At 58.3% G+C, this 56,966-nt stretch carries 52 protein-coding genes and 4 pseudogenes (2 of these 56 running past the window's edge); 23 read left to right on the top strand and 33 right to left on the bottom strand.

Annotated elements, in window-relative coordinates; all coding sequences use genetic code 11:
* On the top strand, positions 1-418 hold the 3' portion of the coding sequence (locus A3AY_RS0114300; RefSeq protein WP_018326347.1) for a dihydrodipicolinate synthase family protein. The gene continues 512 nt to the left of window position 1, outside the view; 418 of the gene's 930 nt are visible here — the last part of the coding sequence; its start codon lies off the left edge, out of view; its stop codon occupies positions 416-418.
* A gap of 171 nt (positions 419-589) precedes the next feature.
* Here the strand turns inward: A3AY_RS0114300 and A3AY_RS35310 are convergent.
* From A3AY_RS35310 to alr, 3 genes and pseudogenes are all read right to left on the bottom strand, one after another.
* Positions 590-856 (bottom strand): annotated as a pseudogene (locus A3AY_RS35310) (Rid family hydrolase); the annotation flags it as partial.
* Positions 857-880: 24 nt separating this feature from the next.
* Positions 881-2,131, bottom strand: a complete 1,251-nt coding sequence (locus A3AY_RS0114290) for a D-amino acid dehydrogenase (protein ID WP_018326345.1) — start codon at positions 2,129-2,131, stop codon at positions 881-883.
* Between the two features lie 30 nt (positions 2,132-2,161).
* On the bottom strand, positions 2,162-3,295 hold the full coding sequence (alr, locus tag A3AY_RS0114285) for an alanine racemase (protein ID WP_018326344.1): 1,134 nt from the start codon (positions 3,293-3,295) through the stop codon (positions 2,162-2,164).
* 127 nt (positions 3,296-3,422) lie between these two features.
* On the opposite strand from alr, the gene A3AY_RS0114280 reads away from it, so the two are divergent.
* A complete protein-coding gene (locus A3AY_RS0114280; protein ID WP_018326343.1) occupies positions 3,423-3,896 on the top strand; it encodes an Lrp/AsnC family transcriptional regulator in 474 nt (157 codons plus the stop codon).
* Between the two features lie 257 nt (positions 3,897-4,153).
* Here the strand turns inward: A3AY_RS0114280 and A3AY_RS37870 are convergent, their stop codons facing one another.
* Positions 4,154-4,426: a helix-turn-helix domain-containing protein gene (locus A3AY_RS37870; protein WP_018326342.1), complete on the bottom strand. Its 273-nt coding sequence runs from the start codon at positions 4,424-4,426 to the stop codon at positions 4,154-4,156.
* 91 nt (positions 4,427-4,517) lie between these two features.
* Between A3AY_RS37870 and A3AY_RS40130 the strand changes: the two genes are divergently transcribed.
* Complete coding sequence (locus tag A3AY_RS40130; protein ID WP_210163016.1) at positions 4,518-4,691, top strand: hypothetical protein; 174 nt, start codon at positions 4,518-4,520, stop codon at positions 4,689-4,691.
* A 448-nt stretch (positions 4,692-5,139) separates the two neighbouring features.
* Here A3AY_RS40130 and A3AY_RS40575 read toward each other — a convergent pair whose 3' ends face one another.
* The 5 genes from A3AY_RS40575 to A3AY_RS0114245 form a co-directional block, all read right to left on the bottom strand.
* Positions 5,140-5,361: a hypothetical protein gene (locus tag A3AY_RS40575; protein ID WP_234913206.1), complete on the bottom strand. Its 222-nt coding sequence runs from the start codon at positions 5,359-5,361 to the stop codon at positions 5,140-5,142.
* Positions 5,351-5,569 carry a recombinase family protein gene (locus tag A3AY_RS40570; protein ID WP_245275921.1) on the bottom strand — a complete coding sequence of 73 codons (219 nt, stop codon included), beginning with the start codon at positions 5,567-5,569 and terminating at the stop codon, positions 5,351-5,353. Before A3AY_RS40570 ends, A3AY_RS40575 begins: the two co-directional genes overlap by 11 nt.
* A gap of 201 nt (positions 5,570-5,770) precedes the next feature.
* Complete coding sequence (locus A3AY_RS0114255) at positions 5,771-7,219, bottom strand: aldehyde dehydrogenase (RefSeq protein ID WP_018326341.1); 1,449 nt, start codon at positions 7,217-7,219, stop codon at positions 5,771-5,773.
* Positions 7,220-7,274: 55 nt separating this feature from the next.
* Positions 7,275-8,621, bottom strand: coding sequence for an aspartate aminotransferase family protein (locus A3AY_RS0114250; protein WP_018326340.1), 1,347 nt, complete (start codon positions 8,619-8,621; stop codon positions 7,275-7,277).
* A 109-nt stretch (positions 8,622-8,730) separates the two neighbouring features.
* Complete coding sequence (locus A3AY_RS0114245; protein WP_018326339.1) at positions 8,731-10,188, bottom strand: APC family permease; 1,458 nt, start codon at positions 10,186-10,188, stop codon at positions 8,731-8,733.
* Between the two features lie 125 nt (positions 10,189-10,313).
* On the opposite strand from A3AY_RS0114245, the gene A3AY_RS0114240 reads away from it, so the two are divergent.
* Positions 10,314-11,348, top strand: coding sequence for an AraC family transcriptional regulator (locus A3AY_RS0114240; RefSeq protein WP_018326338.1), 1,035 nt, complete (start codon positions 10,314-10,316; stop codon positions 11,346-11,348).
* 390 nt (positions 11,349-11,738) lie between these two features.
* On the opposite strand, the gene A3AY_RS0114235 is transcribed toward A3AY_RS0114240, so the two are convergent.
* The 5 genes from A3AY_RS0114235 to A3AY_RS0114215 all read right to left on the bottom strand — a co-directional run bounded on the left by A3AY_RS0114235 (position 11,739) and on the right by A3AY_RS0114215 (position 17,464).
* Complete coding sequence (locus A3AY_RS0114235; RefSeq protein WP_018326337.1) at positions 11,739-13,169, bottom strand: NAD(P)(+) transhydrogenase (Re/Si-specific) subunit beta; 1,431 nt, start codon at positions 13,167-13,169, stop codon at positions 11,739-11,741.
* 19 nt (positions 13,170-13,188) lie between these two features.
* Positions 13,189-14,763 (bottom strand): Re/Si-specific NAD(P)(+) transhydrogenase subunit alpha, encoded by a 1,575-nt coding sequence (locus A3AY_RS0114230; protein ID WP_026203432.1) that lies wholly within the window; start codon positions 14,761-14,763, stop codon positions 13,189-13,191.
* A gap of 90 nt (positions 14,764-14,853) precedes the next feature.
* Complete coding sequence (gene pcaF, locus A3AY_RS0114225) at positions 14,854-16,062, bottom strand: 3-oxoadipyl-CoA thiolase (RefSeq protein WP_018326335.1); 1,209 nt, start codon at positions 16,060-16,062, stop codon at positions 14,854-14,856.
* An 8-nt stretch (positions 16,063-16,070) separates the two neighbouring features.
* Positions 16,071-16,760, bottom strand: a complete 690-nt coding sequence (locus A3AY_RS0114220; protein ID WP_018326334.1) for a CoA transferase subunit B — start codon at positions 16,758-16,760, stop codon at positions 16,071-16,073.
* On the bottom strand, positions 16,757-17,464 hold the full coding sequence (locus tag A3AY_RS0114215; protein ID WP_018326333.1) for a 3-oxoacid CoA-transferase subunit A: 708 nt from the start codon (positions 17,462-17,464) through the stop codon (positions 16,757-16,759). Before A3AY_RS0114215 ends, A3AY_RS0114220 begins: the two co-directional genes overlap by 4 nt.
* A 264-nt stretch (positions 17,465-17,728) precedes the next feature.
* On the opposite strand from A3AY_RS0114215, the gene A3AY_RS0114210 reads away from it, so the two are divergent.
* Positions 17,729-18,484 (top strand): IclR family transcriptional regulator, encoded by a 756-nt coding sequence (locus A3AY_RS0114210; RefSeq protein WP_018326332.1) that lies wholly within the window; start codon positions 17,729-17,731, stop codon positions 18,482-18,484.
* 15 nt (positions 18,485-18,499) lie between these two features.
* Positions 18,500-19,190 (top strand): annotated as a pseudogene (locus A3AY_RS35295) (molybdopterin-dependent oxidoreductase).
* Here A3AY_RS35295 and A3AY_RS0114190 read toward each other — a convergent pair.
* Positions 19,175-20,059 (bottom strand): helix-turn-helix domain-containing protein, encoded by an 885-nt coding sequence (locus tag A3AY_RS0114190; RefSeq protein ID WP_018326328.1) that lies wholly within the window; start codon positions 20,057-20,059, stop codon positions 19,175-19,177. The pseudogene A3AY_RS35295 and the gene A3AY_RS0114190 sit on opposite strands and share 16 nt — an antisense overlap.
* 117 nt (positions 20,060-20,176) lie before the next feature.
* Between A3AY_RS0114190 and pobA the strand changes: the two genes are divergently transcribed.
* Positions 20,177-21,349, top strand: coding sequence for a 4-hydroxybenzoate 3-monooxygenase (gene pobA, locus A3AY_RS0114185; protein WP_018326327.1), 1,173 nt, complete (start codon positions 20,177-20,179; stop codon positions 21,347-21,349).
* A 261-nt stretch (positions 21,350-21,610) separates the two neighbouring features.
* Here the strand turns inward: pobA and A3AY_RS0114180 are convergent, their stop codons facing one another.
* From A3AY_RS0114180 to A3AY_RS0114165, 4 genes are all read right to left on the bottom strand, one after another.
* Positions 21,611-22,354: an amino acid ABC transporter ATP-binding protein gene (locus A3AY_RS0114180; protein WP_018326326.1), complete on the bottom strand. Its 744-nt coding sequence runs from the start codon at positions 22,352-22,354 to the stop codon at positions 21,611-21,613.
* A 1-nt stretch (position 22,355) separates the two neighbouring features.
* Positions 22,356-23,291 carry an amino acid ABC transporter permease gene (locus A3AY_RS0114175; protein ID WP_234913207.1) on the bottom strand — a complete coding sequence of 312 codons (936 nt, stop codon included), beginning with the start codon at positions 23,289-23,291 and terminating at the stop codon, positions 22,356-22,358.
* A gap of 146 nt (positions 23,292-23,437) precedes the next feature.
* Positions 23,438-24,289, bottom strand: coding sequence for an ABC transporter substrate-binding protein (locus tag A3AY_RS0114170; RefSeq protein WP_018326324.1), 852 nt, complete (start codon positions 24,287-24,289; stop codon positions 23,438-23,440).
* A 26-nt stretch (positions 24,290-24,315) separates the two neighbouring features.
* Positions 24,316-25,095 (bottom strand): gamma-glutamyl-gamma-aminobutyrate hydrolase family protein, encoded by a 780-nt coding sequence (locus A3AY_RS0114165; RefSeq protein WP_040668720.1) that lies wholly within the window; start codon positions 25,093-25,095, stop codon positions 24,316-24,318.
* Between the two features lie 61 nt (positions 25,096-25,156).
* Between A3AY_RS0114165 and A3AY_RS0114160 the strand changes: the two genes are divergently transcribed.
* Positions 25,157-25,858 (top strand): FadR/GntR family transcriptional regulator, encoded by a 702-nt coding sequence (locus A3AY_RS0114160; protein WP_018326322.1) that lies wholly within the window; start codon positions 25,157-25,159, stop codon positions 25,856-25,858.
* 107 nt (positions 25,859-25,965) lie between these two features.
* On the opposite strand, the gene A3AY_RS0114155 is transcribed toward A3AY_RS0114160, so the two are convergent.
* The 3 genes from A3AY_RS0114155 to A3AY_RS35290 all read right to left on the bottom strand — a co-directional run bounded on the left by A3AY_RS0114155 (position 25,966) and on the right by A3AY_RS35290 (position 30,426).
* A complete protein-coding gene (locus A3AY_RS0114155; RefSeq protein ID WP_018326321.1) occupies positions 25,966-27,459 on the bottom strand; it encodes an aldehyde dehydrogenase family protein in 1,494 nt (497 codons plus the stop codon).
* Between the two features lie 95 nt (positions 27,460-27,554).
* Complete coding sequence (locus A3AY_RS0114150) at positions 27,555-28,904, bottom strand: aminotransferase family protein (protein WP_018326320.1); 1,350 nt, start codon at positions 28,902-28,904, stop codon at positions 27,555-27,557.
* A 73-nt stretch (positions 28,905-28,977) separates the two neighbouring features.
* On the bottom strand, positions 28,978-30,426 hold the full coding sequence (locus A3AY_RS35290; RefSeq protein WP_018326319.1) for an APC family permease: 1,449 nt from the start codon (positions 30,424-30,426) through the stop codon (positions 28,978-28,980).
* A 214-nt stretch (positions 30,427-30,640) separates the two neighbouring features.
* Between A3AY_RS35290 and A3AY_RS0114140 the strand changes: the two genes are divergently transcribed.
* Positions 30,641-31,633: an AraC family transcriptional regulator gene (locus tag A3AY_RS0114140; RefSeq protein WP_245275919.1), complete on the top strand. Its 993-nt coding sequence runs from the start codon at positions 30,641-30,643 to the stop codon at positions 31,631-31,633.
* A 4-nt stretch (positions 31,634-31,637) separates the two neighbouring features.
* On the opposite strand, the gene A3AY_RS37865 is transcribed toward A3AY_RS0114140, so the two are convergent.
* Positions 31,638-31,973, bottom strand: a complete 336-nt coding sequence (locus A3AY_RS37865; RefSeq protein ID WP_210163014.1) for a MarR family winged helix-turn-helix transcriptional regulator — start codon at positions 31,971-31,973, stop codon at positions 31,638-31,640.
* A gap of 120 nt (positions 31,974-32,093) precedes the next feature.
* On the opposite strand from A3AY_RS37865, the gene A3AY_RS0114130 reads away from it, so the two are divergent.
* Positions 32,094-32,414: an ABC transporter ATP-binding protein gene (locus A3AY_RS0114130; protein WP_154663293.1), complete on the top strand. Its 321-nt coding sequence runs from the start codon at positions 32,094-32,096 to the stop codon at positions 32,412-32,414.
* Between the two features lie 144 nt (positions 32,415-32,558).
* Here the strand turns inward: A3AY_RS0114130 and A3AY_RS0114125 are convergent, their stop codons facing one another.
* Entirely contained in the window at positions 32,559-33,515 is a 957-nt protein-coding gene (locus A3AY_RS0114125; protein ID WP_018326315.1) for a LysR family transcriptional regulator, read from the bottom strand.
* 251 nt (positions 33,516-33,766) lie between these two features.
* Between A3AY_RS0114125 and A3AY_RS0114120 the strand changes: the two genes are divergently transcribed.
* The 6 genes from A3AY_RS0114120 (at position 33,767) to gfa (ending at position 39,677) form a co-directional block, all read left to right on the top strand.
* On the top strand, positions 33,767-34,939 hold the full coding sequence (locus tag A3AY_RS0114120) for an ABC transporter substrate-binding protein (RefSeq protein WP_026203430.1): 1,173 nt from the start codon (positions 33,767-33,769) through the stop codon (positions 34,937-34,939).
* A 63-nt stretch (positions 34,940-35,002) separates the two neighbouring features.
* Positions 35,003-36,229 carry a cytochrome P450 gene (locus tag A3AY_RS0114115; protein WP_018326313.1) on the top strand — a complete coding sequence of 409 codons (1,227 nt, stop codon included), beginning with the start codon at positions 35,003-35,005 and terminating at the stop codon, positions 36,227-36,229.
* 11 nt (positions 36,230-36,240) lie between these two features.
* Positions 36,241-36,552: a 2Fe-2S iron-sulfur cluster-binding protein gene (locus A3AY_RS0114110; RefSeq protein ID WP_018326312.1), complete on the top strand. Its 312-nt coding sequence runs from the start codon at positions 36,241-36,243 to the stop codon at positions 36,550-36,552.
* Positions 36,549-37,796 carry an NAD(P)/FAD-dependent oxidoreductase gene (locus A3AY_RS0114105; RefSeq protein ID WP_018326311.1) on the top strand — a complete coding sequence of 416 codons (1,248 nt, stop codon included), beginning with the start codon at positions 36,549-36,551 and terminating at the stop codon, positions 37,794-37,796. The genes A3AY_RS0114110 and A3AY_RS0114105 overlap by 4 nt, the downstream gene beginning before the upstream one ends.
* A 129-nt stretch (positions 37,797-37,925) precedes the next feature.
* Positions 37,926-39,053 (top strand): S-(hydroxymethyl)glutathione dehydrogenase/class III alcohol dehydrogenase, encoded by a 1,128-nt coding sequence (locus A3AY_RS0114100; protein WP_018326310.1) that lies wholly within the window; start codon positions 37,926-37,928, stop codon positions 39,051-39,053.
* A 48-nt stretch (positions 39,054-39,101) separates the two neighbouring features.
* A complete protein-coding gene (gene gfa / locus A3AY_RS0114095) occupies positions 39,102-39,677 on the top strand; it encodes an S-(hydroxymethyl)glutathione synthase (protein ID WP_018326309.1) in 576 nt (191 codons plus the stop codon).
* 303 nt (positions 39,678-39,980) lie between these two features.
* On the opposite strand, the gene A3AY_RS0114085 is transcribed toward gfa, so the two are convergent.
* The 6 genes and pseudogenes from A3AY_RS0114085 to A3AY_RS35280 all read right to left on the bottom strand — a co-directional run bounded on the left by A3AY_RS0114085 (position 39,981) and on the right by A3AY_RS35280 (position 45,849).
* Positions 39,981-40,325: an FAD-binding oxidoreductase gene (locus tag A3AY_RS0114085; RefSeq protein WP_083925977.1), complete on the bottom strand. Its 345-nt coding sequence runs from the start codon at positions 40,323-40,325 to the stop codon at positions 39,981-39,983.
* Positions 40,306-40,626, bottom strand: a pseudogene (locus A3AY_RS0114080) (FAD-dependent oxidoreductase); the annotation flags it as partial. The pseudogene A3AY_RS0114080 and the gene A3AY_RS0114085, both read right to left, overlap by 20 nt.
* Positions 40,627-40,652: 26 nt before the next feature.
* Positions 40,653-40,808, bottom strand: a pseudogene (locus tag A3AY_RS0114075) (alanine racemase C-terminal domain-containing protein); the annotation flags it as partial.
* Positions 40,809-40,857: 49 nt separating this feature from the next.
* Positions 40,858-43,299 (bottom strand): methyl-accepting chemotaxis protein, encoded by a 2,442-nt coding sequence (locus tag A3AY_RS0114070; RefSeq protein WP_245275918.1) that lies wholly within the window; start codon positions 43,297-43,299, stop codon positions 40,858-40,860.
* 229 nt (positions 43,300-43,528) lie between these two features.
* Positions 43,529-44,497: a PDR/VanB family oxidoreductase gene (locus tag A3AY_RS0114060; protein WP_018326302.1), complete on the bottom strand. Its 969-nt coding sequence runs from the start codon at positions 44,495-44,497 to the stop codon at positions 43,529-43,531.
* Positions 44,498-44,607: 110 nt separating this feature from the next.
* Positions 44,608-45,849, bottom strand: a complete 1,242-nt coding sequence (locus A3AY_RS35280) for an aromatic ring-hydroxylating oxygenase subunit alpha (RefSeq protein ID WP_162709269.1) — start codon at positions 45,847-45,849, stop codon at positions 44,608-44,610.
* A gap of 172 nt (positions 45,850-46,021) precedes the next feature.
* Here A3AY_RS35280 and A3AY_RS0114050 point away from each other — a divergent pair, with 172 nt between their 5' ends.
* On the top strand, positions 46,022-46,570 hold the full coding sequence (locus A3AY_RS0114050) for a TetR/AcrR family transcriptional regulator (protein WP_162709268.1): 549 nt from the start codon (positions 46,022-46,024) through the stop codon (positions 46,568-46,570).
* Between the two features lie 46 nt (positions 46,571-46,616).
* Here A3AY_RS0114050 and A3AY_RS0114045 read toward each other — a convergent pair whose 3' ends face one another.
* Both A3AY_RS0114045 and maiA read right to left on the bottom strand, forming a co-directional pair.
* Entirely contained in the window at positions 46,617-47,060 is a 444-nt protein-coding gene (locus tag A3AY_RS0114045; RefSeq protein WP_018326299.1) for a MarR family winged helix-turn-helix transcriptional regulator, read from the bottom strand.
* Between the two features lie 51 nt (positions 47,061-47,111).
* Entirely contained in the window at positions 47,112-47,768 is a 657-nt protein-coding gene (gene maiA, locus A3AY_RS0114040; protein ID WP_234913208.1) for a maleylacetoacetate isomerase, read from the bottom strand.
* Positions 47,769-47,873: 105 nt separating this feature from the next.
* Here maiA and hmgA point away from each other — a divergent pair, with 105 nt between their 5' ends.
* The 6 genes from hmgA to A3AY_RS0114010 all read left to right on the top strand — a co-directional run bounded on the left by hmgA (position 47,874) and on the right by A3AY_RS0114010 (position 55,522).
* Positions 47,874-49,211, top strand: coding sequence for a homogentisate 1,2-dioxygenase (gene hmgA, locus A3AY_RS0114035; RefSeq protein ID WP_210163017.1), 1,338 nt, complete (start codon positions 47,874-47,876; stop codon positions 49,209-49,211).
* Between the two features lie 46 nt (positions 49,212-49,257).
* Positions 49,258-50,526 (top strand): fumarylacetoacetase, encoded by a 1,269-nt coding sequence (gene fahA / locus A3AY_RS0114030; RefSeq protein ID WP_018326296.1) that lies wholly within the window; start codon positions 49,258-49,260, stop codon positions 50,524-50,526.
* Positions 50,527-50,530: 4 nt separating this feature from the next.
* Positions 50,531-51,481, top strand: a complete 951-nt coding sequence (locus tag A3AY_RS0114025) for an MBL fold metallo-hydrolase (protein WP_018326295.1) — start codon at positions 50,531-50,533, stop codon at positions 51,479-51,481.
* A 21-nt stretch (positions 51,482-51,502) separates the two neighbouring features.
* Entirely contained in the window at positions 51,503-53,137 is a 1,635-nt protein-coding gene (locus tag A3AY_RS0114020) for an FAD-dependent oxidoreductase (protein ID WP_018326294.1), read from the top strand.
* A complete protein-coding gene (locus tag A3AY_RS0114015; protein WP_018326293.1) occupies positions 53,130-53,327 on the top strand; it encodes a DUF2783 domain-containing protein in 198 nt (65 codons plus the stop codon). The genes A3AY_RS0114020 and A3AY_RS0114015 overlap by 8 nt, the downstream gene beginning before the upstream one ends.
* 251 nt (positions 53,328-53,578) lie before the next feature.
* Positions 53,579-55,522, top strand: coding sequence for an acetoacetate--CoA ligase (locus A3AY_RS0114010; protein WP_018326292.1), 1,944 nt, complete (start codon positions 53,579-53,581; stop codon positions 55,520-55,522).
* 168 nt (positions 55,523-55,690) lie between these two features.
* Here the strand turns inward: A3AY_RS0114010 and A3AY_RS0114005 are convergent, their stop codons facing one another.
* On the bottom strand, positions 55,691-56,966 hold the 3' portion of the coding sequence (locus tag A3AY_RS0114005) for an aspartate aminotransferase family protein (protein ID WP_018326291.1). It continues 80 nt past the right edge of the window; the window shows 1,276 of its 1,356 coding nt (coding positions 81-1,356); the start codon falls outside the window, past its right edge; the stop codon is at positions 55,691-55,693.

Genomic DNA, 56,966 nt, shown 5'->3' with positions numbered 1-56,966 from the left:
GGGGCTGGAGAAGATCTCGACACTTCGTGCACTCCAGAAGAAGGGTGAGATGCGCGATATTTCGATCCTTTGCGGAAACGGTGGTCTTTTTCTCGATTTCGAAGGAGAACGTGGAGCGGATGGTGCGATGACGGGGTACGCCTTCCCAGATATGCTTACTGATCTCGTCCGCCTTCAACAGAGCGGCGAGCGTGATTTGGCTCATGACCTCTTTGGTGCTCATCTGCCGCTCCTTCGCTATGAGCAACAGCAAAACATCGGCTTGGCTGTGAGAAAATACGTCCTCCAAAAGCGCGGCGCTATTGCTCACGACACCCAGCGCAAACCGGGCGGGGCCCTTAGCGGGGCTGGCAAGGCGGAGGTAGATTACCTACTGGCTCGATTAGCCAAATACGATCCCCGGGCCAGGCGGGCATAGGTGCGCTACGGCACGGTCGATTTTTACATATCCGCCAAACCTCGTTCAAAGATCGCAACTTCACGCGATCGAGCTGCAACATAACGTTGTCTTTCACTCAACTTTATGTCTTGGCGAAGATTTTCCTACCACGTGGTGTGCCGTTGGACACTCTGTCTACAAGGTCGCCGCGTTAATCTCTCCGAATTTACCAAGGTCCGTAAGGAGCACAGTCGTCTTTACAGTGTTTGCAAGGCTTGTTCCTGCTGCAAATGCAACCGCTGCGATGTTCTTGAGACACTGATCGGCCTGGGCAGCCGCGTCGTCCGAGTTGAACTCGCCAGTCGCAGGGTCGATAGGCAATTTGCCTGAGACGAACAGCAGGTTGCCGACCTTGATCGCCTGCGAGAAGGGCCCTACCGCCCCGGGCGCCTCGTTGGTGTTGATTTCTTTAAGCATGGGCGTGTCTCCTGTTGAATACGATTAGGCGTAACGTGCGACGGCAAGGTCTGTGGCGTCGATCTCCGGCTTGCGACCGGAAACAAGATCCGTAATGACGCGAGCAGAACCGCAGCTCATTGTCCAGCCCAACGTACCGTGCCCGGTGTTGAGATAGAGGCCCTTGACCTTTGTCGGACCGATGACTGGCGTGCCGTCCGGCGTCATCGGGCGAAGGCCAGACCAGAAGCTCGCCTTCGACACGTCGCCGCCCGGGAAGAGGTCGGTAACGGAATGTTGGAGGGTCAGGCGGCGCCGTTCGCCGAGGTCGTTGGTGTAGCCGGAAATCTCCGCCATGCCACCAACGCGGATACGGTCGCCAAGCCTCGTGATGGCGATCTTGTATGTCTCGTCCATCACGGTCGATTCCGGCGCCCGCGTGGCGTCGGTGATCGGGATCGTCAGCGAATAGCCCTTGACCGGATAGACCGGCAGGCGGATGTCCTGCGGCCGGACGAGGAGCGGCGAGAAGCTGCCGAGCGCCACGACAACGGCGTCGGCTTGAAGCGTGCCATGCGCAGTGACAACGCCGCGCACTCGGCCGCCCTCCACATCGAGCCCGCGGATGATGCTGCCGTAGTTGAAGCGCACACCGAGCGTCTCGGCCTTCTTGGCCAGCACATTGGAGAACTTGAAGCAGTCGCCGGTCTCGTCCTTCGGCGTCAGCAGGCCGCCGACGATCTTGTCGCGCACGTGCTTCAGCGCCGGTTCGACGCGGATGCAGCCTTCGGGATCGAGCACTTCATAGGGAATGCCATCGGCGGCGAGCGCGTTGACGTCCTTGGCGGAGGCGTCGAGCTGGGCTTCGGTGCGGAAGAGCTGCAGCGTGCCCTGCATGCGCTCGTCATAGGAAATGCCGGTCTCCTCCCGCAGAGCGGCGAGCGAGATGCGGCTGTAATCGGCAAGGCGCAGCATGCGGCTCTTGTTGAGCGCATAGCGCGCGGCGGTGCAGTTGCGCAGCATCTGCGCCATCCAGGACAGCATGGCCATGTCGACCTTGGGGCGCAGGATCAGCGGCGCATGCTGCATGAACAACCATTTCATCGCCTTCATCGGGATGCCGGGGGCAGCCCAGGGTGAACAGTAGCCGAAGGAGACCTCGCCGGCATTGGCGAAGCTCGTCTCCAGCGCCGGGCCAGGCTGGCGGTCGATGACCGTGACCTCATGTCCCGCCTTGGCAAGCTGGTAGGCCGACGTGACGCCGACGATGCCGGCGCCGAGAACGATGACTTTCATGATATCCTCACAGGAAAAGAAGGAGAAGGTTTAGCGGTAGTGCCGCTCGTAGCGATGGCCGAGACCGGTGAGGATCTCGTAGGAAATCGTACCGGCGTCGCGCGCGACGTCTTCCAGCGTCTGGTGCGGACCCAGCATCTCTACGCGGCCGCCGAGTGTGAGACGGCCCTCCGGCAGGGCAGAGGCGTCGACGGTGATGCTGTCCATCGAGACTCGGCCGACTATCGGCAGACGAATGCCGTCGCAATAAACGGCGCCCCGGCCCGAAAGGCTGCGCGGCAGGCCGTCCGCATAGCCGGCCGCGATGGTGGCAAGGCGGGTAATGCCTGTCGTGACATGCGCGCCGCTATAGCCCACTCGCGTGCCGGAGGCCACGGTGCGCGTCTGCACAACGGCGATATCGAGGCTGACAACCGGCTCCATGGGGTTTTGCCTGCCGGCGGTCGGGGCGCCGCCATAGAGTGCGATGCCGGGGCGGGCGAGGACGCCGTGATAGTCAGCGCCCAGGAAGATGCCGCCCGAATTGGCGAAGCAGACAGGAAACTGCGGGAATTCCGCCGCGATGCTGTTCATCGCGGTGCGCTGGTCGTCGTTCTGCGTGCTGTCCGTATCGTCGGCGGAGGCAAGGTGGCTCATGAGGAACAGCACGTCGATTCCACCTTCCTCCTTGACGAGATAGGCGAGGGCCGCGCGGTCTTCCGGTGGCACGCCGAGGCGCGACATTCCAGTATCGAACTGCAAGACAGTCGGAAGCTTGCGGCCGAGAGTTTGTGCCATGCCGGCCCATTGGTGCCATTGCTCCAACGCGTTGATGACCGGTACGATGCCGTCGTGCGCGCAGGCAAATTCGTTGCCGGGCTGGAGGCCGTTCAGCACGAAGACGGTGGCGTCAGCGGTAAGATGGGGGCGCAGGGCAAGAGCTTCGACGAAGTGGGCTACGAAGAAGTGGCGGCAACCATGGGCGTAGAGTCGTTCGGCGACACGGACAGCACCGAGGCCATAGGCGTCTGCCTTCACAACGGCCGCTGCGCGCGCCGGGGCAACCTCTTCGGCTAGACGCTCGTAGTTTTTGGCGAGTTTTGTCAGATCGATAGTCAGGTATCCGGAAGCACCTCCCCAATCGATGTTCGCGATGTCCGTTCCAATCCGCGATGTGCCGTGCATGTAAGAAACCTCCAGAACTCGTCAAAGCCTATTGAAACAATCGCGGGATTTCTGATGAATGTGTTTCCGATTATTGCGTAAGATGGTAATTGTTGAAATAAACCGCTAATATTTTAAAGAAGGTGCCATGACAGCGCTCGATGCCATCGATCGAAATATTCTACGGCTGCTTCGAGTGGATGCACGCAGGAGCAACGCTAGCCTTGCTGCAGAAGTTGGGCTATCTCCGTCTGCAACCCTGAGGCGCATCAAGCTGATGGAGGCGGGCGGCGTTATCCGAGGCTACACAGCACTCGTGGAAACCGGAAGCACCTCTGCAACGATTGCGGTCATAATAAACATCACGCTGGAACGGCAGACAGAAGATCATCTCGATCGCTTCGAGGCAGCGGTGCGAAGGTATCCTGAAATCCAGGAGTGCTTTCTGATGACGGGTGGGTCGGATTATTTACTGCGCGTTGAAGTCGCAAGTGCCGGGGAGTTTGAGCGCATTCACAAGGACATACTTTCCAAGTTGCCAGGTGTTTTGCGGATCCATTCGAGCTTCTCTATCCGCAACGTCTTGGCGACCAGGCTCAAGCGTAGCGCTGATCGAAGGTGAGCTTGGACGAGCAAGTCAAGCAAAGTGATGTGTACAGCTTAGCTCTCGTCCTTCTAAGCAAAGATTAAGTAGCGAAGGTCACCGGTATCGCGCGTTTGGACGAAAGATCGCAGAAAATTATATTCTTACTGATGAACAAATGTGATTATTCCGTGCAAGTGAATTGTCTTTCCCTCTCAGATCTTTGTTCCAGCAGACGGTTATACGTCAGAGGACGATCAGGAGTAGAAATAATTCCACTCAAGGCACAGCGCGGTTCATGTAAAAGGACTCCTGCCTGTCCAGGATTTGAATGCGCGTGAGAACGCCGTCGCCTCGGCATAACCCAGTGCGGTGGATATTGCTTCGGCTGTCATGTTGCCTTGTGCGAGATACGCGGTCGCCATCTGCTCTCGATAGTCCTTCAGGATTGCGAGCAGAGAGGTGTCCTCTTCTTTAAGCCGTCGCTGGAGTGAACGCGGCGTGATCGCCACTTCCGCGGAGAGGTCGTTCTGTTCCACTGACGTCAGGCCGAGCCGAACGCTGATCAATGCCTTCACCTTCCAGCATAATCTCGGCGTAGCCGACGGGCTGAAGGGCTTCGGCGAACGGCTTGCAATTCTTCCCTAAGGATCCGCGAAAGTGAACACAATGTGGGTGTTTCAGGTCGGCGACCTCGTCTTTGCCCACACGGATTACAATTTCTTCGAACTGAAGATCGGCTTCGACATCTTCCGCTTCAAGAATGGCAAGATAGTCGAGCATTGGGACAACCTGCAGGAAACCGCTGGTCCAAATCCCAGAATCGCACCATGACTGACGGCCCCACCGAGGCTGTCGATATTTCGAAGACAGAGGCGAACAAGAAATTCGTCAAGGGTTTCGTCGAGGGCATCCTGGTCAACGGCAATATGGAAAAGCTCACCGGCTAAATCACTGGCGACAACTACATCCAGCACAAGCCGCAGATTGGTGACGGCCTCTCGGGTCTCGGTGCAGCGCTCAAAGCCGCAATAATCCTCTATCGCGCTCAACTCAAGCCGGTCTTTGGCGGGCACAAGGTTCCCCTCAGTGACTACTGGCACACCGACGCCTATGAGAAGCGCAATGGGCAATGGGCGGTTGTCTGGTCACAAGCCACCGGCATCCAAAAGTAAGCTCTCACCGCAACCAATGGGTGGGGCGCCGGCGCAAGAGAAGATCGGCACACGGGCGCATTGGACAGATGGCACCGAGCGGCTAACATGCCTAACGTCTGGATTGTTCATGTACTCTCCGCGCGCCTTCGTTTTGCGATCTCAGTCACGGTATTTTTGCTGATGCCAAAATCACGAGCGATCCAAAGGTAGCTGCGGCCCGCTTCGACGAATGCCATGACTTTCGGTGTAAGCCGGTCCGATTTTGGGCGTTCGCCGATTTGGCGGCCTAGTTTCTTGCCGCGCGCTTTTGCTGCGGCTAGGCCAGACTTGACCCGTTCACCGATCACGCTCGAATTCCGCAATACCGGAGTGCAAGGTCGCCAGCATCCGCCCATGCGGCGATGAAAGGTCGAAGGCCATGCCGTTCATGGCGATGACCGACACTTTCCAGCTTTCCAGTTCGCGCAAAGTGTGGAGAAAATCCGTCGTCGAGCGGCCCCAGCGAGACAATTCCGCAACAAGGATCGCGCTTACATCACTGACGCCTTTCTTCACGGCCCAGCCCCGTACTGCCTAACAGTTGCGACGCCTTCTTCATCCGGGCTGGAATCAACCGTTGCCGCCCGGTCTTATTGCTAGTCCGGTCATTCCGCCGCCTGGCACATTACCCACGCTGGCTCGGACGGACCAGACAGCCGCCGCCGCGGCTCAGCTACACCTCTTTGCCTAAAGCCCCATCACACTTGGTGGGGGCGACTAGAACGGATAGTGTTGGTGTGGGTCCTCTATGGTGATCCAACGAACATCCGTGAACTCGTTGATTGCTGCCTTTCCCCCAAAGCGCCCATACCCCGAATTCTTGACGCCGCCGAATGGCATCTGAGCCTCGTCGTGGACGGTCGGGCCATTAATGTGGCAAATGCCCGTTTGAATCTGAGTGGCGACCTCCATCGCGCGCTGTACATCGCGGCTGTAGACTGACGATGACAGCCCATACTCAGTTTCGTTCGCAATACGGATCGCTTCGGCCTCGTCCTGCACGCGGACAATCGGCTTTACAGGTCCAAAGGACTCCTCTTCGAAAGAGCGCATACCCGGTTTCACGTGGTCGAGGAGGGTAGCATCGACCACTGAACCGGTGCGGTTGCCGCCGGCCACGAGTTTGGCGCCCTTCCCAACGGCGTCCGCGATAAACTCTTCCATCTTGGTGGCTGCCTCGGGTGTGACCAGCGAACCGAGGACGACATGCCCGCGCGGGTCGCCGGCAGGCAGCTTGCTGGCGCGCGCTGCAAGCTTGGCCACGAATTCGTCGGCGATCTTCTCGTCAACGATGATCCGTTCCGTCGACATGCAGATCTGCCCCATGTTTGCAAACGCACCGAAGATCGCGCCGTTCACCGCGGCATCAATGTCGGCGTCGTCTAGGACGATCATCGGCGCTTTACCACCGAGTTCCAGCAGTGCGGGCTTCAGATGACGCCCACACAGCTCGCCGATGATGCGCCCGACCTTTGTGGAGCCGGTGAAGTTGACGCGACGTACCTCCGGCGCGGCGATCAGCGCCTCCACTACCTTCGCGGCATCCTCAGGCGCGTTGGTGATGACATTCACGACGCCATCGGGCAGGCCTGCTTCTACGAGGCACTTGCCGATAAGGAGATGTACGCCCGGGCATGCCTCGGACGCCTTTAAGATCACCGTATTCCCGCAAGCAAGTGCCATCGCGATAGCGCGCGTTCCCAAGATAACAGGTGCGTTCCATGGGGCGATCCCCAGACAAACCCCCGCCGGCTGGCGCACGGCCATTGATAGCGTGCCGGGCTTGTCGGACGGAATAACCTCGCCCTGGACCTGGGTGGTCATACTAGCGGCTTCTCGAAGAATGCCGGCAGCCAGCACGGTATTGAAAACGGCCCAAGGCACCGTTCCGCCGGTTTCCTCGATCATGAGGCGGCCGAACTCGTCGGCTTTCGACTCCAGTAGGTCACCAGCCTTTAAGAGCAGTCCGCGGCGCTCTGCGGGGCCGGTCTTCGACCAGGCCTGATATGCCGCTGCAGCCGCAGCCACGGCGGCCTTCACATCCTCCAGGTCGGAAGCCGGGGCGCGGCTCGCAACCTTACCCGTATACGGGTCAACGCGATCGTAAGTCCTGCCGGAAACGGCCGGTACGGACTTGCCGGCGATTATCTGTTGAAGTTCAAACATGGTTCTTCCTCCTGCCCAAAAGCTGAGCCCTCGACAACAATTTGGATCTCGTGCGTTAGTACTGCGCGTAGATTTCAGTGATGATGTTTTTCGTGGTTTCGATGTACCCAGCAATATCTTCCTCCGTCATAGGAAGCGTAAGGCCGAGTTGTCCGCGATGGACGGGGAAATAGCCGCGCGTCGCCATCTCCAACGCATAGATCGTCATCTTTTCGTCGTCGATCTTGTTCCAGTAATCCCTGTGCGTCGTAATCGTCTGACCCGGCTCCTTGGTGAAGGCATAGCCGAGGATGGAAAAGTCACCAAACACGACAAAGGGATAGTTTTTCTCCTCTGCCCAGGAGTTCAACTGATCTCGGACCGTTTTCGCCATCCTATTGAGCTTCTGGTAGGCATCGCGGTCCATGACCCTCATAGTTGCTAGGCCGGCCGCACAGGCCATTGGATGGCCATGGTGAGTTCCCGACATCATGACTTGGTTTTCTTCGATGATACGAAAGATCTGCCGCGAGCCCCCGACAGCGCCGATCGGGAGGCCGCCGCCGATCATTTTGCCCATAACCGTCAGATCAGGCTTAGTCTCGTAGAGGCTCTGCAGACCGCCGAAGGCGGCACGCAACGTAATCGTCTCGTCGAATATCAGCAGGATGCCTAGTTCTTTTGCGAGATCGCCTAGTTTGCGCACAAACCCCTCATCGAGAGCGACGATACCGCCGGCGCAAGACTGAAGTTCCATGATGATGCACGCGACGTCGCCAGCGTGCCGTCTCAGAATACTTTCACAGGCTTTGTAATCATTTTGGACCAAAGTGATAACATTATCGACCTTGTAGGCGGGGATACCGTCGGAGTCGGGAACTGACCTTGGACTGAAGTTAGGGCCGGGAAAATTGGCGGGGCTTGGGTGAGTGGAGATAGCGAGGTCATCGGCAAAGCCATGATAGCCACCTTCGAATTTGGCGATTTTCTTTCTGCCCGTATATCCCCTCGCTATGCGGACCGCGCCAAGACAAGCCTCACTGGCCGAACAGAAGAACTTTATCTGTTCTACCGACTCGATGCGCTCGCAAAGCAGTTGCGCAAGCTCGAGCTCGTGGCCCGTGGGGTTGCCAAACGAAAATCCTGAAGCAAGAAGCTCCTCGATAGCCCTAACGACCGCAGGGTGATTGTGGCCCAGGACATTGGTGGAGAAATTGTTGTTTAGGTCGAGAAGCCGCTTTCCGTCAATCGTATTGATGTACTGCGCCTCGCCGCTCTTCGCGAAAACTGCGTGAGGACCATAATTGAAGGTTCTTCGGCTGAAGCCGCCGGGAACCAAGTCCCGACCCCTCCGTGTCTCGATCTTGGATAGATGGAATGCCTCGGAAAAGTTCTTAAGAGACGTCTCATAATCGAGTTTCATCTTTTTTGCTCCGTTCATTTCAGGGGACGAACTCAGTCCATCCCGGAATGGGTCATTGCCGTGGTTTGTTTTGATGGATAGCTAGGTTGTCAGTGACCGCAAAAACCGCTCATGTCTCGGCCGTCGCCTCGGCGAAGGTGCGGTCGAGCCTGTCGTAGAGGGCGGGGTTGGTACGTCGGATGTACAGGGCGATGAGAATGCCCGCCACCGCGATCAAGATTACAGATGCTGGAAAGGAGGCCACGATGGGACTCTCGCTCCCGGTGAGCAGCGGCAGATTCATCGAGACCTGAACGAAGGCTGCGGCAAGGGCGATTCCAGAAGCAATAGGAGCAACCACTACACGCATGGTTGAGAAGCCACGTCTTTCTGTCCGGAAGAAGGCGAGGATGGAAATTGATACCAGGACTTGCACAGCCAAAATTCCGATACCTGCGAAGGCCAGAGTCCAAGCATACACGACCGCATAGGGATCAGCACCGATCAGGGAAAAGCCTACGAGGACGGCGGCCACAAGAACCGACTGAACACGCCCGGCTACATGTGGGGATGCGTTCGCCGTATGGACGCGCGACAGGCCGGTCCACAAGAGTCCGTCGCGACCGAGCGCGTAGATATACCGGTTAAGAGTATTGTGGAAGGACAACAAGCACGCGAAGAGGCTTGTTAGCAGCAGGATGTTCACGGTCACTGCGGACCAGCCGCCGAGGACCCCGGCAACCGCGCTGATATAGAAGTTCTCCATCGATTCACTTGCCTTAGCGGCAACGACGGAGGAGCCATAATACTGAATAACTGCCCAACTAACGAAGGCGTAGAAAACGGTGATGATGGTCACGGCCGCGACGGTCGCGCGTGGAATTGCGCGGTCGGGATTAGCAGCCTCCTCCCCGAAGATGGCAGTCGCCTCAAAGCCGATGAAGGCGCTGACAACGAATATTAATGTGATCCCAAGCCCTGGTGCAAAGACATCGGACGGTTGAAGGCCAGCCGCTGTCAAGCCCCCATCGCCGCCACCGATCAGGACTACACCGATGGCAAAAAGCGCCAAAATTAGAAGCTCTGCGATCATGCAGATGCCGAGTAGCCGTCCCGAGAAAACAATATGCCGCTGGCCGCACCAGAGGACCGCCGTGAGCACGAGAAGCGACCAGAACCACCAAGGCAGACCGATCCCGAATGGCTCCAGAGCCGCGCGCGCGAAGACACCGACTTGCGCATAGACGCCGATCTGGATGGCGAAATAGGTCACGATGGCGAGGAACGCGCCGGCGATACCGAATGGTCGGCCGAGGCCCTTGGAGATGTAGGCATAGAAACCGCCCGCGCTGCTCACATGGCGGGCCATAGCCGTGAAGCCAGCGGAGAAGATAAGGTACAGTAGCCCCACCAAAAGGAACGCGCCGGGAACGCCAATATTACCGAAGGCAAACGCAGGAGGTGTGGCGCCGACTACCGCAGCCATGGGCGCCGCAGCGGCCACGACAAAGAAAACAATATGCGCCACTCCCAATGAGCTGGCCGCAAGCTTCGGTTTCGCAAATTGTGAATTTTGGTTATCTGACATGTGGTTCCCCTGACAAGTCTACTTGATTTTTGTTAGTGTATGATGCGCTCCTTGCGCGGCAGGTCCATCACAGAGCATGACAGGAAGATGACAATTTACGACAAACGCTGCAAATAGAGGGTCGGATGGTGCTTAGCATCAAGCGCCGGCCGGCATCCATTCGAGTGTTCGTTTTGCAGGCGATCATTCAGAATCTGCCGAGAGCTGGCACACACTTGAAAGCATTGCTTACACGTCACGGCCTTTCGGACGCGCGTATTGGCAATCCGAATGCACGTGTCGATATGCGTGACTACTTGGAATTCTTTGAGGACGCCGCGAGGACGTTTGAAGACCCAGTGCTGGGCGCTCGGCTCGGCTTCGCGTTGCGTCCCGGTGATCTCTGGCCAATAGGCTTGCTTCTGATGCAAGCAAGTTCGATTGGCTCCGCTCTGAGCTACTATGCACGTTACGCCACAGCGTTTCAAACAGCGACGACCTTCTCGGTTCAGCTCTCCCCGGAAGGCTTGATGTGTAGCTATAAAGTCCACGACGACATTAAACCAAAGAGCCTCCTCAGGCAGGACACCGAGTTTACTCTTGCGTGCATATGCAGCCAGATCCAAGCAGCCTTCGACAGCAACTGGCGGCCGTTGGAGGTCCATCTCGAACACACGTCTGTCGGCCAGGAAGCTGCACTGCAGCGCATCTTCGGGGCGCCAGTGCGTTTCGGTCAGACTAGGAACTGTATAATCATTGATCCGCGGGATGCTGATCGACAATATAGGGTTGAAGACAGGGAGTTCATTAACATCCTCAACCAACACATGGCCTCGGTCATAGCGGCGAGCAACGAGGAGGTATCAGCGACGGAACAAGTAAAGGCTCTAATAAGCGTCCGATTGGGAATCTCGCCTGTTGAATTACCCGACCTTGCTTCGGAGATGGGGATAACGCCGCGGACTCTTCAACGACGCCTCTCGGAGGAGGGAGCCTCGATACGCGCTATTTTAAGGGACTATCGGGAGCAGATGGCGACTGCGTATTTGGCGCAGGGCAATGTGTCGGTGGAAGAAATTTCGGCCGCGCTCGGATACGCCGAATCGACTGTGTTCTCACGGGCGTTTAAGGCTTGGACAGGCAAAAGTCCTGCCCGCAGATTCAAAGTTGGAAAACAGTAGCCAAGGCGCGCCGTGGTCCGGGAGTAGTGGACCTTTGGACAATTGGGCGATGACGTCACGCCCAGTAGCAGCAGCTTTTGGGTTACTCTGCCCGCAACATCGAGTCCATTACGGCTGCTGGCGTGGCTCTCCGTGGTCACTTGAGATTAGCTGAGCGACGAATGCAAGTGCGGCGGCGTTAACTGCTCCGCCAATGTCGCATTGTCTGAAGCGACAAATGCCCGTCAAGCCCCGGCAGGCAACGCTTAAGATGTTTCGCCACCACCTGTGTAATGACCTTGGCAACCTCGTCGATCGCGTGAGACTTGATGCGACCAACCGTTGGATGCGAGAGCAATAACTTCATGAGCGCCGACGCGGACGTTTCGGAGCAGACAGGAATCAGACGAGTCAACAAGCCGCAAGTAGCTTATTAATTGAACCCTTGGCATCACCATAGAACATCCGCGTGTTCTCCTTGTAGAAAAGCGGGTTCTCGATCCCCGAATAGCCGGTGCCTTGGCCGCGCTTGGAGACGAACACCTGCTTGGCTTTCCAGACTTCGAGCACTGGCATGCCGGCGATGGGCGAGTTCGGGTCGTCCTGGGCGGCCGGGTTGACAATATCATTGGAGCCGATGACGATGACGACGTCCGTGTCCGGGAAATCCTCGTTGATCTCGTCCATTTCGAGAACGATGTCGTAGGGGACCTTGGCTTCGGCAAGCAGCACGTTCATGTGGCCCGGCAGGCGGCCGGCGACGGGGTGGATGGCAAAACGCACGGTCTTGCCGGCGGCCCGCAGCTTGCGGGTCAGTTCGGAGACCGATTGCTGCGCCTGCGCCACCGCCATGCCGTAGCCCGGCACGATGACGACCGAGTCCGCATCGTTGAGGGCGGCGGCAACACCGTCGGCATCGATGGCGATCTGCTCGCCGACGATCTCCATCTGTGGCCCGGTCGTCGCACCGAAACCGCCGAGGATGACCGACGGGAAGGAGCGGTTCATCGCCTTGCACATAATGTAGGAAAGGATTGCGCCCGACGAGCCGACCAGCGCGCCGGTAACGATCAACAGGTCGTTGCCGAGCGTGAAGCCAATGGCTGCGGCCGCCCAGCCGGAATAGGAGTTCAGCATCGACACGACCACCGGCATGTCGGCGCCGCCGATGCCCATGATCAGGTGATAGCCGATGAAGAAGGCGGCGAGGGTCATGAGAACCAGCGTCCAGGTTCCGGCGCCGTTGACGTAGAGCACCAGGAGCACGAGCGACAGAAGTGCAGCCCCCGCATTGAGGACATGCCCGCCCGGCAACTTCTTCGCCTTGCCGTCGACCTTGCCGGCGAGCTTGCCGAAGGCAATGACGGAACCGGTGAAGGTGACGGCGCCGATGAACACGCCGAGGAAGACCTCCACCTTCATGATCGACAGCTCGACCGGCACCTTGTAGGCAAGGATTGCGGCAAAGCCGGTCAATGCGGAGCGCGCCGCTGCATCGAGGCCAGCGACGTCTTCCGCTTCGATATGGGCGTTGAAGCCGATGAACACGGCGGCAAGACCGACGAAGGAATGGAGTGCAGCAACGAGTTGCGGCATCTCGGTCATTTGGACGCGAGAGGCGACGAAGTGGCCGAGCACAGCACCGCCTGCAATCATCAGGACGATGACGAGCCAGTTGCCGACCTCAGGTCCGAAGACCGTGGCGACAATGGCAAGTGCCATGCCTGTCATGCCGTACCAGACGGCACGCTTGGCGCTTTCTTGGCCCGAAAGCCCGCCGAGCGAGAGGATGAAGAGGACGGCTGCCGCAATATAGGCGGCCGATACGATACCGATCATCATAATGATTACCCCTGCCCGATCAGGATTTCTGGAACATGGCGAGCATGCGCCGCGTGACGAGGAAGCCGCCGACGATGTTGATCGTGGCGATCAGTACCGACAGCGCCGCAAGCAACACCACCAGCCAGTTGCCAGACCCGATCTGCAGCAGAGCACCGAGAATGACGATGCCGGAGACCGCATTGGTAACGGCCATCAGCGGTGTGTGCAGCGAATGCGAGACGTTCCAGATGACCTGGAAACCGACGAAGCAGGCGAGCACGAAGACGACGAAGTGGCCCATAAAGGCCGGCGGCGCAAAGGCGCCGACGACAAGCAGTAGCGCCGTGCCGATGGCGAGCAGTCCAAGCTGGTTCCGCGTCTGGGCCTTGAAGGCTGCGGCTTCAATGGCCCGCTTTTCCTCCGGCGTGGGTTCCTTCACCTTTTCCTTTGGCCTCTGCGCCGCAATCGCGGCGATCTTCGGCGGTGGCGGCGGATAGGTGATGCCCCCCTCGAAGGCGACGGTCGCGCCGCGGATCACATCGTCCTCCATGTTATGGACGAGCTTGCCATCCTTGCCCGGCGTCAGATCCGTCAGCATATGACAAATGTTGGTGGCATAGAGCGTGGACGCCTGCGCGGCCATGCGGCTCGGGAAATCGGTGTAGCCAATGACGACGACGCCGTTGTCGGAGAAAACCCGCTGACCGACGACGGTGAGATCACAGTTGCCGCCCCGTTCGGCCGCCAGGTCGACGATAACCGATCCGGGCTTCATTGCCGCCACCATGTCGGCAAGCCAGAGCTTTGGCGCAGCGCGACCGGGGATCAGCGCCGTGGTGATGACGATGTCGATCTGGGGCGCGAGCTCACGGAACTTGGCAAGCTGCTTCTCGCGGAACTCCGGCGAAGAGGGGGCCGCGTAACCGCCGGTTGCCGCCCCGTCCTGCTGACCGCCGTCGAAGTCGAGATAGACGAATTCGGCGCCCATGCTCTCGATCTGCTCGGCCACCTCAGGACGCACATCGAACGCATAGGTCTGCGCGCCGAGCGACGTGGCGACACCGATCGCCGCAAGACCGGCGACGCCGGCGCCGATCACCAACACCTTCGCCGGCGGCACCTTGCCGGCCGCCGTCACCTGGCCGGTGAAGAACCGGCCAAAATTGTTGCCCGCCTCGATTACCGCGCGGTAGCCGGCGATGTTGGCCATCGAGGACAGCGCGTCCATTTTCTGCGCGCGAGAAATGCGGGGCACCATGTCCATGGCAACGACATTGGCGCCCTTGCCTTGGGCAAGCTCGAGAAGATCCTTGTTCTGGGCCGGGTAGAAGAAGGAGATAATAGTCTTGCCGGAGCTAAGCCTTTCTACTTCGTCCGCCGTCGGCGGCGCCACCTTGGCGACTACGTCCGCCCGTGCAAACAGTTCGTCAGCGCCGTCCACTACAGTGACGCCCGCAGCGCGGTAGGCTTCGTCGGAAAAGCCTGCGCTAAGCCCCGCATCCGCTTCAACGAGACATTCATGTCCGAGCTTTTGCAGCTGCTGCGCAGTCGCAGGCGTGAGCGCCACTCGGCCCTCATTCGGTGCTATTTCCCTCGGGCTTCCTATCCGCATATGATCTCCTAGTGCAGATGTGGACGGATTAACCGCCCCACCAAATTTGTGTGCGGAGCCTAGCTGCTGATGGGCAGCGCTCTGCCAGTCTCAGCCTGCTCGTTCAAGCGCCACGGCAATGCCTTGGCCGACGCCAATGCACATGGTGGAGAGCGAGCGCTTCCCGCCCGTCACTTGCAGCTCCAGAGCCGCCGTTCCGGTGATACGCGCGCCGGACATGCCGAGCGGATGACCGAGCGCGATGGCGCCGCCGTTCGGGTTGACGTGCTCGGCATCGTCTGCGATGCCGAGGCTGCGCAGCGTCGCAAGGCCCTGCGAGGCGAAGGCTTCATTGAGTTCGATCACGTCGAAATCGGTGGGTTTCAGGCCGAGGCGCGCGCAGAGGCGCTGCGTGGCGTAGACCGGGCCGATGCCCATGATGCGCGGGGGAACGCCCGCCATGGCACCGCCGAGAATGCGGGCGATCGGCGTCAGGCCGTACTTTTTCACCGCTGCTTCAGACGCGATAATGAGGGCTGCCGCGCCATCATTGACGCCGGAGGCATTGCCGGCCGTCACCGTACCGCCTTCTTTCTTGAAGGGCGTGCCGAGCCTGGCGAGCGCTTCCAGCGTGGTTGCGCGCGGATGTTCGTCCCTTTCTACGACGGTCGAACCACCCTTGCGCTGCGGAATGGTGACGTGCGTGATTTCCGTCGCCAGTCGTCCGTTCGCCTGCGCCGCCGCGGCCTTAGCCTGCGAGCGCAGGGCAAAAGCGTCCTGGTCCTCGCGAGACACCTTGAAATCCGCGGCGACGTTCTCGCCGGTCTCCGGCATGGAATCGACGCCGTATTGCTGCTTCATTAGCGGGTTGATGAAACGCCAGCCGATGGTCGTGTCGTGGATTTCCGCATGGCGCGAGAAGGCACTGTCCGCCTTGGGCAGCACGAAGGGCGCGCGGCTCATGCTCTCGACGCCGCCCGCGATCATCAGCTCCGCCTCGCCCGCCTTGATGGCGCGGGCGGCGGCAATGACGGCATCCATGCCGGAGCCGCACAGCCGGTTGATCGTCGTGCCTGAGACCGAGACGGGCAAACCAGCCAGCAGCGACGACATGCGCGCGACATTGCGATTGTCCTCGCCCGCTTGGTTGGCGCAGCCGAAGATGACGTCGTCGACGGCTTCCCAGTCAATGCCGGCGTTTCTCGCCAACAGCGCCTTTAGCGGGATCGCGCCGAGATCGTCGGCACGCACAGACGACAGCGAGCCGCCGAAGCGGCCGATGGGCGTGCGGATATAGTCGCAGATATAGGCTTCTCTCATGGTTTTCCTCACAGTTCCGGCACGACGAGATCGGCGACGGGGCCTTCGACATGGAGCGTGGCACCCGTCATCGCCTGCAATTCCTCGATCGTCATGCTGCCGAGTTTCTCCCGCAGGACGAAACGGCCGCCCGAGATGTCGATGACAGCATGGCTGGTATAGACGCGGGTGATGCAGCCGACGCCGGTCAGCGGGAAGGTGCATTTTTCCACCAGCTTCGGCTCGCCGTTCTTGGTGACATGTTCGGTGATGACGACGACCTGTTTGGCGCCATGCACGAGGTCCATCGCGCCGCCAACGGCGGGTACGCCCTTCGAGCCAACGCGCCAATTGGCGAGATCGCCGTTTTCCGCCACCTGGTAGGCGCCGAGGATCGCCACATCGAGATGGCCGCCGCGCACCATGGCGAAACTGTCGGCGTGATGGAAGAAGGCGGAACCCGGCTTCAGCGTCACAGCCTTCTTGCCGGCATTGATCAGATCCCAGTCCTCCTCGCCGGCGGGCGGCGCTTCGCCGAAATCCAGGATGCCGTTTTCTGTATGGAAGATTGCCTCCCGGCCAGGCGGCTGGTAGCGCGCCACCATTTCGGGAAAACCGATGCCGAGGTTGACATAGGCGCCGTCGAAAATGTCCTGTGCCGCGCGCCAGGCGATCTGTGCATTGGAAAGCTTGATGTCCTCACGGGTATCGACGGTCATGCGTAAACCACTCCTGCGCGGATGAGATCTTCTTCCTGCTTCGGGTTGGCGACTTTGACGACCTGGTCGACGAAGATGCCGGGTGTGATCACCTGTTCGGGATCGATGTCGCCCGGCTTCACCAGTTTCAAGACCTGTACGATGGTCTTTGCCGCCGCCATGCACATCAGCGGGCCGAAGTTGCGGGCGGCTTTGTTGTAGGTGAGGTTGCCGTTGGTATCGCCGATCTCGGCCTTGATTAGCGCGAAATCCGCCTTCAGCCAGCGCTCCTGCACGTACATGCGGCCATCGAATTCGGCAACCGGCTTGCCCTTGGCGAGTTCCGTGCCAAAGCTCGTCGGCGTGTAGAAGGCGGGAATGCCCGCCCCGCCGGCCCGGATGCGCTCGGCGAGCGTTCCCTGCGGCACCAGCTCCAACTCGATCTCGCCGGCGAGATATTTTTCCGTGAAGGCGCGTGGATCGCTGGAGCGCGGGAAGGAGCAGATCATCTTCTTCACCATCCCCGCGTCGATCATCGCCGCAATGCCGATGCGCCCGTTGCCGGCATTGTTGTTGATGACGGTGAGGTTTTTCGATCCCTTGTCGATGAGTGCGTGAATGAGCTCGATCGGCGCGCCTGAGCCGCCGAAGCCGCCGATCATCACGGTCGCTCCGTCCCCTATGCCGGAAACGGCCCCCGCCAGGCTGCTGATGGTCTTGTTCATGCAAAATCTCCCGATGTCGGCAGTAGAGGTAAATCCAAACTGGAAAATCAGCAATCCCTGTTGTGCGTTATTTGACGCTTGTTCAAATAACGCACAAAATTAAAGGAACTTACAAATGAGTCGTGCCGTTCGCCCCACTCCTGACGTTATCCTCGGCCTTAAGCCGAGGATCCATGCGGCATTCGGATGCGCGGGTGAAGGCAAGACCGAGACGGCGCGATATGTCTGAAGGCTGGAGCGCCACCCGATGACAGGAGATGAGCAATGCGAGAAACGGATTTCATCGGCGGTTTTGCCAAGGGGCTGAAGGTTATCGAGGCCTTCGGCGAGGCGAAACCTCGCCTCACCATCACGGATATCTCGAAGGAAACCGGCCTCGACCGGGCGACGGCGCGGCGCTGCCTGCTGACGCTCGCCGAACTCGGCTATGCCGCCTATGACGGAAAATTCTTCGAGTTGACCCCAAGGATCCTGCGGCTCGGCCATGCCTACCTCTCTGCGACGCCACTGCCGCGGCTGGTGCAGCCCTATCTCGATCAGCTTTCAGAAAAGGTTGGGCAGAGCGCTTCCGCCTCCGTGCTTGATGGGACTGAGATCGTCTATGTGGCGCGCGCGGCGCAGAAGCGCGTGATGTCGATCAGCCTGACGCCGGGCTCGCGCCTGCCCGCGTATTGTGCCTCGATGGGCCGCGTGCTGCTGGCGTCCCTGCCGGAGGCGGAGGCGCGCAAGATCGTCGAGGCCTCCGACCGCAAGGCGAACACGCCCTTCACCAAGACGGACCCGGATGTGCTGATGCAGGAATTTTCATACGTGCGCAGAGAGGGTTTTGCGCTGATCGACCAGGAGCTAGAGATTGGCCTGCGCTCCATCGCCGTTCCGCTGGAAAACGCCCGCGGCCGCGTGGTCGCCGCGCTCAACATCGGCGCACCGGCGGCGCATGCAGAGGCTAAGGACATGGTGGAACACTACCTGCCGGCAATGCGCGAAGTGCAGGCGGCGCTCAGGCAGGTGCTGGCCTGAGGCGATCCGTTAGACATGAGGACGCGTCCCCACCTTCTGCATCATGGCAGGAGGCAGTCATGCGACGACGACAGCGAGCTTACCCGCACGAAACGCCGTCGGGCCGACGAGGGGAAAGTTTTTGACCGGCCGCATCTCGCGGCCGGAGACCGACTGCCCGCCCCCGGCCAACAACTGGTGAAAAACCGGCCGGTGTTCGAGCTCGACCAGCTACCAAACATCCGTCCGGAAGGCTGGCGGCTCGATGTGACGGACGGCGCTGGAAACCCAAAGTCTTTCGGGTGAAAGGATTTTCTGGCGCTGCCGCGGAGCCGGAGCCTCTCCGACATCCATTGCGTGACCACATGGTCGCGCTACGGCAACAGGTGGGAGTGCGTGGCGACCCGCGATCTGCTCGATCTCGCCATGCCGCGCCGGAAGCGGATTTCGTTCTGCTGACCGGCTATGACGGTTATACGACCAACCTGCCGCGTGCCGATTTCGCCGTCGAAGACGCCATCCTCGCCACCCATTGGGAAGGCCAGCCGATCCCCGCCGAACATGGCCGGCCGATGCGTTGGTCGTGCCGCATCCCTATTTTTGGAAGTGCGCCAAGTGGCGGACGCGCATCGATTTCCTGCCCGGCGACCAGGCCGGTTTCTGGGAGCGCAACGGTTATCACATGCGCCGCGCTCCCCGGGGCGAGGAGCGTTATTCCGACGACTGAGCGGCGAGCCGCGCCCGTTCGGTGAGCCGGAAGGCCCGCGGCGTCTCGCCCGCCTCGCGCAGAAAATAGCGGGAGAAATAGGCGGGGTCGGCAAAGCCGAGCCGCAGGCCAATTTCCTGCGCTGACATGTCGGTGAAGACCAATTCACGCTTCGCTTCGTCGATCAGTTTTCGCCTGATATAGGCGTGGGCCGAAAACCCAGTGGCCGCCTTGACGATGCGGTTCAGGTGGGTCGGCGAGATGCCCAACACTCCGGCATAGAAGGCAGCCGGCTTCTGGGCGCGAAAATGCTGCTGGATCAGGCCGTTCAGGCGCTCCATGCGCTGCGCCGTCTCGCCCGTGCCGTCCGCCGGATTGTCCCGGCGCCAGAACCGCGCCGAAAGTGTCAACACCGAGACGAGGTAAGCCTCCATCAGGTCGGTGCGCCCGCTCCGTCGGGCGGCCCATTCGGCGGCGAGCCGTTCGAGCGTGGCGCACACGAAAGCGCTGTCGGGATCCCCCCCACCAAGCGGCGTCAACCGCGGCTCCGCCACGAAGCGCGCAGTCTCGCCGGCAAGGCCTAAGTGCGAGGCGAGCAGCGTGAAAACGTACCCGTCGACATCGCGCGAGAACCTGAAACCGTGGCCGATGGCCGGCGGCACCGTAACGATGGTGGGCGGGGTAAGCGTCAGCCGTCTTTCGCCGAACAGCGCATCGCCCGAGCCGCCGGAAATGTACAGGATCTGGAAGAAGCCCTCATGCCGGTGCAGGGCGATCTCGAAGCGGTGAAGGCTGCTGCGTGAGGGGATCGTTTCGCAGTGCAACCAGAAATCCGGCGCATTGCCGGCCCTTTCGCCATAGAGGTCATAGGTTGGGACGGTTTTGGTCATCGCGGCGACGCTCCTTCGTCGTGTTCGATTTGTACAAGATGAGGACCGATCCGTCCATTGCCCGGCACCACCCCTTCCTGTGACAATTTGCCGAAAGCCAGTTCGGGAGGATTTTTCATGCGTGTTCAGGTCGTCATCATCGGCTCGGGTCCGTCGGGCCTACTGCTCGGGCAGTTGCTCGGCAATGCCGGCATCGAGACTGTTATCCTCGACCGCTCCAGCCGCGAGCACATCTTGAGCCGCGTGCGCGCCGGCGTGCTGGAGGAGGGCACGGCGCAGCTTGCGGACAAAGCCGGCGTCGGCGCGCGCATGGTCGCCGAGGGCCTGCCGCATGATGGTTTTTCGCTCGCTTTCGACGGGCGCGACCACCGCATCAACCTCTTCGATCTCACCGGCGGAAAACGTGTGCTGGTCTATGGCCAGACGGAATTGACGCGCGACCTGATCGAGCGGCGACAGGCCGATGGCCGGCTAACCATCTATGAGGCGGCAAATGTGACGCCGCATGATTTCGACGGCCAAACTCCCTTCGTCACCTATGAGACGGACGGGGCGACGCACCGTATCGACTGCGATTTCATTGCCGGCTGCGACGGGTTTCACGGCGCCAGCCGCAAGGCCGTGCCTGAAAAGGCGATCCGCACCTTCGAGAAGGTCTATCCCTTCGGCTGGCTTGGCATCCTCGCCGATGTGCCCCCGGTCAGCGACGAACTGATCTACGCCAACCATCCGCGCGGCTTTGCGCTCTGTTCCATGCGCTCGCACACCCGCAGCCGCTACTACATCCAGTGCGCGCTGGAGGAAAAAATCGAGGACTGGTCCGACGATCGTTTCTGGGACGAGTTACGCCGCCGGCTGCCCGCCCATCATGCGGAAGCCATGGTCACCGGTCCGAGCTTTGAAAAATCGATCGCGCCGCTGCGCTCCTTCGTAGCCGAGCCGATGCGCTTCGGCCGGCTCTTGCTTGTCGGCGATGCCGCCCATATCGTGCCGCCTACCGGGGCGAAGGGGCTCAACCTTGCGGCAAGCGACGTGCACTACCTCTTCTCCGGTCTTCTGGAGCACTATCAGGAACGCTCGAATGCCGGGCTCGACGCCTATTCGGCAAGGGCGGTCGCGCGGGTGTGGAAGGCGGTGCGTTTCTCCTGGTGGATGACGACGATGATGCATCGCTTTGCCGACACTGGAGAGTTCGGCCAACGCATTCAAGAAGCTGAGTTGGACTATCTCGTCCAGTCCCCTGCAGCCTCCGCCGCGCTTGCGGAAAACTATGTTGGCCTGCCCTACTGAGCGGAGGAGGCGGCAGGGCTCTTTTGGATCGGTAGAAGAAGAGGGCGACCATGCGAGCAGGACGGGAAGGGTTCTGATAGCTACGGGCATAAGCGTTGTCCGCGGTAAGCCAAAGCTATGCCCTCCGTTGTCGCCCATCGCGTTGGCAAAAAGTGCTGGCCCCGAACTCAGGGAAACGCTTATTTCAGTCACCTATCAGTGATGCTTCCTCCTCGCCTCGGAAGCGAATCTATCACCATGATCCCGCAATTGGAGCCCCTCTTAAAGACGCCCTGCGTCGATGATCTGCTTAAGGAATGCGCGTGTACGTTCTTGGGTGGGTGAGCCGAATATCTGCGCTGGTGGGCCGGCCTCGAGGAGTCGACCCTGCTCCAGGAACACGACAAGGTTTGAGACTTCTTTTGCGAACTGCATTTCGTGGGTAGCGAGGATCATTGTCATCCCCTCCTTTGCGAGATCACGAAGAATATTTAGCACCTCGGCGACAAGTTCTGGGTCGAGGGCAGACGTGATCTCGTCCAATAACAGGGCCTCCGGCTCCATCGCGATTGCGCGCACGATCGCCACGCGCTGTTGTTGCCCTCCTGACAACTGGTCCGGATAATATTTCGCTCGGTGCCCCAAATTGACCCGTTCGAGTAACTCTGCAGCTCGCGCCCGCGCCTTTTCGCGCGAATGATGCAGGAGCTTGATCGGCCCAGTGACGATGTTCTCCTCGACAGACAGGTGCGGAAAAAGGTTGAAAGACTGGAACACCATGCCAACCTTGCGACGAAGTCTGTTGAGGTCAACGCCGGGCCCGGAAACGACGTCGCCGTCGACACGGATTTGTCCATTGTTAATTGTATCCAGTGCGTTTAGGCACCTTAACAGAGTGCTCTTTCCCGAACCAGACGCACCTATCAGCGTGACGACTTGATGCCGATCAACATTCAGGCTGATACCTTTCAGGACCTCGTGCTCGCCATAGCTTTTTTGAAGGTCTTCGATTTCGATGAATGCCATTTCAACCTCTTAAGCGTTTGTTAGCCCGCGCAAGTCTCCAGTCGACGTAGCGCGTCTGAGGTATTGTCAGAACGACAAATACAATGGCTACGACTGATACCGAGGACAGATTGAAGCTGGAGGATGCATAGAACTTCGCTTGGTTGAAAGCATCTAGCGTCCCGATGACGTTGACGAGCGAGGTGTCCTTCTGAAGGGCAATAAATGTGGACAGAAGAGGTGGCACCACGAGTCGGATGGCCTGTGGCAAGATGAACCAACGGAGCGTTTGAACGTAGCTGAATCCCAGGGAACGACTGGCGGACCACTGAGACGGATGAATGGAAGCGATCCCGGAGCGATAGATTTCCGCGACGTAGGCGCTGTATGTAAGGGTCAGAGCGATGATTGCGAACCAATCCGGGGACAGGCTCGCAAGGACAGGCAAATTCGTCAATGGCAGACCGAACCCGATAAGATAAAGAACGATGATTGCCGGTACCGCGCGCATGAGGTCGATATACGCAACGGCCATGAAGCGGATCGGAGCGCCGGCCTTTCCGGGAGCCATTCGTGCCACGGCGAGGACCAAACCGATCACCAGGACCAAAATCTGCGAGATGACCGCCAACTTGACGTTGACGGCGAAGGCCTGGAGCACATCAACAGCGCTTTCGCGCATTAGTTGCCATTGGAGGAAGGTCTGCTGGAGCTTCCCGTCATTTTGCAACAGAAGCTGCACGAAGCAGAAAATGGCGAGCACTGCGAGGCTCAAGCCAAAAGCGATGAATGCGTCTTGTCGCGAGGCGGCCGCGGAAGAACGCGCAGCGAGAATATTATCGGCCCGCGTTTGGCGATTTGCCCGCATTGCCAGGGTCATTGACCAGCCTGCCATAAGCAGCACCAGCGCTCCGGCGGCCATGGCAACGACGATCAGCCATAGGCTGATCGTCTTCAAAGCGGGATCCGCGATGCCATTCCTGACTGTGCCCCCGAGTGTAGCGATTATGAACAACAACAGCAGGGAAACGCCGACCGCGGTGGAAGCAATCGGCACTGCGCGCGGAGCGGGGCTAAGCCTTTGCATGGGAAATCCTTTTGTTATTAGGGCAGTTGCCACACAGGCACGCTGTTGGGATCTTTCCCGAAAAGGGGGGCGAGATAACTGGCAGACAGGGCGACGATCGTGCCATCTTTCATCATGTCACCGATCGCCTTGTCGATCGCGGCGGAATTTTTTGAATTCTTCGGTGTAACCGCCCCATAACCTTGATTGACGTCATACTGGCCAATGACCTCGGCTGCTCCTTTGGTGCCAGCGGTCGCCGAAAGAACCAAGGTCGTATCCGAGATAATCGCGTCGACTTGGCCGGCCAGCAATGCAGTCACCAGATCGGGTTGGGTTTGGTAGAGCGCGGGCTGACGGCTCGGCTTCAGGGTGTTGATCACCCAGTCCGATCCCATATTACCTTGAACGACACCGATGTGCTTCGATCGGATGTTGGACGCCGTAACTTCCGCACCGTTCTTGACGGCTACCCCGAGGTTCGAGTTGAAATAGGGCTGCGAAAAGTCGAATATTTGCTTGCGCTTGTCGGTGATCGTCGTTGTTGCTATCGCTACATCATAGCCCTTGGCGGTGCCGGATATGTATTGATCCCAGGCAAGATTGAGTAGCTTGAGGTTCTTCAGACCGGCGCGGCGAGCAATCTCGGCAGCCATGCAATATTCAAAACCGTCCTGGGTGGAGGCCGGCGACATGCCGTTATACCAGCCAGGGTTGGGCAGGACCGTGGCGACGATTAAGGTATCCGGTTGATCGGTCGTAAGGCTTATCGACCCTGCTGGTTCCTTGGGGTTGCACTTGCCATAGGATGGAGCCACGCCATCGGCGAGGGCGTGCTCGGCCCCGAAGATTGCAATAACCACTGCTGCTAGAATCTGCTTACGTTTCATGTCTTCTCTCCCATGAAGTTTCTAATTCAGTCCCGCGGCCGAGCTCGATCTTTGGCGGCCCAAAGGAAATGCTCAATGAGCGATCGGAAGTCCTGCTTTGAGGCCGCAAGCGCTTCGGGGTGCCATTGCACACCGACCATCCAATGTTCACCGGAATTCTCTATAGCCTCGACGAGGCCATCGGTGGCCTGCGCGGCGATCGTCAGTCCGTTACCGAGCCGGCATACGGCCTGGTGATGCGCGGATTGAACGGAAATTTGTTTGTCGGGATAGATGCTGGCGAGGCGACAGCCGTCGGCAATCTGCACTAGATGAGAAACCATCACCGAATTTTCGTCATTGCCGATGTGGATCGTGTCGGCGCCGATGTCCTGGATGAGATCACCTCCGCGCAAAATGTTCATCAGCTGCATGCCGCGGCAGATGCCAAGAACGGGAATGCCACGCGCTTGGGCCGATGCCATCAGATCGAGCTCGAACTTGTCCACTTCGACATTCAAGCCGTAGATGGTGTGGGAGGTGGCCAACTGTCCGTAACAACTAGGATCAGCGTCGGCTCCTCCAAGCACAAGTAGACCGTGTTTACAGTCGAGCAGCGTTTCCGTATTGCTGTTCGGATTGGAAGCTTCCAGAAATGAGCCGCTCGCTCCGCACGCTGCGAGTTCGTCCAGGACATTGTCGGCCAGAGACCTCAATGCGCGTTTTAGATTGTCGCTCGCGCCAGGTGGCACCAAGGATCCAACGACGAGAACCTGAGGCGCGTCAAGGTCGGCAGGCGCGGAGCGTGAATCGATTGCTTTTGTCATGTGTCATGACCTTCCCTAGTATCTAAGCCAAGCAAATAAACATCTAAAGTCTAGAGGTCAAATGAAATTTGTATACCCACTGAGTGTCGCCTCTGTGTCCACGCCCAGCCTCGTAGCAAAACGGGTGCATGAAGCCATTGTCAGCGGCGAGCTCCGTCCTGGCGATCGGCTGCCATCTGAGTTCGAATTGGCGCAAGGTTTCGGTATCGCTTTGATGACAGTCCGGGGGGCGCTTACCGCATTGCGTGATATGGGGTTATTGACGACTGTGCGGGGACGACACGGGGGCAACTTTATTGCAGAGGACGTCGGGGATCGGCTGGCGGAAGCAGCACGAAAAGCACCGCTGAATCGGGCTCTTCTACGCGATCTCACGGACTGGAGGCGCGCTATTTCGGGTGAAGCCTGCTATCTGGCTGCCGAACGCTCAACGCCAGAACAGTTATCGCAGATCCGTTCGTTAGAACAGGCATTTAACTCGACAGATCAATTTCCGGACCTGCGCTTTGCCGATGTCAGGCTGCATGTCGCCATTGCCGAAGCGTCGGGTTCATCCCGGCTGATAAGGGCGGAAACGGAGCTTCAAGTTGCTCTAACGGACGTCATCCTATCGACCGATCGCCCCGTTAGAAGCCGCAAACTGACCTCGTATGATCATGGTCCGATAGTCCAAGCCATAGAGCTCGGACACGCTGCGCAAGCGCGGGAAGCGATGATCCGTCATGCTGAGGACACGTTCAACTGGGCTGTCTTATTGGTGTAAAAGCAGGCCTGGCCACCCGTTTCGTCCCTGCGGTTTGCCCGAATGAGCTGCCAGCTAGCGGCCTTTCACCGCCAGCTGGCACTGATAGTATTGGGCCGCATTCAAGGCTAGAACGGCAATGCAGCTTTCCTGCGCTGTGTGCTAATCCAGCGCTGAACCGTGAATGCCTCGATGGCGCCCTTGGGACCCCATTTCCCGCCTCCGCCCGATGCTCCAATTCCGGAGAACGGGCAATGCGGCTCATCGTGGACTGTCGAAGCGTTCACATGGACCATTCCGGCATTGATCCGCTCGGCTAGAATTTCACCGGCCTGCCCGTCGGCAGTGACGATGGCAGCGGTTAGTCCGTAGTCGCTGTCGTTCGCCAGTGCAATGGCGTGTTCCGTGTCATCAGCCGGAACCACACAGGTGACAGGACCAAAGATCTCCTCGTTCCAGATGCGCATGCCCGGCGTAATACCGGTCAAGACGGTGGGCTGATAGAAGGGGGCCTGAGCGTGCCCACCACAGCAAACGATCGCACCTGCGGCGCGTGCTTCGTCGACCAATGCCACAACGCGTTGGAGTTGACGATCATTGATGATTGGACCGATGACAGAATGGGGATCATCAGGCGGGCAGGGAGCAAACTTCCGGACTTTCTCGACCAGGTTACGGGTGAACTCGTCATAGAGTGCCTTTGCCACGATCACACGGTCAGTCGACATGCAAATCTGGCCCTGATGCAAGAACGCGCCAAAAAAGGCGAGATCCACAGCATGGTCCAGGTCAGCATCCTCGAGAACGAGGATCGAGTTTTTTCCGCCAAGTTCAAGCATGATCGGCTTGAACAGACGGGCGCATTCGGCTGACAGCTGCTGGCCTACCTTAGTCGAACCAGTAAAGCTGATGCCGGCGACCTTCTTATCGTTTACGAAGGCCGTCCCAATTCGGGGAGCGCTCTCGCGCGAAGCGGTGACGACATTGAACACGCCCGGTGGAAAACCCGCATCAGACAGGAGATGTGCAAGCATCAACCCACCGGAGACCGGGCTATCCTCCGACGGCTTGAGCACAATCGTATTCCCTAACGCAAGCGCGTAGACGAAGCCCCGCACTGACAGATAGAGCGGGAAGTTCCAAGGAGAAATCACGCCGATCACACCACGTGGTCGACGCATTGTGCGGTTGATACGACCCGGCACATTCGATGGAAGCACCTCGCCGATCTCACGCGTCGTTAGTCCTGCGGCCTCTCGCAAAGCGACCGGAATAAGCGAGCATTCGTACATCGCTTTTCCGAATGTTGAGCCGGTTTCGGCAATGAGTGCTCGGGCGAAGTCATCACGCCGCTCCACGAACAACTCGGCGGCACGATAAAAGAACGACGCCCGATCCGTGGGCGACAATTCTTCCCACATCGGCTGTACGCCGGCGGCTGCAGCGATCGCGCGATCAATATCACCCGATGTTGAATCGGCGATCCTCGCTATGAGACGTCCCGTCGTCGGATCACGATCCTCGAAATACGCTGCGTGAGATGCGTCCGACCAATGCCCCCCGATGAATAGTTTCTGCTCTGGGGGAGTGGTATTCTCTTCGATATTCTTCCAGTAAAACATTCTGGATTTCCTCCTTTGATTGGACATTTCTTATTGGTGCTCTGTCCGAGGATGGATGTAGGGGCGGGTTGGCGCCCCCTGGTTCGGTCTGGAAGTCAGGCCGCCACAACGTTTGTGACCGAGCCATCGACTCGAACGCGCTCCAAGACGCTGGCGACCGAGTCGATGGCGCGGTCAGCTTCACTCTCCGTGACGACGAGAGGTGGCGACATGACGAGCACATTTTCGTTGGCCATTCTGACAATGACGCCGGACTCTCGCTTGATAACATCAGGAATTGCGTTGTCGGGAAGAGGCTGGCGTGCCTTCTTGTCGGTTACAAGTTCAATGGCAATGCCAAGGCCAGCGTGTCGGATCTCTCCAACGCAAGGAAGATCCTTGATCCGCTGAAGGCTGTCGGAGAAGTACTGCCCCATGATATTGGCCCGCTCGACAAGCCGTTCCTCCTCGAGAATGCGAAGGTTTTCGAGCGCGATTGCGCAGGCAACCGGATGTCCGCTGTAGGTGTATCCAACCGGAAAGCCATGTCCTTCCCGAACAGCATCGGCTATCTCGCGAGTCATCAGAACTGCACCCAGGGGGATGTAGCCGCTCGAAATTCCTTTTGCCGTCACCAGGATGTCGGGTTTGACATTGTACTTGTCAGCGCCAAACCACGAGCCGATACGGCCGAAAGCCGTTACGACCTCGTCAAAGATCAGCAGGATCCCGTTCTTGCGAAGGACCTGCGCGACCCGCGGCCAGTAGTCATCGGGCGGAATGACCATGCCACCGACACCCATCACCGGCTCGCCGATCATTGCAGCAATGTTCTTGGGCCCGATCCGAGCAACGGTGGCTTCAAGCTCGGCAATACAGAAATCCGTCGTGGACTGCCCATCATAGCGCCACGTTTGAAATGGCTTGGGAGGGGTCAGATGGTGCACGTGTCCGATACCGGGCCCGACGCCAGCCTTCAATCCGTCAAAGCCGGTCGCCGTGCCGCCCCCGTAGGCAAGCCCGTGATAGGCATCGTTGCGAGAGAGGATCCAGGTACGCTCGGGTTCGCCACGGTGAGCATGGAATAGCCGCGCGGTCTTGATTGCGGCATCATTGCTCTCGGAACCACCGGACGTAAAATATACAACGTCGAGCCCTGTAGGGCTGAGGGTCGCAAGTTTTGCAGCAAGGGTAATCGCCTTGTCGTTGGAAAACTCCCAGAAGGCGGTTGCATATTCGAGCGTGGCCATCTGCTTTGCAGCAACCTCGGCCATTTCGGGGCGTCCATGGCCAATCTGGGCCAGCCACAATCCCCCGGTCATGTCGAGGTACTCGCGCCCCTCGACGTCCCAAAGGTTGCATCCTTTGCCTTTGATGAAGATCGTTCGCTCTCGGGTCTCCAGCGGAAGAAAAGTATGGATCATGTGCTTAGCATCAAGATCGCGCAGGCGCTCATAGTCACTCATTGTTCACTCCTATGTTAATGTTTGCCGCGCGTCGGCCAGCGCGACGCGCAATTGCGCTGAGATGTCGTTGGGATCAGGCTTCCGCGGTGGCGGCTGCGAACGTATTATCCAGCCGGTCGTACAGTGCAGGATTTGTCCGGCGGATACGTAGCGCTGTCACCACACCTGCCGCGGCGATGACGAGGACAAATACCGGAAACAACGTCACAATCACGCTCTCGCTTCCTGTGAGCAGCGGAAGATTTCGGGATACCTGGACGAATGCAGCCAATAGAGCGAGGCCGGCTACCGCCGGAGCAACGAACACACGCAACGCCGAGTGTTCTCCAGGCACCTTGGCGAAGTACGCGATAATCGAAACCGAGACCAGGACCTGGATCGCAAGAATTCCGATACCCGCAAACGCCACCATCCAGGAGAAGACCACGGCATAGGGATCGGCATTGATCAGCGTAAACCCGATCAGGATCGCAGCGACCAATATCGCCTGAACACGACCGGCGACATGGGGTGAGGCATGGGTCTGATGGACGCGTGCAAAACCTGCCCACAAGAGGCCGTCCCGGCCGAGAGCAAAGAAATAGCGGTTGAGTGTGTTGTGGAAGGAGAGGAGGCAGGCAAAGAAGCTCGTCAGCAGCAGCATGTTCATTGCAACGATTGACCAGTCGCCAAGCGTTCCAGCAATGGCACTGAAATAAAATGTCTCCATCGATGCGCTCGCCTTGGAGGCGACGCTCGAGGCGCCGTAATATTGGATCACGGCCCAGCTGACGAGCGCGTAGAACAGGGTGATGATCGTCACAGCCGAAACGGTGGCACGCGGGATCGCTTTGTCAGGATTAGAAGCTTCCTCACCGAAAATCACAGTTGCTTCAAAGCCGATAAAGGCGCTGACCACGAAGACGAGAGTCACACCGATGCCCGGTGAAAAAATGTCGCTTGGTTTCAGACCTGCCATCGTCAGGCCCTCAGGACCGCCACCGTGGAAGACGACGCCTATGGCGAAGAGACCCAGGATCAAGAGTTCCGCGATCATACAGAAACCAAGGAGACGCCCGGAGAACACGATGTGACGCTGTCCGCACCACGAAACAACGAGAAGCACCAGTAGCGACCATACCCACCAGGGCACAACGACGCCGAGTGGCGCGAGCGCCGCGTGGGCAAACACGCCGAGAGAGGCGTAGATACCAATCTGAATCGTGAAGTACGTGGCGATGGCAAGAAAGGCACCAGCCACACCAAGGGGGCGACCAAGGCCCCGGGAAATATAGGTGTAGAAGCCGCCGGCGCTACTGACGCTCCTGGCCATTGCAGTGAATCCGGCGGAGAAGATCAGGTAAAGAATCCCGACGAGCAGGAACGCTCCGGGCACGCCGATATTTCCGAAAGCAAAGGCCGGTGGCGTTGCTCCGACAACCGCCGCCATGGGTGCAGCCGCAGCCACAACAAAGAACACAATATGCGCCACGCCAATTGAATTGGATGCGAGTGAACGCTTCTCAGCGATCGAGCTCTCCATGATAAACCTCCAAAGTTCCCATTTATGGTTCTATTTTGGGTTTGGAGTGTGAGACCGTACTCTGCTCAGGTCTATTGCGGTTTGTGACAAAATTGCGATAATTTGCGCCAGCACCCGCGACGGAGGAGACGATGTGCCGAAACTACTGTTGAAAGATTGGGAGCGCAAAAGCGCCCTGATCCGCGTCTTTGTCCTGCAGGTCGTCATCCAGGGCTTGGCGGGCGAGGGCGACCGGCTGAATGCTCTTCTCAAACGGCATAACCTTTCGGACGCGCGGCTCGGCAATCCCTATGCGACTGTCGACCTCGCCGATTATCTGGCGTTTTTCGAAGACGCGGCGGCAACCTTTTCGGACCCGGTCCTGGGGGCACGACTGGGAATGAACCTGCGGCCCGGTGATTTCTGGCCAATCGGCCTGGTTTTGATGCAGGCGGGATCGATAAGCTCTGCGCTTGCCCATTTCTGTCGTTACGCGCCAGCCTTCCAGACAGGGTCGACCTTCCCGCTGCGAAGCTCCGCTGAGGGATTGATATGCAGCTATGATGTGCATAGCGCGCCCTTCGATCAGGATCTGTTCAGGCAAGACAACGAGTTTACGCTCGCTTGCATCTGCAGCCAAATACGGACGGCTTTCAATAAAAAATGGAGGCCTTTGGAGGTCCGCTTCAGACACAGGTCCCACGGGCAAGACCGTCTCTTGGAACGTCTATTCGATGCGCCCGTCCTTTTCGGGCAGACTCACAACTCGCTGGTTATGGATCCCAGGGAGGCTGAACAGCAGCATCGAAAGGAAGATCGCGAGCTGATAAGCATTTTGAACCAGCATCTCGGCACCCTCGTCGCCGCAAGCAACATCGAGCTTTCCGTAACCGAACAGGTTCTGGCACTGATCCATGTGAAACTGGGAATCTCCAGCGTTGCAATTCCCGACCTTGCTAAGGAAATGCGGATGACTGCACGAAGCCTGCAGCGAAGGCTGGAAGAAGAGGGAACATCTGTACGCGAAATATTGCAGGAGCACCGGCAGCGCATGGCCGAGAATTATCTCAGCAGGGGTGACATGACGATGGACGAGATATCGGTCGCGCTCGGCTATGCCGAACCCTTAATCTTTGCCCGAGCCTTCAAATTGTGGACTGGGTCTTCACCTTTACGGCGCCATGGAAACAAGGGACTCGTCCGGCCTACATCGTCTGCCGAAGAGTGAAGGGTTATCCGTCGAGAGGTTCGATTTTTTCAACATTCAATCGCATCTGGCACATCACCCGAAGGAACACCTCGAGGTCTTTTGGCTCAACGTCTGAGATGAGCTGCTCCTCGCGCCTCAAGGCAATGGCCAGAATGCTGTCGTGCAGAGTATAGCCTGTTGGCGTCAGACGCCAGTTTCTCCGGCGCAAGTCGGTTTCCGATGCTTGATCGCTTTTAACTAATCCCTGATTGTTCATAGTTGCCAGCGCCCTGCTGACTGCGGCCTTATCAAGAGACACGAAATCACAGATTCGGGCAGCTGGTCGGGCTCTGCAGCAAGCATTGATATTGTTCGCCACGCGACAATGCCAATTCCGAATTTTTCGAGATAGATGTCAGACGCTTTGCGGGTCAGCGCATTATTGATTGGATGACAAGAAATACGGCACATAGGTAGCAAGATCGAGGACTATCCTGTCGTGAGGACCGATCTTCATCGAGCTGGAGATTCTCGTCTTTTTGCTTCAGCTGCTGTCATCAACCTTCTAAAGGACTTGCAAAAAAGCCGCGGCCTGACCATGTTGTTCATAACGCACAATCTGGCGCTGGTTGGTAATTTGGCCGATCGAGTCCTTGTCTTCAACATGGGAAAAGTTGTTGAATTAGGTCCCGTCGCTGACGTCGTTGACAGACCCAAACATCCTTATTCCGGTCAGTTGCTGGAAAATGCATTGATCGCGGATGTGGAAGCACGGGCACATACCACTTCCGGCTTTCCTTTGATGCCGATTTCGCGCTGAGCACTCGTTGTCACGAGCCCGGGAGAGGGCTGCGTGAGAACCGCGCCGCCCGCAGGACCCAACAGTAAGACGGCGCAGGGTTAGGCTCAACGTACTCCGCCGCTTATTCATCGAAGGTCAGGAGCTCTTGTGCACGTCGAAAGCTCAGCCAGAGGCGTCGCCGAAGACAGGAGACTGCAGATCGGACGTGGGGTCACGGTTCAAATACAGTTTGGCGACGAGGTTCCGCATCCAGACCACCGCGAGATCGTTGTTAACGCGGCGATGCCAGAACTGCTTTAGTTCGATCGCCGGGATATCAAGGGGGGGCTGAAACGCCTTCACATTGGCACTACGGACAGCAAGCTGCCCGACGGCCCGGGGAACTACAGAAATCATATCTGAATTGGCGATCTGGAACGGAAGGCTCATGAAATGCGGTGAGCGCAACAGCACACGGCGCTGTAGGCCCATATCCTGCATCCGGCGTTCAAAAATTTCCTGACTTCGTCCTTCGGCGACCACGACCGCATGTTCGGCGGCCAGGAAGAGCTGGAGCGTCAGTGTGTCGCCTATAAGGGGATGGTCTTTGCGGACAATGCAAGAGAACGGATGGTCGAACAAGCTCTGCTGATAAAAAGCAGAATCGGAGAGGTCGGGGAAATACCCGAGGGCAAGGTCCACAAGACCGTTTGCCATCGCCTCCTTCAATTCACCCGGTCGCATTGAGACACAGCGGATGCTTGCCCGTGGAGCGAGTGCGCGCAAGGCTTTCAGCAGCTTCGGCAAAAAAACCAGCTCTCCGATATCAGACATCGTCAATGAAAAGACCCGTTCCGTTCCCGCGGGGTCAAAGGTCTGTTCCTGCATCAATTCAGAGCGGATCATGTCAATGATGCGGCGAACAGGGTCTGCGAGTGTTTCCGCAAAAGCGGTGGGCTGCATTGTCCCTCTGTGGCGAACAAACAACTCGTCTTTGAAGAACTCGCGCAGCTTGTTGAGCGAGAAGCTGACGGTTGGCTGGCTTATCTTCAGTCGTTGCGCGGTCAGCGTCACGCCTCGTTCGTCGTAGAGCGCTTCAAACACAAGGAGCAAATTGAGATCGAGCTGACGAAAATCCATGTCGCTAATATAGAATATTTATATAATTCTGTATACTGATAATGTTCGGGCGGCTATATTTGCCAAGTCGGTTTCGGATCGAGGCGTCTTGGAGAGGCGCACGGGTGAGTTCAGTTTTCTATCGATGCCATGCCAATCGAAGGGCAGACGTCTGCCTTTGGAGCGAAAGAGTCATCTCCCCTAGTCTAGGGCACGTAACATGGGCACGCTTTCAAGGTAGGCCTGCGGGAGGAGCAGCTATGCGGAAAACAATTCTGAAACTATCGTTGATGACGCTGCCAGCGACCAGTTTTATGGCTGGGGCTGCGCAGGCAGATATCGTCAAGGTCGGCGTAATTGCGCCGATGACCGGTCCGAAGGCCATCTTTGGAAAACAATTCACCGAAGCGCTTGCCGTCTACCAAAAGCAGAACGGCACGAAGGTCGGCGAACACGAGGTCGAATTCGTTATTCGCGATCTGCCGGACATCAATCCTGGTCAAGCGCGCGCGCTGGCGCAGGAATTGGTGATCCAGGAAGACGTGCAATATCTCGCCGGCTTCGAATTCACACCCAACGCGATGGCCGTGGCACCGATCCTAGAACGAGCAAACGTTCCCCTTGTCATCTTCAACGCAGCAACGTCGGCAATCGTCGGCGCCTCGCCCTACGCACTGCGCACCTCCTACACGACCCCGCAGGTGACCGTGCCAGTTGCCGATTGCGCGTTGAGGAAAGGGATGAAGAAGGTCGTCGTCATGGTCTCCGACTACGGCCCGGGTATCGATGCGGAGAGGGCCTTCACTTGGCGCTTCCAGGAGAACGGCGGAGAGATCATCGATACGATCCGCATGTCGACGAACACCACCGATTTTTCGCCGATGCTTCAAAGAGCGCGGAATGCCAAGCCAGATGCGATCTACATCTTTCTGCCGGCCGGGCCGTCGGCTTACGCTTTCATGCGGGCCTATGTCGACAACCATCTCGCTGGTGAAGGAATAAAGCTGCTCGGCACTGCGGAAACCGACGAGACCATGCTGCAGGAACTGGGAGATCCAGCCATCGGCATCCATACGGCCTACCACTACTCACAGGCCCACTCCAGCCCGGAAAACGACCGGTTCACCAGGGATCTGAAGGCCTTGTTTCCGAAGGCAGAGGCAAATTTCGCGTCTGTCGGAGCATATGACGGAGCGCATGTCATCTACAAAATGATCGAGGCGACGAACGGACGACAGGATGCCGCCAAGGCAGTCGAGGCTGTCAAAGGGCTCGAATGGGTCAGTCCGCGCGGATCAGTTAAGATCGATCCGGAAAGCCGCGGCATCATCCAGAACGTTTATATGCGCGTGGTCGAGAAGAACGGCGAGGGACGTCTCATCAACACCGAGATAGAGACTTTTCCGATGCAGCCCGACTGGGGCCATCTCGTCCCCAAGCAGTAAAATTTTCCGACTGAAGTGCCGCACCGGATGGCGCGGATCGTTAAGACGATGAGGAGCTAAGATATGAACGGGATTCAAGACACCACCGCCACAGCGCCTATGGCCGCTCAGACTCCGCCTCCGGTTTCAGACTTCGACCCATTTTCGATGGACTTTTTTCGCAATCCCTTTCCAGTCCATGAGTATCTGCGCAATCTCGGACCGCTTATCTATCTATCCGCATACGACGTCTATGCGGTCGCGCGCTACCAGGAGGTTCATCGCGTCCTTCATGACTGGGAGACCTTCTGCTCCAGCCGTGGCGTTGGCCTGAGCGATTTCGCCAAGGAGAAGCCTTGGCGTGCGCCGAGCCTCGTGCTTGAAAAAGACCCGCCAGAACACGATAGAGCACGTCAGGTGCTGTCCAAGATTCTATCGCCGGTGACGATGAAGAAGCTGCGAGAGAGTTTCCAGGCCGCCGCCGAGCGCAAGGTCGACGAACTGCTCGCACGCCGAAGCATCGACGGCATTACCGATCTGGCCGAGGCGTTTCCAATGTCGGTTTTTCCCGATGCGATCGGCGTGCCCTCTGAGGGCCGGGAACACCTTCTGCCCTATGCCGGTCTCGCCTTCAATGCATTCGGCCCGTCCAACGAACTTCGCAACGAAGCAATTGCGAAGGCATCACCTCACATCGCCTACGTCACTGAGCAATGTCAGAAGCACAATCTGTCGCCGACCGGCTTCGGCGCCCAGATTCACGCAGCCGTCGATACGGGTCAGATTACCGCCGAGGAAGCACCGCTTCTCGTACGCTCGCTGCTGACGGCGGGTATCGATACTACGGTGAATGGCATCGGGGCGGCGATTTACGCGCTTGCCCGATTTGACGACCAGTGGGATGCGCTGAAGGCCGAGCCACAACTTGCCAGAGCCGCGTTCGAGGAGGCCATCCGCTTTGAATCCCCGGTACAGACATTTTTCCGCACAACTACACGCGATGTGGAGATTGGCGGCCATGTCGTGCCCGAAGGATCGAAGGTTCTGATGTTCCTTGGTGCCGCCAATCGCGACCCACGCCACTGGAGCGAACCGGATACATATGACATCCGCCGCAGTGCCAGCGGTCATGTCGGTTTCGGATCTGGCGTTCACATGTGTGTTGGCCAGCTCGTTGCACGGCTGGAGGGAGAGCTGATCCTTGGCGCACTCGCGCGCAAGGTCAGCCGGATCCGCATCACCGGCGAACCCGTGCGCGCTTTCAACAATACTCTGCGGGGCTTGAAGAGCCTGCCGCTGGAAATCGAATAAGGAGTAGAGGCATGGACATTGTCTTTCTATCGCCCGACGGGAGCGAGCGCCGCGTAGTTGCACGCGAGGGAATGAGTATCATGGCCGCCGCCACCAGCAACGGTATTGGCGGGATTGTTGGGGAATGCGGCGGCAATGCCATGTGCGCGACCTGTCACATCTATGTCGATGACGATCGATTACCGCCTCTGTCGCCGGAGGAGGATGAACTGTTGGAAGGCACGGCGGACGAGCGCACGGAAAAAAGCCGGCTTGGATGTCAAATCGCGCTGACAGCCGAGATGGATGGTCTCCGCGTGCTGCTTCCGGAGCACCAGATATGACGCAGGAAATCGTCATCATCGGAGCGGGTCAGGGAGGTTTCCAGCTTGCTCTGTCTCTGCGCCAATCCGGATTTGCCGGCAGGGTGACACTTATCGGTAACGAAGGCTGTGCACCCTATCAGCGCCCGCCGCTTTCCAAAGCCTATCTCATGGGAAAGCTCGATGCAGCCGGCCTTGCCTTTCGCCCCGAGAGTTTCTTTCCCGAAAACGCGATTGACCGGATCGATGCGGCGGCAACCGGCATAGACCGACACGCGCAGACAGTTCTCATAGAGGGCGGCCGATCCATCCGTTACGATGTTTTGGTGCTCGCCACCGGTGCGCGAAGGCGAGAGCTCAATGTTGGCGGATCGTCACTGAATGGTCTCTACGGGCTTGCAACACGTGCCGATGCAGACAGCATTAAAGCCGCACTGTCACCAGACAGGCGTGCTGTTGTCGTCGGTGCGGGTTTCATCGGGCTCGAGTTCGCATCCGTTGCCCGTCATCTCGGGATGGAGGTCACGGTCATCGATGCCGCGTCGCGGGTCATGGCCAGGGCTGTCAGCCCGGCGATGTCCGCTTATTTCGAAGACTTTCATACAAATGCGGGCACATGCCTTCTGCTCGACGACGGGCTTTCACATCTTGAAGGCCAGGATGGGCGGGTCACGGGCGTCGTCACCGCTTCCGGCGAAAGATTGGCCGCTGATCTGGTCGTGGCGGGTGTCGGTGTTATCCCCAACGACGAGCTTGCAGCGGAGGCCGGGCTTGAGGTGCAGAACGGGGTCGTGGTCGACGACCATCTTGTCACGAGCGACCCGAAAATTTTCTCGATCGGCGACTGCGCCAGCTTCGTCCATGCGGAAACGGCCCTCAGGTTGCGGCTTGAGTCGGTGCAGAATGCCACAGATCAGGCACGGGCACTGTCGATCCGCCTCGTTACCGGTCAAGCCGTTCGCTATACGGCGGTACCCTGGTTTTGGTCCGACCAAGGGGAGCACAAATTGCAGATCGCTGGCCTTTCAATCGGCTGCGACGCGTTCGTAGAAAAGCGCGACGACAATGGCATATCTGTCTTCTGCTTCCGTCAGGATAGGCTCGTCGCAGTTGAATCCGTCAATCGTGTTGCCGACCATATGGCCGCTCGCCGTCTGCTGGGCACTGGCGCAAGGGGACCCAGCATATCAACCGTCAATGATGTTGGCTTTTCTCTCAAAAGCTTTGTGGCAAACACCAACTTGGTAGCGGAGGGCACGCGGTGACCACGGGCAGATTCTTCTCGTGACCAACACTCCGCCGCGCCACAGGCCGCTCGTCTGAGGGGCACTTTGCAGGGTTGCGCTGACGTGGCGGGATGAACAACACAAACACTATTTTGATAAGGAATTCATATGGACGTACGCGCCGCCGTTGCCGTGCAGGCAGGCAAGCCACTCGAAATCATGACCGTTCAGCTCGATGGCCCGCGCGCCGGCGAAGTGCTGGTCGAGGTCAAGGCGACCGGCATCTGCCATACCGACGAGTTCACGTTGTCGGGCGCCGATCCGGAGGGCCTGTTTCCGGCCATTCTCGGCCATGAAGGTGCCGGCATTGTCGTCGATGTCGGCCCGGGCGTCACCTCGCTGAAGAAGGGCGACCATGTCATTCCGCTCTACACGCCGGAATGCCGCGAATGTTATTCCTGCCTGTCGCGCAAGACCAACCTTTGCACCTCGATCCGTTCGACGCAGGGACAGGGCCTGATGCCGGATGGCACGAGCCGCTTTTCCATCGGCAAGGACAAGATCTTCCACTACATGGGCTGCTCGACCTTCGCCAACTTCACCGTGCTGCCGGAGATCGCGCTTGCCAAGGTCAACCCGGACGCGCCGTTCGACAAGATCTGCTATATCGGTTGCGGCGTCACCACCGGCATCGGCGCCGTCATCAACACGGCCAAAGTCGAAGTCGGTTCGACGGCCATCGTCTTCGGTCTCGGCGGTATTGGTCTCAACGTCTTGCAGGGCCTGCGCCTTGCCGGTGCCGACATGATCATCGGCGTCGATATCAACAATGACCGCAAGGCCTGGGGCGANAAGTTCGGCATGACGCATTTCGTCAACCCGAAGGAAGTCGGCGACGATATCGTTCCCTATCTGGTCAACCTGACCAAGCGCAACGGCGACACGATCGGCGGCGCCGATTATACATTCGACTGCACCGGCAACACCAAGGTGATGCGCCAGGCGCTGGAGAGTTCGCATCGCGGCTGGGGCAAGTCGGTCGTCATCGGTGTTGCCGGGGCCGGCCAGGAGATCTCCACCCGTCCCTTCCAGCTGGTCACCGGCCGCAACTGGATGGGCACCGCATTCGGTGGCGCGCGCGGCCGCACCGATGTGCCGAAGATCGTCGAGTGGTACATGGAAGGCAAGATCCAGATCGACCCGATGATCACGCATACGATGCCGCTCGAGGACATCAACAAGGGCTTCGACCTGATGCACGCCGGCGAAAGCATTCGCAGCGTGGTGGTGTTCTGAGCATCGGCTCTTCTGCGAGCCAAGATTTCAACATGGAGGAGAACTGCAATGTCCAGTCAAACATCGATACATCCGCTGCTCGACAGCGGAGTGAAAACGGGAAACGCGTCGTTCGCCGGAGGGACATTGGTGTGCGCCTGCACCGACCGTCCGGTCAAGGTCGCCGTCAAAGGGGCGGTTGGTCATAACCACGCCTGCGGATGCACCAAATGCTGGAAGCCACAAGGTGCGAAATTTTCGGTCGTCGCGGTCACCGCGCACGAGAACATCGAGGTCCTTGAAAACGGCGACAAGCTTGAAATCGTTGATTCGAGCGCGCTGATCAGGCGTCATGCCTGCAGTGTCTGCGGCGTGCACATGTACGGCCCGGTGGAGCGCGACCACGCCTTCCGGGGCCTCGACTTCATCCACCCGGAGCGCTTTCAGGAAGGCGACTGGCCGGAACCGACGTTTGCGGCGTTCGTTTCGTCAATCATCGAATCCGGAACCGCGCCATCGCAGATGGCGGCTATCCGCACGCGTCTGAAGGATATGGGACTTGAACCCTACGACTGCCTGTCGCCGGTGCTGATGGATGTCGTGGCAACATGGCAGGCAAAAAGGTCCGGCCTTTTGACTGATTGATCACACTGGGCAGTCGTCATACCCCTGAGAAGGCCGCGCTTCCCCTCCTGGAGCGCGGCCTTTTTGCTGTTGCGGCATCGGGCAGGGCTTCAATCCTAAACCAGACCGTACTCAACAAACCCTTGCGAAGGCTTGATGAAAAGCGGAGCTTCGCCGACCTGGCGAAGGGAATCGACGCCCCCCGCAAGTTGGCCGATCGTGGAGACCGTGAGTTTGCGAAACGCATACAATGATATCTGCGTCAGCTTCCAGTCCGCAGGAGCCGACGCCTTCTCGGGCGCACCTGTGGAATCTTTGTTCGCATTAGGGGCTTGGGGTGGTTGCAATCACCTTTTCCGGGTTCAGGATGGCGGCCGGATCCAGTGTTTTCTTGATCTGCTTCATCAGCTCCAGTTTTCCTGGGTCTGCCATCTCGCTAAGCGAATGAACTCTTTTCGTGCCGATCCCATGTTCGGCAGAGAAAGAGCCGCCTTTCCAGACGATGTCATGGTAGAGCACCGCTTCAACGGCGGCTGTCTTTTCCGGCGTCATGTCCGCACCCGCCGCATTTAGCACGATGTGCAGATTTCCATCAGCGAGATGGCCAAAGAGATACGGATCCAGATCGGGATCGATAGAACTTAACTCCCTGGCTTTTGTTAAGCGCATAGCGGGCAGAGGTGCAGTTGCGCAGCATCTGCGCCATCCAGGTCAGCATCGACATGTCGATCCTGGGGCGCAGGATGAGCGGAGCATGCTCCATGAACAGCCATTTCATCGCCTTCATCGGAATGTCGGGCGCTGCCCAGGGCGAGCAATAGCCGAAGGAAACCTCGCCAGCATTGGCAAAACTGGTCTCCAGCGCCGGACCGGACTGGCGGTCGATGACCGTGACCTCATGGCCTGCTCGCGCAAGCTGGTAGGCCGATGTGACGCCGACGATGCCGGCGCCGAGAACGATGATTTTCATGATGCCCTCGATTGAAAGAGACGGTGTCAGCGATAGGTGCGCTGGTAGCGGTTCCCGAGACCGGTCAGGATTTCGTAGGAAATGGTGTTGGCGTCGCGAGCCACGTCTTCCAGCGTCTGGTGCGGGCCTAACATCTCGACGCGGCTGCCGAGCGTGAGGCGGCCAGCCGAGACGAATACGGCACGGCTGGAGATGAATTTAGCCGGCACCTTTAGGGCATGTTGTATGCCTTTACGCCGCCATGCGACCCGCGTCCTGGTTGCGCCCGATGCGGAACTGCTCCAGGCGGTTCGTCAGGGCTCTGACCTCGCTGGCAAGTGTGTGGGTCGCCGCATTGGATTCTTCGACCATTGCAGCATTCTGTTGGGTCATCCGATCCATCTGTCCAACGGCGGTATTGATCTCTTGAAGGCTGCTGGCCTGTTCGCGCGCGGCGCCCACAATGGCCTCCACGTGGCGATTAATCTCTTGGACCTCTTGTACGATCGTCTCCAACTCTTCACCGGTCTGTCCAACGAGTGAAACGCCTTCCGCAACCTGACTGCTCGACGTGTTGATGAGAGCCTTGATCTCCTTTGCTGCCTGCGCAGAGCGCTGCGCCAGCTCTCGAACTTCCTGCGCTACGACAGCGAAGCCCTTACCAGCCTCACCAGCACGGGCGGCCTCTACGCCAGCGTTAAGGGCGAGAAGGTTGGTCTGGAAAGCGATTTCGTCGATTACGCCGATGATATTCGATATGGAGCCAGCGGATCGCTCGATGGCACCCATGGCATCGACGGCGCGACGGACAACAATACCAGACTGCTCCGCCCTTTCCCGGGTTTGCGAAACTCGCTTACCAGCGGTCTCGGCACGTGACGTGGAGTCCTTTACCGAACTCGTGATTTCCGCGAGCGCCGCTGCAGTTTCCTCAACGGATGCCGCCTGCTGCTCAGTTCGACGGGCCAGATTGTCGGCGGCATTTCGAATCTCTTCGGATCCGCCATGAATGGTGTTGGCGTTCTCGGAGAATGCGAGCATGGCATCTTCGAGCGTTTCAACCGAGTGATTAAAATTGAGGCGGATTGGGTCGAGAGAAGCGGTAAAGGGTTGCCCCAAGCGAACCGTCATGTCGCCGCCTGACAGTCTCTTCAGGCCCTCTGCGAGTTCGTGGACTGCAAACTCCACCTCAGCTTCCTGTGCTTCAGAAATGCGCGCACGTTCAATCCGTTCGGCTTCCTGTTGCTCACGAGACAGTTCTGTCTCGCGTTCGAGTTCGATCTTGCGCCTTCCGGCATTGCGCAGGATCTCCAGTGCGCGCGCAAGGTCGCCGATTTCATCGTTCGTTGCGGTGTCAGACAAGGCCACGTCAAAATTGCCTCGCGCCAATTCAGTAGTCTGGCTGATGGCACCAGCGATGCGCCTGCTGAAGCGGCTCGCGACGAACCAGCCGGCAAGGCACATGACAATCGCACACGCTACGATTGTCGCAGTAGAGGTGATGATCATCCGATCCAGATCAGCCAGAACCACTGATTTTGGCACTGAGACGATGACATACATAGTCGCGCCCTCGAAAGGGGTGATCCGCTTGGAAACGGAAATGTCTGGAGCGCCGCCCTGTCCAAATGTTTCGGCATAACCGGTCTCTGTTGATACCAAAGCATCCAGGGATTGGCCATTTTTGGTGTCATCGGTCAGCGGTTTTGTCAGGAGTGCCGCATCTGAATTGACGATAAACGTCTTACCAGCAGATATCAGCATGACGCTGCCAACACCCATTGGCTTTGCCGAAGCCAGGCGGGCGGCAATTGTCTCCAGGTCGAAATCCATACCCAACGAGCCCGCAGTTTTGCCATTGATATGGAGCGGCATTGCGATGGTCGTCATTAGCAGCTTCTTGTCGCCGATCGGGTATAGATAGGGGTCAAAAAGCAGTGCCTTTCCTTGCGGTAGCGCTCCTACCACGCCGGCTAGTTGGGGGTCATCGTAGCCTGGCGTAACCATGCTTCCCACCCCGGCGCCATCACGGAAGAAATAAGGCACCAATCGACCGGTCTGGTCGTGGAGTGGCTTTCCGGCGAATTCCTTGTCTCGTCCATCGAAAGCATCTGGATTCCAGACAGTGAAAGCCGCGAAGGCCAAAGGATTGTTTCCTACCGTTTCGGACAAAATGTCGTTGACGGTGGCGCGGCTCTCATTATTTGCATGTTTCTGCAGTTGCGAGAGTGTCGTCTTGAGGTCGAAGACAGTTTTATAAGCGTCGCGAAGGTCGGCTTCGACCTGAAACGCCACAGTATTTGCCTCCGTGGAGACCTTCTCGATACTTTGGTTGTAAGCGCGCTCATAGGACGTCAGGAAGAGTGCGCCTGCTACAGCAAGCGTTGATACCAAACCTAGCCCTACAATCGAGAAGGTGTTTCTGAGTGTTGCAGATCGAAACATAGGATTCCTCTTTGAAGCGGCAGGTCGCATCTGCGAAACACGCAAGAAATCAGTGACGGACGCCGGCGGTAAAGTTGCTATCGCAACTACTGTGTAATCTGAAAATACTAATATGGCGTCAACGCGATCGTCACTCATAGGTGTCGGCCTTTCGTCGGGAGCGGCTACGCTTTTGCCTGAAGCGACAGGGAGTAAGGTCAGGTCCGCGCGAGTCGAAGCGGTGGCGATGCGAGGGGTGGAGATCGTCATGCGCGATATTCTGGCTCGGGCGGGCGGTGATGTTGCCACCTGATACCCGGTGAGGGTTTTACGGGAGCTCGCCCTACTACATGATCTGCTCTGATAATCGTTCAGAGACGTATTGCTTTAGGTGCGGGAACCACAAAAGCACCAAGTGCTGACTGTGGGTTCAAATAGCTCGGGCTTCTAGACATGATTGTCAGGCTATGTAGGGTTGCGATAGCGGATTCCAGCACAGTCACAAATCGAGGACGAGTTTGGGTGTACAAGAACGTGAACAGCAGATCGTCATGATCCTATTGCTCGCCCGCTCGTCATCGGAAAGTAGATCGTCGTCTCGGTGGTCGGGCACACCCTCCAGAACAGCTGTCAGGCAGGTGCCGCAATAGCCTTTCTGACAGGCGCTTTCAACTTGTATGCCGGCTCTGCGAACGACGTCCAGCACCGAATCCGAAGGCGGTACTTCGAGGAAAAGACCTGATCTACGAAGCTCTACTTGAAACAAGTTGTTCGTCGCCCCGACGCGGTCGTCATTCTGAGATGAAGGGGCGAAGACCTCCCAATGAAGATTAGCTTGCGCCCATCCGCGCGCCTTGCCGGTTGCGGAGACAGCATCGATTAGGCCGCGCGGCCCACAAACATACACATGTGCGTCGGTTTCCAAGCTGTTGAATAGTAATTGTATGTCCAGTCCTTGGCTCGGGTCGCCATTATCAAAGATGAACGTTGTGTTCCCGTCACCGAGTTGTTCGACTTCTTCAACCAGTGCAGCCTGTTCGCGCGTCCGGGAGCAGTATATCAGGCGCCAGTCTCTTCCCTGCTGGTGGAGTTCCCGAGCCATTGAGATGATCGGGGTGATACCGATGCCGCCTGCGATAAGTACATGCGAGGCCCCATCTTCCACCAGAGAAAAATGGTTGGCAGGCTTTGAGATAAATAGCCTAGCGCCCTCGGTGAGCGCATGCATTTCTTTCGAGCCTCCACGTCCGGAGGCCTCATGGAGAACGGCGATGTCGTACGAGTTTGGAGTCCGCGACCGCATCAGGGAGTACTGCCGGACCGTGCCGGATGGCAAGCGAACCTGAATATGCGCTCCTGCGCTCCAGGTGGGAAGAGTCCACTCCTTCGAGGTAAGCGTGAAAGTTTTCACGCGCTCTGTCTCCTGTCGAATACCGACAACGACTACCTCGATCCAATGCTCGTTCATACGTTTCCTCCTCGTAAGCCCGACAGCCAGTGATCGTCTATCGTGGTATAGCGAAGGGATCGTAACGGGTTCTGGAAAGGACCCATCACGATCACTCTCTCGCACATTAATCAGAGTGCCTGCGGCCTGGCCGACACCGCTTCCATGTACCACTTTGCAAACTCAGCGATCCGGCGTTCCTGGGTGGAGTAGCGGCCGGGCTGGTATCGCGCGGAGTTCACCCCCAGCTGATTGTTTTCGGTGATCGTCTTGTCTTCGCCAAGTGTTACGTCCCAGACCCTCATCAGATCGGCTGGCTGATAGTCCTGTCCTTCCACCGCGTGCGGAGCGACCAGCCATATTGCCTCGACATCGGTCTGGTGAGCCGACTTCGGGATGAAGTGAAAGATCACTGCGTGATCGTTGTTGACGAGGACGGTGCCTATTGGATTGAAAACGCATCCTGTTTGACCGCCGTCGAAAACACCAAATTCGGTCATTAAGGGAGCAAGAGGCTTTCCATCCAGGCTTTCAGTTTTGGCATCATCCGCAATTGGCAGACGATTGCCGGACCGGAAGTAGACGCTCTCCGCATTGTCTGCGAACATGCCGACCGGATAGCCCAGACCCTCGGAATGCTCCTCCCAGCGTTTCAGCTTTTCTTGGTAGAGAATTGTGTCCTGATCGTCTCCTGATCCCGCGCCTGCGCCGAATGCAAGCATTTTCATCTTGTCATGGACCGAGCAGTAGGTCGGGTGAGCGGAGTTGCAGTGGTAGCATTCAAAGAAATTCTCGACGACGAGCTTCCAGTTGGCGGCTGTCGGATAAAGTTTTCGCGCCGCTATCTTCGCGGACGCCAGACCTTGTCCGCGCAAAAGCGCGCCGAAGGGAGCGCAGAAGGCGTCAAAGTCAGGGGGAGTCCCTTTCATGAAGTTCAGGAAGATGAGGCCTTCGAACACTCGAACATGAGCTGGCGCCAAAGCGACATTTGTCGGATCGAAATCCGACGGCATGAGATGAGCACCGCGAAGCTTGCCGTTCAGGTCGTAACTCCATGAATGATAGGGGCAAGTCAAAACGCGCTTATTGCCTTCATTCTCCAGACAGATCCGTGATCCGCGATGGCGGCAGACATTAAAGAACGCATTGACGTCGCCGCTGCGATTGCGGATGACGATCACGCTTTCGGCGCCAAATTCGAAAAGAAAATAGTCGCCAGGTTTCGCAATCCGGCTCTCGTGGTCGACAAGCAGCCATTGGCTGGTCGAGAGCATTTCCATATCAGCGTTAAATGTCATTCCGGATGTGTAAAAAGACTGGGGAAGCGAGTGCCCCTCTCTCCATTCCGCAACTCCTGTCTCTGCAGATGCCATGAACCCCTCCATTTGTTTTATAGTGGTTTCATCCGTTGGTGCGCTACGCGACCGCAGGTGAAATTGGACTTGAACTGGTGACATTACAGGGACGCGACGCTAGATCAGAAGTCCAATAGCTGGTACGAAACATACATACCTTCTGGAAGGTATGTATCAAGGGGGCTACATTTTGGCAAGAAGAAAGTTTACTCGTGAGCAGATGATTGCAGCAGCACGAGACATTGCCCTGCACCGTGGCGCCGGCCGTGTGACATTGGAGGCGGTTGCAGAGGTCATCGGATCGACAAAGGGCGCCGTGCTCCACACCTTTCCCAACAAGCTAACGCTTTTGGAAGAGCTGCTACGTTCAATGTGCCAGGAATGGGATCGTCGTTTTGACGAGATCCAGTCTAAGACGACCGGTGATGCCTTGTCTGCCTACATTGAGACCTGGGAGCAGAGCGACCCGCAAGCGCCATCATATCTCGAGGCTGTTGCCGTGGCGAGGGCGGAAGATCCCAAGTTGCTTGAGCCAGTGAGGCAGGCCTACCAACGCTATGGAAATCTCATGCAACTTGACGGGCCTATCGCCACCGACGCGTTGGTGGCCTGGATGGCATGTGAAGGTCTGGTCCTGCTTGACCTTCTGGGACTACATCGGTTTGATCAAACCACAAAGGACGCCTTTTTCTCCCGTTTGAAAGCTATTGCGGCAGCCCACAATGGTGAAGGCACCTGAAGTCGCGTGCTAACGTATGGCGCTTAGTGAGGGCGTTGGGTAGCCGTCAACGCTTCATCAGCATCCCCAGCAAATGGATAAGTTCGGCAGAAATCTGCTCCCCAAGGTCTGCCCGCAATTTTCTATCATACTCGTTTGCGCGATGGCCAAGATCGCGGAACACAGTCATTCCCTGCTCAGTAAGACTGAGAAATTCTGCCCGTCGGTCATCCTTGCTTGGCGTTCGCAGGAGAAGACCTCCCGACTCAAGCGTGGAAACGGCTCGGCTAACTTTGCTCTTTTCAATATGAGAGATGTCGCAGATGTCTTTTGCCGTCATCGCGCCGAACTTGCCAAGGTTGGCCATGACGCGCCACTGCGTGCGTGTCATCCCGTAAAGATCAACATAGACCGCCTGAAATGAGCGCGAGGTCGCTTCCGCCGCCTGATTGAGCAGATAGGGGAGAAACTGCTCTAGATCGAATTCAGGGTCCGTATCGTGCTCTGCCATTCCGACTTCCATTGTCCTGCCGCCCTAACGTGCCACAGGATTCGGAACAAGTCACGATTGGGGACTTGCCCTGTCTGGATGGGCGTCAGCAAATGCCTCTAGTATTTCTAGCCGCGCGGCGATAGCCGCAGTTTTTGGGAACTCAGCCATATCCACGTTCCAGCGCGTCGCGTTGTAGACCTGCGGAACAAGGCAGATATCGGCAAGGCTAACCACGCCGCCGTGGCAGTATTGGCTTGGGCGTCTGTTCTGGGCAAGCATGGCTTCGAAATCGGCAAGACCATCACGGATAAAATGCTTCATCCAGTCTTCAAGAGTCGTTCCGCCAAGCGAAACTGCATAACGCGCGACGCGGAGATTGCAGACCGGGTGAACCTCCATTGCTATCGCATATGCCAGCGCCCGGATACGCGCCTTCTCCAGTGAGGCCGAGCCAAGCCAACCGGCGGCATGCGTCTCGTTGAGATACTCAAGAATGGCAAGTGATTGCGTTAGGATGACGCCGTCAATTTCGAGCGCGGGCACAAGCCCCTGAGGGTTGCGAGCGAGATAGTCGGCGCCCCGCTGATCGCCCCCAAGCAAATCAACGGATACGCTTCGATAGGGCAATCCAAGCAAATTTAGGCCGATCCGCACCCTGTAGGACGCTGAAGACCGCCAGTAGTCATGAAGAATCGCCTGCATCACCGCTCCTGCCTTACCATCCATCAAACTTTATCTTGACAAAGTTGTGAATGCAACTAGTTATTTGATCGATCAAAAGACCTGCTCCTTCAGGAGGAAACGATGCACCACCATCCGCTTGCCCCAGGCATGACCCGAGCACTCACAAATACGGGCCCCCATGATGGTTACATGCCCGGGTTCGGAAATGATTTTGAGACCGAAGCGTTGCCCGGCGCGCTCCCTCAGGGGCAGAATTCGCCGCAAAAATGCAGCTACGGCCTCTATGCAGAGCAGCTATCCGGGACTGCCTTCACCGCTCCGCGAGGGCAGAACGAGCGTACCTGGTGCTACCGCATACGCCCTTCAGTCAAGCACACCGGGCGCTTTGCGAAGATCGACATCCCACATTGGAAGTCTGCTCCACATGTTCTGCCTGACGTGGTCTCATTGGGTCAGTATCGTTGGGATCCAATCCCGCATGCCGCTGAAAGGCTGACCTGGGTGACTGGCATGAAAACGGTGACGACCGCCGGCGATGTGAACACGCAGACCGGCATGGCGAGCCATGTCTATCTCGTGACAGACTCGATGATCGACGAATATTTCTACTCTGCCGATGGCGAACTCCTCGTGGTACCGCAGGAAGGCAGGCTTCGCTTCTATACGGAGCTGGGGGTGATCGATCTTGAGCCGAAGGAAATCGCCATCCTGCCACGCGGTCTGGTCTATCGCGTCGAGGTTCTGGAAGGGCCTTGCCGCGGGTTCGTCTGCGAGAATTATGGTCAGAAGTTCGATCTGCCCAATCGCGGACCGATCGGAGCCAACTGCATGGCCAATCCACGGGATTTCAAGTGCCCGGTCGCCACATTCGAGGATCGCGAGGCGGCTTCACGCGTAATCCTGAAATGGTGCGGTCAGTTTCATGAGACCAACATCGGTCACTCCCCGCTCGATATCGTCGCATGGCACGGCAATTACTGTGCATACAAGTACGATCTGCGCACCTATTCGCCCGTCGGCGCAATCCTGTTTGACCATCCCGACCCATCCATTTTCACGGTGCTGACGGCGCCATCCGGGCAGGAGGGAACCGCCAACATCGATTTCGTTCTGTTTCGCGAACGCTGGATGGTGGCCGAGCATTCCTTCCGCCCGCCGTGGTACCATAAGAACATCATGTCCGAGCTGATGGGCAACATCTACGGGGTGTATGATGCCAAGCCACAGGGCTTTGCGCCTGGTGGCATGAGCCTCCACAATTGCATGCTCCCGCACGGACCCGACCGCAATGCATTCGAGCATGCTTCGAACGAGCCGATGGTTCCGCAGTTCCAGTCGGAGACCATGAGCTTCATGTTTGAGACGCGCTTCCCTCAGCACCTTACGGAATGGGCGGCCAAGGACGCGCCGATGCAGGACGATTATATCGACTGCTGGGACAGTCTGGAGAAGAAGTTCGACGGCACTCCGGGCATAAAGCCGTAAGCAGCCCACAGGTTGACGTACACCTCCTTAAAAATGGATTTTCAAAATGCCGCTGAAACGCAGCTGGGTCGAAGGCGCCAACGATGCGGGATGTCCTTTCCCGCTCAACAATCTGCCGTGCGGCGTCTTTTCCACCGCGGACGGTGCAAGACATTGCGGCGTAGCCATAGGCAATCGGATTCTTGATGTGACGGCACTGGAGAAGACGGGCTTGATCAGCCTGGACGGGGGGCCGATTCTCGATCAGCCCCGGTGGAATAGCGTGATGGCGGCCGGTCCCGCAGTCTGGGACGCACTGCGGTTGCAACTGACTGAACTTCTCCAAGAGGGCGCCGCGCGTCAGGGCGCGGTCGCGGCCCATTTGGCGCCGCTTGCAGGGGCCAAGTTGCATCTGCCATTCCAGGTCGTCGAGTACACCGATTTCTATGCGGGCCGGCATCATGCCTTCAACGTGGGCACTATGTTTCGAGGGGCGGAAAACGCGCTGCCGCCCAACTGGCTGCATATTCCGATCGGCTATAATGGCCGCGCCTCGTCGGTGGTGGTCTCTGGCACTGACGTGCGTCGTCCTTGGGGACAATTAAAAGGCCCCGATGATGTGGTGCCGCGATTTGCTCCGTCGCAGCGCTTCGATATCGAACTGGAAATTGGCGCGGTGGTTGGCCTGCCCTCTAAAAGTGGGCAACCCGTCACCGTGGCCGAAGCGGATGCGATGATTTTTGGATACGTGCTCCTGAACGATTGGTCGGCGCGTGACATCCAAGCATGGGAGTATCAGCCGCTCGGACCATTCCAATCGAAGGCGACTGCCACGACAATCTCGCCCTGGATCGTGATGAAGTCGGCCCTTGAGCCTTTCCGCATCTCGACACCGGTACGTGAAGTGCCGCTTCTGCCACATCTGGCGGAACCGGGGCCGCTGCTTTACGATATCGACCTCGAAGTCGGCCTTACGCCTGAAGATGCCGCCGAAACGATCCTCAGCCGCACCAGTTACCGGGAAATGTATTACTCGGCAGCACAGCAGCTCGCCCATCATACAACCGCTGGCTGCCCGATGAATACCGGCGATCTTCTCGGCTCCGGTACGATTTCCGGACCGCTGAAGGAAAATCGCGGCTCCCTGCTCGAGCTCAGTTGGGGTGGCAAGGAACCCCTCACGCTTGAGAACGGAGAGACGCGCACCTTCCTTCAGGACAACGACATCATCACCCTGCGCGGAGGTGCAAAGGGTAACGGCTACATCATCGGTTTTGGTGAGTGTACGGGACGCATTCTTCCCGCACTCGCTGACCCTTACTCACGACAAGGATAGTTCCATGGCCAAAGCATTTGCTTCGCAAGGCGACCTCGCCGACAAGAAGATCAGCTTCACAGAAGTCGGGGAGGGTCTCTATGCCTTTACCGCCGAAGGCGATCCTAATTCGGGCGTCATCATCGGTGATGAAAGCGTGATGATCGTTGAAGCTCAGGCCACGCCGCGTCTGGCGCAAAAGGTCATCGACTGCGTCCGCACGGTCACCGACAAGCCGATCAGCCATGTTGTGCTGACGCACTATCATGCGGTGCGGGTGCTCGGGGCCAGTGCCTTCAACGCCGGCCAGGTAATCATGTCGGAAGCTGCGCGTAAGATGGTGGTCGAGCGCGGGCAGGAGGATTGGGAAAGTGAATTTCAGCGCTTTCCACGCCTGTTCCAGGGTCATGAGTCCATTCCGGGTCTGACTTGGCCTACAACGACCTTCAACGGCAAGATGTCTGTTTTTCTGGGTAAGCGCCGCGTCGATATCATGCAAGTCGGCCGCGCTCATACTGCCGGCGATGCCGTCATTCACGTGCCAGACCAGAATGTCATGTTCACGGGCGATATCGTCGAGGCGCATTCGGCCTGCTATTGCGGCGACGGGCATTTTGCCGAATGGGGTGCGACCCTGGAGGCAATCCGCGCCTATGACCTCGCGGCCATCGCACCGGGCCGCGGCGATGCAGTGATCGGCCGCGATGCAGTGAATGGCGCCCTCGACCGAACCAGGGATTTCGTGGACTCAACCTACAAGCCGGTGGTGCGCATTGCCGCACGTGGGGGCTCGCTCCGCGAGGCATGGGACGCTGTGCGTTCCGAGTGCGATCCGAAGTTCAAGGATTATGCCATCTACGAACATTGCCTGCCGTTCAATGTGGCGCGGGCCTATGACGAGGCGCGCGGTATCGACCATCCGCGTATCTGGACAGCCGAGCGCGACATGCAGATGTGGGCAGACCTTCAAGGCTAACCGTTTCCCGGAGGAGGGATCATGAGAACTCCCGTCACGGAGCGCTACCCGCTAGCGTTCCGCCTGTATCCTTACGTCAAGTCACCGGACCAGACCGCCGTAACGCCGATCAGGCACAAGGTGGTCGTCGCTGGCGGCGGGCCAGTGGGGCTTGCAACCGCACTCGATCTTGGCCTGCGCGGCGTTCCGGTTCTCGTTTGTGACGACCAGGAGGGAGTGGGGCTCGGCAGCCGGGCCATCTGCTTTGCCAAACGAACGCTGGAAATATGCGATCGCCTTGGCGCGGGTGTGTCTATGCTGGCGAAAGGCGTGCAATGGAACATTGGAAAGGTCTTTCACGACAACAGGCTGCTCTATGAGTTCAATTTGTTGCCGGAAGACGGTCATGCCTTTCCCGCCTTTATCAATCTCCAGCAGCCGCTGTTTGAGAAGTTCCTCCATGAGGCCATCGTCAAGGCGCAGAGCCAGGGCGCGCCAATTGAGATTCGCGGCAGCAACCGTATCGACGCCGTGGTGCGGCATGAGGATCACGTAACGATCGATGTTATGACACCGGACGGTCCTTATGTGTTGGAGGCGGATTGGCTAGTCGCATGTGATGGCGCTCGCTCTCCCATACGTTCCATGCTGGGTCATGGCTTTGACGGACGCGTGTTCGAGGACAACTTCCTGATTGCCGACGTAAAGATGAAGGCGAATTTTCCGACCGAGCGCTGGTTCTGGTTCGAGCCGCATTTCAAGTCGGGTGACAGCGCCCTTCTTCACAAGCAACCCGATGACATCTGGCGCATCGATTTCCAGCTTGGCTGGAATATCGATCGGCAAAAGGAACTCAAGCCGGAGAATATCAGAGCGCGCGTGAGCGCAATGCTCGGGCCAGATGTGGACTACGAGCTGGACTGGTGCTCGATCTATACATTCCAGTGTCGCCGCATGGAGAAGTTCCGCAACGGGCCGGTTCTCTTTGCTGGGGACTCGGCGCATCAGGTGTCGCCCTTTGGCGCACGCGGCGCGAATTCAGGCATGCAGGACGCCGACAATCTCGGCTGGAAGCTTGCCCTCGTGGTGCAGGGACTTGCGCCTGATACGCTGCTCGATAGCTACGACAGCGAGCGGGTCTACGGAGCGGACGAGAATATCGCGAACTCGACGCGGGCGACGGATTTCATTACCCCGAAATCAGCCATTTCAAAGCTTTTCCGCGACGCCGTGCTCCAGCTCGCCGAGACTGTTCCCTTCGCGCGAACGGTCGTCAACTCCGGTCGTCTGTCCATGCCTTGTACCTACGATGGTTCTCCACTAAATGGTCCTGACGTGGCGAGCTTTCCTGCCCGAACGCGACCCGGGAGCCCCTGCCCGGACGCGCCTATCGGCGCTGACTGGTTGCTTCGCCTGCTTGGCGGCAATTTCACCCTTCTTGCTATCGATGCCGATGTTCCGACGACATTTTCCGCCTGTGGCATCCCGTTGAGCGTACTCTCGGTCTCAGGCCGTGACAACAAGGCCCTTGGCGAACGCTATCTCGGGAATGCGACGAGCGCTGTTTACCTTATACGCCCGGATCAGCATGTGGCCGCGCGCTTCGAGCATTTCGATGAAGAGGTCGTCGCCGCCGCCGTTGGCCGCGCCATTGCAAAGGATGTCGTGGATGCTTGAGACTAGGCCCAATTTCGACCGGCCCGACGAATCCTATGCGCTTTTGATCAAGGCGCATGAGGGCCTTTCGGAAGCCGAGAGCCACGCCATGAACGCCCGTCTGATCCTCATCCTGATGAACCAGATCGGTGATCATGCCGTCATCGCCGAGGCACTCGCCCTTGCACGAAACGTGCGTGCTGCGACCTGACGGTGTTACCGGCATTATCTGTCGGATCGGCTCGTGAAGCAGGGGCGTGGTGGCTTTGCGAGGAAGCGGCCACACCAACAGGGTGCGTCGGTCGAAGTGAGTTGGCTACTATCCGGCCCGTCATTTGCACTGTCGTTTGGCACTGCCATCCAGACATGGTGGCGTGATGCTGGCGAGTAGAACGGAAATGACGGGCCGGCGGCCCCAAGGCCGCGACAGTGTTAGAAGGGGATCGTGTGATGGAGGGAAGCATGGCGCTGCATTTTACGCCGAGTGAAACGCGCATTGAAGAAGCGGAGATCACCCGCTTTCGGCTTTGGTGCGCGGAAAGGTTCGGCGTTTCCCTACCATCCCATGACGCTTTTCACCAATGGTCCGTCCGCCAGCGCGGCTCATTCTGGTCGGGGCTCTGGGACTATTGTGGCGTGCAGGGCCATAAGGGCGAGACGGCTTTACTTGAGACCGGCAAAATTCTGGAGGACAGGTTTTTCCCAGAGGCCAGGCTGAACTTCGCGGAAAATCTGCTCGCAAAACGCGGTGTCGACGATGCGTTGATCTTTCGCGGTGAAGATAAAGTGGCAAGCCGTTGGAGCTGGGACAGGCTCACCGAGACCGTCTCGCGTGTTCAGCAGGCCTACCGGTCACTGGGGATCGGACCGGGCGACCGCATCGCCGCAATGTTACCAAACGTGCCAGAAACGGTAGCCTGCATGCTCGCGGCAGCGTCGATCGGGGCCATCTGGTCGTCGTGTTCTCCTGATTTTGGCGAACAGGGTGTGATGGACCGTTTCGGCCAGATCGAGCCAAAACTATTCCTAGCCTGCGACGGCTACTGGTATAACGGCAAACGCATCGATGTCGGCGAGAAGGTGACGGCGCTGGAGCCACGGCTCGGCGTTCCGGTCGTTATCGTGGAGTATTGTGGCGGAGCGGAAAGCCTTGCCGCTACGCTGTCGAATGGGCGCACACTTGAGGCTTTCATGTCCTCCCATGACGCGCGCGAACCCGTCTTCGAGCAATTGCCATTTTCCCATCCGCTGATCATCCTGTTTTCATCGGGGACGACGGGCGTGCCGAAATGCATTGTCCACTCAGCCGGGGGAACGCTGCTCCAGCATCTGAAGGAACAGCGGTTCCATTGCAATCTCGGGGGCGGAGATCGCCTCTTCTACTATACGACCTGTGGCTGGATGATGTGGAACTGGCTGGTTTCGGGTCTGGCGAGCGGGGCCACGCTTTGCCTATACGATGGCTCTCCCTTTTCGCCCGATGCAAAGGTCTTGTGGGATTATGCCGAAGAGGAGCAGTTTTCCATCTTCGGCACCTCGGCCAAGTATCTCGATGCCCTTGCCAAGGCAGAACTAAAGCCGCGTGGAAGTCATCGGCTGGACCATCTGACAGCTGTACTGTCAACCGGCTCGCCCTTGTCGCCCGCCAGTTTCGACTATGTATACCGAGACATAAAGCCCGACGTGAGCCTCGCCTCGATGTCAGGCGGCACCGATATCGTTTCCTGCTTCGTGCTTGGCAATCCGGTGAAGCCGGTTTGGTCCGGCGAAATCCAGGGGCCGGGATTGGGCATGGCAGTCGAGGTTTTCGACGACCTCGGCCAGCCGCTGCTGAGCGGCAAAGGCGAACTGGTTTGCACCTGTGCATTCCCTGCGATGCCAATCGGCTTCTGGAACGACCCGGACCGCTCGCGCTTCCGCTCTGCATATTTCGAGCGCTTCGAAGATAACTGGTGCCATGGGGATTTTGCGGAATGGACCGGCCATGGCGGCATCGTGATCCATGGTCGCTCGGATGCAACGCTGAACCCCGGCGGTGTCCGGATTGGCACGGCCGAGATTTACAACCAGCTGGAGCGGATGACCGAGATCGAAAGCGCCGTCTGCATCGGCCAGGATTGGGACAACGACGTTCGCGTGGTCCTCTTCGTCAAGCTCCGCAGCGGCGTGACGATCGACGCGGCCCTGACACAAAAAATCAAGCAGAAGATCCGAACGGGGGCTTCACCACGGCACGTGCCAGCAAAGATTATCGGCGTTGCCGATATTCCGATGACCAAGACCGGCAAGGTGGTCGAGCTTGCGGTGCGTGAGGTTGTGCATGGGCGGCCAGTCAAGAATCAAGAAGCGCTTGCTAATCCGCAGGCGCTTGTCCTGTTCGCCGGTCTAGCGGAGCTGGCAGGCTGAATTCAACGGCGATCGCCTGCTGCGGCTTGCGTTGCGTTTGTCTCTTAGACCAGGCTCGTGCTCCTATGGCTTAATTTCGAAGCCTTGTTTTCCGTGGCGTGCGGCCACTTAGAATTCCTTTGATAGCCTGGCGACCGGGAGGTCCAGCCTCCCGATCTCCGAACAATATCAGTTGTGCGCGGACTTCAGTCCCGCATCGAGAGCGTCAAGAATGCGCGCGACATCGGCCTTTGAAATGATCAGCGTCGGCGACAGGATGATGTTGTTGCCCGACGTGCGGATCATCACGCCGGCGTCATAGGCGCCCTGATAGACCTTGCCCACGACATCTTTCCCGGCCGGCGTCTTATCGTCCCTGTTGGCAACCAATTCGAGCGCGCACATCAGACCCTTGCCGCGTACATCGCCGATGATCGGGTGACGAGCCTGCAGATCATTCAGGCCATCGAGCAATTCCACACCGCGCGCTGCTGCATTCGTGGGCAGATCCTGCTTGATCGTTTCGGTAAGGCAGGCGAGGGCAGCTGCTGCTCCAACAGGGTGACCGGAGTAGGTATAGCCATGACCGATGCTCCCCATGGCTGTACGGTCAGCTTCGAAAGCGTCCGCGATGCGACTGCCGATCATGACAGCACCGAAAGGGAAGTAGCCATTGGTGATGGCCTTCGCCGAGCACATCATGTCCGGCTGAACGCCCCAGAGCCGACTTCCAGACCACGCACCGGTGCGGCCGAAGGCAGTGATGACCTCATCGGCGATTAGCAGGATCCCGTTTTTGTCACAGAGCGTGCGCAGCCCAGGCATCAGACTCTCATGTGGAACGATGACGCCTCCGGCGCCAAGTACTGGCTCCATGATGAGGGCAGCAATAGTGTCCGCGCCATTGAAGGCGATCTCGTCGGCGAACTGCCGGATAATGGCGTCTGCGATCAGCTTCGGGTCATCGGTATTGAATGGGTTACGATAGGCATACGGTGCTGCCAGATGGATAGTGCCCGGTAGGAGCGGCTCATAGGCGCGACGGAAATTTTGATTTCCATTGACACTCGCCCCGCCAAAATGTGTGCCGTGATAGCCTTTCTTTAACGATACAAATTTCGTCCGCTCCGGTTGGCCATTGATTTTGTGGAACTGCCGGGCAAGGCGAAGCGCTGTTTCAACGCTGTCGGATCCACCCGATGTAAAGAAGCTGCGTACCATGCCATCGGGGCCGAAAAATTCGGCAAGAGCTACGGATAGTTCTATTAAAGGCCCGTTGGTGGTGCCGCGGAAAGCTGAGTAATACGGCAACTCGTTCAGTTGCGTCGTGATCGCATGTTTGACCGCATCGCAGGAATAGCCGAGGTTGACATTCCAGAGGCCTCCCACGCCATCGAGCAACCGTTTGCCGTCTATATCAATGATTTCCGCCCCTTCCCCACCAGTTATGATCGTCGGAGGATTG

It is taken from the genome of Rhizobium giardinii bv. giardinii H152 (assembly GCF_000379605.1).
In the GTDB taxonomy this organism is placed as follows: domain Bacteria; phylum Pseudomonadota; class Alphaproteobacteria; order Rhizobiales; family Rhizobiaceae; genus Pararhizobium; species Pararhizobium giardinii.
The sequence above is the reverse complement of the archived record's forward strand: the minus strand, read 5'-3'. Positions and strand labels throughout refer to the sequence as shown.

Bases quoted from the DNA above. Each gene is read 5' to 3' on its own strand.
- A3AY_RS0114290 (WP_018326345.1), bottom strand. From the start codon at position 2,131: ATGAAAGTCATCGTTCTCGGCGCCGGCATCGTCGGCGTCACGTCGGCC.
- alr (WP_018326344.1), bottom strand. From the start codon at position 3,295: ATGCACGGCACATCGCGGATTGGAACGGACATCGCGAACATCGATTGG.
- A3AY_RS0114280 (WP_018326343.1), top strand. From the start codon at position 3,423: ATGACAGCGCTCGATGCCATCGATCGAAATATTCTACGGCTGCTTCGA.
- A3AY_RS0114255 (WP_018326341.1), bottom strand. From the start codon at position 7,219: ATGTTTGAACTTCAACAGATAATCGCCGGCAAGTCCGTACCGGCCGTT.
- A3AY_RS0114250 (WP_018326340.1), bottom strand. From the start codon at position 8,621: ATGAAACTCGATTATGAGACGTCTCTTAAGAACTTTTCCGAGGCATTC.
- A3AY_RS0114245 (WP_018326339.1), bottom strand. From the start codon at position 10,188: ATGTCAGATAACCAAAATTCACAATTTGCGAAACCGAAGCTTGCGGCC.
- A3AY_RS0114240 (WP_018326338.1), top strand. From the start codon at position 10,314: ATGGTGCTTAGCATCAAGCGCCGGCCGGCATCCATTCGAGTGTTCGTT.
- A3AY_RS0114235 (WP_018326337.1), bottom strand. From the start codon at position 13,169: ATGATGATCGGTATCGTATCGGCCGCCTATATTGCGGCAGCCGTCCTC.
- A3AY_RS0114230 (WP_026203432.1), bottom strand. From the start codon at position 14,763: ATGCGGATAGGAAGCCCGAGGGAAATAGCACCGAATGAGGGCCGAGTG.
- pcaF (WP_018326335.1), bottom strand. From the start codon at position 16,062: ATGAGAGAAGCCTATATCTGCGACTATATCCGCACGCCCATCGGCCGC.
- A3AY_RS0114220 (WP_018326334.1), bottom strand. From the start codon at position 16,760: ATGACCGTCGATACCCGTGAGGACATCAAGCTTTCCAATGCACAGATC.
- A3AY_RS0114215 (WP_018326333.1), bottom strand. From the start codon at position 17,464: ATGAACAAGACCATCAGCAGCCTGGCGGGGGCCGTTTCCGGCATAGGG.
- A3AY_RS0114210 (WP_018326332.1), top strand. From the start codon at position 17,729: ATGCGAGAAACGGATTTCATCGGCGGTTTTGCCAAGGGGCTGAAGGTT.
- A3AY_RS0114190 (WP_018326328.1), bottom strand. From the start codon at position 20,059: ATGACCAAAACCGTCCCAACCTATGACCTCTATGGCGAAAGGGCCGGC.
- pobA (WP_018326327.1), top strand. From the start codon at position 20,177: ATGCGTGTTCAGGTCGTCATCATCGGCTCGGGTCCGTCGGGCCTACTG.
- A3AY_RS0114180 (WP_018326326.1), bottom strand. From the start codon at position 22,354: ATGGCATTCATCGAAATCGAAGACCTTCAAAAAAGCTATGGCGAGCAC.
- A3AY_RS0114170 (WP_018326324.1), bottom strand. From the start codon at position 24,289: ATGAAACGTAAGCAGATTCTAGCAGCAGTGGTTATTGCAATCTTCGGG.
- A3AY_RS0114165 (WP_040668720.1), bottom strand. From the start codon at position 25,095: ATGACAAAAGCAATCGATTCACGCTCCGCGCCTGCCGACCTTGACGCG.
- A3AY_RS0114160 (WP_018326322.1), top strand. From the start codon at position 25,157: ATGAAATTTGTATACCCACTGAGTGTCGCCTCTGTGTCCACGCCCAGC.
- A3AY_RS0114155 (WP_018326321.1), bottom strand. From the start codon at position 27,459: ATGTTTTACTGGAAGAATATCGAAGAGAATACCACTCCCCCAGAGCAG.
- A3AY_RS0114150 (WP_018326320.1), bottom strand. From the start codon at position 28,904: ATGAGTGACTATGAGCGCCTGCGCGATCTTGATGCTAAGCACATGATC.
- A3AY_RS35290 (WP_018326319.1), bottom strand. From the start codon at position 30,426: ATGGAGAGCTCGATCGCTGAGAAGCGTTCACTCGCATCCAATTCAATT.
- A3AY_RS0114125 (WP_018326315.1), bottom strand. From the start codon at position 33,515: ATGGATTTTCGTCAGCTCGATCTCAATTTGCTCCTTGTGTTTGAAGCG.
- A3AY_RS0114115 (WP_018326313.1), top strand. From the start codon at position 35,003: ATGAACGGGATTCAAGACACCACCGCCACAGCGCCTATGGCCGCTCAG.
- A3AY_RS0114110 (WP_018326312.1), top strand. From the start codon at position 36,241: ATGGACATTGTCTTTCTATCGCCCGACGGGAGCGAGCGCCGCGTAGTT.
- A3AY_RS0114105 (WP_018326311.1), top strand. From the start codon at position 36,549: ATGACGCAGGAAATCGTCATCATCGGAGCGGGTCAGGGAGGTTTCCAG.
- gfa (WP_018326309.1), top strand. From the start codon at position 39,102: ATGTCCAGTCAAACATCGATACATCCGCTGCTCGACAGCGGAGTGAAA.
- A3AY_RS0114085 (WP_083925977.1), bottom strand. From the start codon at position 40,325: ATGCGCTTAACAAAAGCCAGGGAGTTAAGTTCTATCGATCCCGATCTG.
- A3AY_RS0114070 (WP_245275918.1), bottom strand. From the start codon at position 43,299: ATGACGATCTCCACCCCTCGCATCGCCACCGCTTCGACTCGCGCGGAC.
- A3AY_RS0114060 (WP_018326302.1), bottom strand. From the start codon at position 44,497: ATGAACGAGCATTGGATCGAGGTAGTCGTTGTCGGTATTCGACAGGAG.
- A3AY_RS35280 (WP_162709269.1), bottom strand. From the start codon at position 45,849: ATGGCATCTGCAGAGACAGGAGTTGCGGAATGGAGAGAGGGGCACTCG.
- A3AY_RS0114045 (WP_018326299.1), bottom strand. From the start codon at position 47,060: ATGGCAGAGCACGATACGGACCCTGAATTCGATCTAGAGCAGTTTCTC.
- maiA (WP_234913208.1), bottom strand. From the start codon at position 47,768: ATGGATGGTAAGGCAGGAGCGGTGATGCAGGCGATTCTTCATGACTAC.
- hmgA (WP_210163017.1), top strand. From the start codon at position 47,874: ATGACCCGAGCACTCACAAATACGGGCCCCCATGATGGTTACATGCCC.
- fahA (WP_018326296.1), top strand. From the start codon at position 49,258: ATGCCGCTGAAACGCAGCTGGGTCGAAGGCGCCAACGATGCGGGATGT.
- A3AY_RS0114025 (WP_018326295.1), top strand. From the start codon at position 50,531: ATGGCCAAAGCATTTGCTTCGCAAGGCGACCTCGCCGACAAGAAGATC.
- A3AY_RS0114020 (WP_018326294.1), top strand. From the start codon at position 51,503: ATGAGAACTCCCGTCACGGAGCGCTACCCGCTAGCGTTCCGCCTGTAT.
- A3AY_RS0114015 (WP_018326293.1), top strand. From the start codon at position 53,130: ATGCTTGAGACTAGGCCCAATTTCGACCGGCCCGACGAATCCTATGCG.
- A3AY_RS0114010 (WP_018326292.1), top strand. From the start codon at position 53,579: ATGGCGCTGCATTTTACGCCGAGTGAAACGCGCATTGAAGAAGCGGAG.